Source organism: Pseudomonas atacamensis (assembly GCF_017167965.1).
GTDB lineage: Bacteria > Pseudomonadota > Gammaproteobacteria > Pseudomonadales > Pseudomonadaceae > Aquipseudomonas > Aquipseudomonas atacamensis.
Genome location: NZ_CP070503.1, coordinates 2420630 through 2476655, shown reverse-complemented (window position 1 = coordinate 2476655; position 56026 = coordinate 2420630). Strand labels below are relative to the sequence as shown.

The 56026-nt window shown below is 61.0% G+C and carries 54 protein-coding genes (2 of these 54 cut by a window edge); 32 read left to right on the top strand and 22 right to left on the bottom strand.

Annotated elements, in window-relative coordinates; translation table 11 throughout:
- On the top strand, positions 1-191 hold the 3' portion of the coding sequence (locus JWU58_RS11355) for a DUF2388 domain-containing protein (RefSeq protein ID WP_016775151.1). Its footprint begins 124 nt before the window's first position; 191 of the gene's 315 nt are visible here — the last part of the coding sequence; its start codon lies off the left edge, out of view; its stop codon occupies positions 189-191.
- Between the two features lie 68 nt (positions 192-259).
- Positions 260-670, top strand: a complete 411-nt coding sequence (locus JWU58_RS11350; protein ID WP_206421972.1) for a hypothetical protein — start codon at positions 260-262, stop codon at positions 668-670.
- On the opposite strand, the gene ligD is transcribed toward JWU58_RS11350, so the two are convergent.
- Positions 671-3295 (bottom strand): DNA ligase D, encoded by a 2625-nt coding sequence (gene ligD / locus JWU58_RS11345; RefSeq protein WP_206421970.1) that lies wholly within the window; start codon positions 3293-3295, stop codon positions 671-673.
- A 409-nt stretch (positions 3296-3704) separates the two neighbouring features.
- Between ligD and pcsA the strand changes: the two genes are divergently transcribed.
- The gene (gene pcsA / locus JWU58_RS11340; RefSeq protein WP_110600982.1) at positions 3705-4427 is read left to right on the top strand and encodes a phosphatidylcholine synthase; all 723 of its coding nucleotides are present in this window, start codon (positions 3705-3707) and stop codon (positions 4425-4427) included.
- Positions 4428-4499: 72 nt separating this feature from the next.
- On the opposite strand, the gene JWU58_RS11335 is transcribed toward pcsA, so the two are convergent.
- Positions 4500-5312, bottom strand: a complete 813-nt coding sequence (locus tag JWU58_RS11335) for a class I SAM-dependent methyltransferase (RefSeq protein WP_206421968.1) — start codon at positions 5310-5312, stop codon at positions 4500-4502.
- 230 nt (positions 5313-5542) lie between these two features.
- On the opposite strand from JWU58_RS11335, the gene JWU58_RS11330 reads away from it, so the two are divergent.
- On the top strand, positions 5543-6004 hold the full coding sequence (locus JWU58_RS11330; RefSeq protein WP_125926920.1) for a GNAT family N-acetyltransferase: 462 nt from the start codon (positions 5543-5545) through the stop codon (positions 6002-6004).
- 18 nt (positions 6005-6022) lie between these two features.
- Here JWU58_RS11330 and JWU58_RS11325 read toward each other — a convergent pair whose 3' ends face one another.
- From JWU58_RS11325 to JWU58_RS11315, 3 genes are all read right to left on the bottom strand, one after another.
- Entirely contained in the window at positions 6023-7234 is a 1212-nt protein-coding gene (locus JWU58_RS11325; RefSeq protein WP_206421966.1) for a cytochrome c biogenesis protein DipZ, read from the bottom strand.
- A gap of 87 nt (positions 7235-7321) precedes the next feature.
- Complete coding sequence (locus JWU58_RS11320) at positions 7322-7702, bottom strand: hypothetical protein (RefSeq protein WP_122691887.1); 381 nt, start codon at positions 7700-7702, stop codon at positions 7322-7324.
- Between the two features lie 33 nt (positions 7703-7735).
- Positions 7736-7999 carry a DUF2790 domain-containing protein gene (locus JWU58_RS11315; protein WP_016775158.1) on the bottom strand — a complete coding sequence of 88 codons (264 nt, stop codon included), beginning with the start codon at positions 7997-7999 and terminating at the stop codon, positions 7736-7738.
- A 297-nt stretch (positions 8000-8296) separates the two neighbouring features.
- On the opposite strand from JWU58_RS11315, the gene JWU58_RS11310 reads away from it, so the two are divergent.
- The 4 genes from JWU58_RS11310 (at position 8297) to JWU58_RS11295 (ending at position 12438) form a co-directional block, all read left to right on the top strand.
- A complete protein-coding gene (locus tag JWU58_RS11310; protein ID WP_024013314.1) occupies positions 8297-9037 on the top strand; it encodes a response regulator in 741 nt (246 codons plus the stop codon).
- Positions 9034-10344, top strand: a complete 1311-nt coding sequence (locus tag JWU58_RS11305; protein WP_206421965.1) for a sensor histidine kinase — start codon at positions 9034-9036, stop codon at positions 10342-10344. Before JWU58_RS11310 ends, JWU58_RS11305 begins: the two co-directional genes overlap by 4 nt.
- A gap of 150 nt (positions 10345-10494) precedes the next feature.
- The gene (locus JWU58_RS11300) at positions 10495-11541 is read left to right on the top strand and encodes a class I SAM-dependent methyltransferase (RefSeq protein ID WP_206421963.1); all 1047 of its coding nucleotides are present in this window, start codon (positions 10495-10497) and stop codon (positions 11539-11541) included.
- Between the two features lie 54 nt (positions 11542-11595).
- Positions 11596-12438, top strand: coding sequence for an NAD-dependent protein deacetylase (locus tag JWU58_RS11295; protein WP_110600971.1), 843 nt, complete (start codon positions 11596-11598; stop codon positions 12436-12438).
- A gap of 86 nt (positions 12439-12524) precedes the next feature.
- On the opposite strand, the gene JWU58_RS11290 is transcribed toward JWU58_RS11295, so the two are convergent.
- Positions 12525-14141 carry a L,D-transpeptidase family protein gene (locus JWU58_RS11290; protein ID WP_206421962.1) on the bottom strand — a complete coding sequence of 539 codons (1617 nt, stop codon included), beginning with the start codon at positions 14139-14141 and terminating at the stop codon, positions 12525-12527.
- Positions 14142-14293: 152 nt separating this feature from the next.
- Here JWU58_RS11290 and JWU58_RS11285 point away from each other — a divergent pair, with 152 nt between their 5' ends.
- On the top strand, positions 14294-15007 hold the full coding sequence (locus JWU58_RS11285; RefSeq protein ID WP_206421961.1) for a murein L,D-transpeptidase catalytic domain family protein: 714 nt from the start codon (positions 14294-14296) through the stop codon (positions 15005-15007).
- Here JWU58_RS11285 and JWU58_RS11280 read toward each other — a convergent pair.
- Positions 15004-15624, bottom strand: coding sequence for a cell wall hydrolase (locus JWU58_RS11280; protein ID WP_206421959.1), 621 nt, complete (start codon positions 15622-15624; stop codon positions 15004-15006). The two genes, JWU58_RS11285 and JWU58_RS11280, sit on opposite strands and share 4 nt — an antisense overlap.
- A 198-nt stretch (positions 15625-15822) precedes the next feature.
- On the opposite strand from JWU58_RS11280, the gene JWU58_RS11275 reads away from it, so the two are divergent.
- The 5 genes from JWU58_RS11275 (at position 15823) to JWU58_RS11255 (ending at position 21938) form a co-directional block, all read left to right on the top strand.
- Entirely contained in the window at positions 15823-16674 is an 852-nt protein-coding gene (locus JWU58_RS11275; protein ID WP_122612209.1) for a CAP domain-containing protein, read from the top strand.
- Positions 16675-16793: 119 nt separating this feature from the next.
- Complete coding sequence (gene moaA, locus JWU58_RS11270; protein ID WP_123442197.1) at positions 16794-17792, top strand: GTP 3',8-cyclase MoaA; 999 nt, start codon at positions 16794-16796, stop codon at positions 17790-17792.
- Positions 17793-17817: 25 nt separating this feature from the next.
- Positions 17818-18717 (top strand): bestrophin family protein, encoded by a 900-nt coding sequence (locus tag JWU58_RS11265; protein WP_123442196.1) that lies wholly within the window; start codon positions 17818-17820, stop codon positions 18715-18717.
- 424 nt (positions 18718-19141) lie between these two features.
- On the top strand, positions 19142-20506 hold the full coding sequence (locus tag JWU58_RS11260) for a glutamine synthetase family protein (protein ID WP_206421958.1): 1365 nt from the start codon (positions 19142-19144) through the stop codon (positions 20504-20506).
- A gap of 148 nt (positions 20507-20654) precedes the next feature.
- Positions 20655-21938, top strand: coding sequence for an NAD(P)/FAD-dependent oxidoreductase (locus JWU58_RS11255; RefSeq protein WP_206421957.1), 1284 nt, complete (start codon positions 20655-20657; stop codon positions 21936-21938).
- Between the two features lie 111 nt (positions 21939-22049).
- Here JWU58_RS11255 and JWU58_RS11250 read toward each other — a convergent pair whose 3' ends face one another.
- From JWU58_RS11250 to JWU58_RS11240, 3 genes are all read right to left on the bottom strand, one after another.
- Positions 22050-22835 carry a DeoR/GlpR family DNA-binding transcription regulator gene (locus JWU58_RS11250; RefSeq protein WP_095181991.1) on the bottom strand — a complete coding sequence of 262 codons (786 nt, stop codon included), beginning with the start codon at positions 22833-22835 and terminating at the stop codon, positions 22050-22052.
- A gap of 186 nt (positions 22836-23021) precedes the next feature.
- Positions 23022-24077: an AbrB family transcriptional regulator gene (locus JWU58_RS11245; protein ID WP_206421955.1), complete on the bottom strand. Its 1056-nt coding sequence runs from the start codon at positions 24075-24077 to the stop codon at positions 23022-23024.
- Positions 24078-24243: 166 nt separating this feature from the next.
- Positions 24244-24666: an HD domain-containing protein gene (locus JWU58_RS11240; protein WP_206421953.1), complete on the bottom strand. Its 423-nt coding sequence runs from the start codon at positions 24664-24666 to the stop codon at positions 24244-24246.
- A 158-nt stretch (positions 24667-24824) separates the two neighbouring features.
- Between JWU58_RS11240 and JWU58_RS11235 the strand changes: the two genes are divergently transcribed.
- Positions 24825-25256 (top strand): hypothetical protein, encoded by a 432-nt coding sequence (locus tag JWU58_RS11235; protein ID WP_024013328.1) that lies wholly within the window; start codon positions 24825-24827, stop codon positions 25254-25256.
- Between the two features lie 70 nt (positions 25257-25326).
- Here JWU58_RS11235 and JWU58_RS11230 read toward each other — a convergent pair whose 3' ends face one another.
- From JWU58_RS11230 to JWU58_RS11210, 5 genes are all read right to left on the bottom strand, one after another.
- Positions 25327-25611, bottom strand: a complete 285-nt coding sequence (locus JWU58_RS11230) for a hypothetical protein (protein WP_206421951.1) — start codon at positions 25609-25611, stop codon at positions 25327-25329.
- 142 nt (positions 25612-25753) lie between these two features.
- Positions 25754-26302, bottom strand: coding sequence for a cupin domain-containing protein (locus JWU58_RS11225; RefSeq protein ID WP_093102357.1), 549 nt, complete (start codon positions 26300-26302; stop codon positions 25754-25756).
- A 348-nt stretch (positions 26303-26650) separates the two neighbouring features.
- Entirely contained in the window at positions 26651-27934 is a 1284-nt protein-coding gene (locus tag JWU58_RS11220; RefSeq protein WP_024013330.1) for an NAD(P)/FAD-dependent oxidoreductase, read from the bottom strand.
- Between the two features lie 49 nt (positions 27935-27983).
- Positions 27984-29474 carry an aldehyde dehydrogenase gene (locus JWU58_RS11215; protein WP_110600952.1) on the bottom strand — a complete coding sequence of 497 codons (1491 nt, stop codon included), beginning with the start codon at positions 29472-29474 and terminating at the stop codon, positions 27984-27986.
- A 254-nt stretch (positions 29475-29728) separates the two neighbouring features.
- Positions 29729-31105 (bottom strand): glutamine synthetase family protein, encoded by a 1377-nt coding sequence (locus JWU58_RS11210; protein WP_007918694.1) that lies wholly within the window; start codon positions 31103-31105, stop codon positions 29729-29731.
- Between the two features lie 282 nt (positions 31106-31387).
- Here JWU58_RS11210 and JWU58_RS11205 point away from each other — a divergent pair, with 282 nt between their 5' ends.
- The 5 genes from JWU58_RS11205 (at position 31388) to JWU58_RS11185 (ending at position 36734) form a co-directional block, all read left to right on the top strand.
- Entirely contained in the window at positions 31388-32149 is a 762-nt protein-coding gene (locus JWU58_RS11205; RefSeq protein WP_206421950.1) for a gamma-glutamyl-gamma-aminobutyrate hydrolase family protein, read from the top strand.
- A 369-nt stretch (positions 32150-32518) separates the two neighbouring features.
- On the top strand, positions 32519-33661 hold the full coding sequence (potA, locus tag JWU58_RS11200; RefSeq protein ID WP_206421948.1) for a polyamine ABC transporter ATP-binding protein: 1143 nt from the start codon (positions 32519-32521) through the stop codon (positions 33659-33661).
- Positions 33658-34572 carry an ABC transporter permease subunit gene (locus JWU58_RS11195; RefSeq protein WP_024013334.1) on the top strand — a complete coding sequence of 305 codons (915 nt, stop codon included), beginning with the start codon at positions 33658-33660 and terminating at the stop codon, positions 34570-34572. The genes potA and JWU58_RS11195 overlap by 4 nt, the downstream gene beginning before the upstream one ends.
- The gene (locus JWU58_RS11190; RefSeq protein ID WP_016775182.1) at positions 34569-35441 is read left to right on the top strand and encodes an ABC transporter permease subunit; all 873 of its coding nucleotides are present in this window, start codon (positions 34569-34571) and stop codon (positions 35439-35441) included. Before JWU58_RS11195 ends, JWU58_RS11190 begins: the two co-directional genes overlap by 4 nt.
- A gap of 195 nt (positions 35442-35636) precedes the next feature.
- Entirely contained in the window at positions 35637-36734 is a 1098-nt protein-coding gene (locus JWU58_RS11185) for a polyamine ABC transporter substrate-binding protein (RefSeq protein WP_024013335.1), read from the top strand.
- A 261-nt stretch (positions 36735-36995) separates the two neighbouring features.
- Here the strand turns inward: JWU58_RS11185 and thpR are convergent, their stop codons facing one another.
- Positions 36996-37535, bottom strand: coding sequence for an RNA 2',3'-cyclic phosphodiesterase (gene thpR, locus JWU58_RS11180; protein WP_206421947.1), 540 nt, complete (start codon positions 37533-37535; stop codon positions 36996-36998).
- Between the two features lie 107 nt (positions 37536-37642).
- On the opposite strand from thpR, the gene JWU58_RS11175 reads away from it, so the two are divergent.
- Complete coding sequence (locus JWU58_RS11175; RefSeq protein ID WP_206421945.1) at positions 37643-37837, top strand: hypothetical protein; 195 nt, start codon at positions 37643-37645, stop codon at positions 37835-37837.
- Between the two features lie 65 nt (positions 37838-37902).
- Here the strand turns inward: JWU58_RS11175 and JWU58_RS11170 are convergent, their stop codons facing one another.
- Positions 37903-39045 (bottom strand): HlyD family secretion protein, encoded by a 1143-nt coding sequence (locus tag JWU58_RS11170; RefSeq protein ID WP_206421944.1) that lies wholly within the window; start codon positions 39043-39045, stop codon positions 37903-37905.
- Positions 39042-40697: an MFS transporter gene (locus JWU58_RS11165; RefSeq protein ID WP_071172840.1), complete on the bottom strand. Its 1656-nt coding sequence runs from the start codon at positions 40695-40697 to the stop codon at positions 39042-39044. Before JWU58_RS11165 ends, JWU58_RS11170 begins: the two co-directional genes overlap by 4 nt.
- Before the next feature lie 309 nt (positions 40698-41006).
- On the opposite strand from JWU58_RS11165, the gene JWU58_RS11160 reads away from it, so the two are divergent.
- The 6 genes from JWU58_RS11160 to JWU58_RS11135 all read left to right on the top strand — a co-directional run bounded on the left by JWU58_RS11160 (position 41007) and on the right by JWU58_RS11135 (position 47253).
- The gene (locus JWU58_RS11160; protein WP_206421942.1) at positions 41007-42302 is read left to right on the top strand and encodes an OprD family porin; all 1296 of its coding nucleotides are present in this window, start codon (positions 41007-41009) and stop codon (positions 42300-42302) included.
- Positions 42303-42574: 272 nt separating this feature from the next.
- Positions 42575-43399: an NAD-dependent epimerase/dehydratase family protein gene (locus tag JWU58_RS11155; RefSeq protein ID WP_016775186.1), complete on the top strand. Its 825-nt coding sequence runs from the start codon at positions 42575-42577 to the stop codon at positions 43397-43399.
- 44 nt (positions 43400-43443) lie between these two features.
- The gene (locus JWU58_RS11150; RefSeq protein ID WP_206421941.1) at positions 43444-44337 is read left to right on the top strand and encodes an SMP-30/gluconolactonase/LRE family protein; all 894 of its coding nucleotides are present in this window, start codon (positions 43444-43446) and stop codon (positions 44335-44337) included.
- Positions 44338-44398: 61 nt separating this feature from the next.
- Complete coding sequence (locus JWU58_RS11145; protein WP_024013342.1) at positions 44399-45370, top strand: TRAP transporter substrate-binding protein; 972 nt, start codon at positions 44399-44401, stop codon at positions 45368-45370.
- Positions 45371-45445: 75 nt separating this feature from the next.
- The gene (locus JWU58_RS11140) at positions 45446-45973 is read left to right on the top strand and encodes a TRAP transporter small permease (protein WP_110600937.1); all 528 of its coding nucleotides are present in this window, start codon (positions 45446-45448) and stop codon (positions 45971-45973) included.
- Entirely contained in the window at positions 45973-47253 is a 1281-nt protein-coding gene (locus JWU58_RS11135) for a TRAP transporter large permease (RefSeq protein WP_130888722.1), read from the top strand. Before JWU58_RS11140 ends, JWU58_RS11135 begins: the two co-directional genes overlap by 1 nt.
- 51 nt (positions 47254-47304) lie before the next feature.
- Here the strand turns inward: JWU58_RS11135 and JWU58_RS11130 are convergent, their stop codons facing one another.
- The 3 genes from JWU58_RS11130 to JWU58_RS11120 all read right to left on the bottom strand — a co-directional run bounded on the left by JWU58_RS11130 (position 47305) and on the right by JWU58_RS11120 (position 49871).
- Entirely contained in the window at positions 47305-48105 is an 801-nt protein-coding gene (locus tag JWU58_RS11130) for a sulfite exporter TauE/SafE family protein (RefSeq protein WP_016775192.1), read from the bottom strand.
- A gap of 11 nt (positions 48106-48116) precedes the next feature.
- Positions 48117-49361 (bottom strand): NAD(P)/FAD-dependent oxidoreductase, encoded by a 1245-nt coding sequence (locus tag JWU58_RS11125; RefSeq protein WP_130899232.1) that lies wholly within the window; start codon positions 49359-49361, stop codon positions 48117-48119.
- A 168-nt stretch (positions 49362-49529) separates the two neighbouring features.
- On the bottom strand, positions 49530-49871 hold the full coding sequence (locus JWU58_RS11120) for an ArsR/SmtB family transcription factor (protein WP_122612189.1): 342 nt from the start codon (positions 49869-49871) through the stop codon (positions 49530-49532).
- Positions 49872-49963: 92 nt separating this feature from the next.
- Between JWU58_RS11120 and JWU58_RS11115 the strand changes: the two genes are divergently transcribed.
- Positions 49964-50827 carry an MBL fold metallo-hydrolase gene (locus JWU58_RS11115; protein ID WP_206421940.1) on the top strand — a complete coding sequence of 288 codons (864 nt, stop codon included), beginning with the start codon at positions 49964-49966 and terminating at the stop codon, positions 50825-50827.
- A 167-nt stretch (positions 50828-50994) separates the two neighbouring features.
- Here JWU58_RS11115 and bkdR read toward each other — a convergent pair whose 3' ends face one another.
- On the bottom strand, positions 50995-51483 hold the full coding sequence (gene bkdR, locus JWU58_RS11110) for a Bkd operon transcriptional regulator BkdR (RefSeq protein WP_016775196.1): 489 nt from the start codon (positions 51481-51483) through the stop codon (positions 50995-50997).
- 184 nt (positions 51484-51667) lie between these two features.
- On the opposite strand from bkdR, the gene JWU58_RS11105 reads away from it, so the two are divergent.
- The 4 genes in view from JWU58_RS11105 to lpdA are tightly spaced (at most 6 nt apart) and all read left to right on the top strand, a layout consistent with a single transcriptional unit that may run on beyond the window.
- Positions 51668-52903 (top strand): 3-methyl-2-oxobutanoate dehydrogenase (2-methylpropanoyl-transferring) subunit alpha, encoded by a 1236-nt coding sequence (locus tag JWU58_RS11105; protein WP_071172847.1) that lies wholly within the window; start codon positions 51668-51670, stop codon positions 52901-52903.
- A gap of 1 nt (position 52904) precedes the next feature.
- Positions 52905-53963: an alpha-ketoacid dehydrogenase subunit beta gene (locus JWU58_RS11100; protein WP_064390582.1), complete on the top strand. Its 1059-nt coding sequence runs from the start codon at positions 52905-52907 to the stop codon at positions 53961-53963.
- Complete coding sequence (locus tag JWU58_RS11095; RefSeq protein ID WP_206421939.1) at positions 53964-55238, top strand: dihydrolipoamide acetyltransferase family protein; 1275 nt, start codon at positions 53964-53966, stop codon at positions 55236-55238.
- 6 nt (positions 55239-55244) lie between these two features.
- Positions 55245-56026 carry the 5' portion of a dihydrolipoyl dehydrogenase gene (gene lpdA, locus JWU58_RS11090; RefSeq protein WP_206421937.1) on the top strand. The gene runs 592 nt beyond the window's last position, so the window shows 782 of its 1374 coding nt (coding positions 1-782); its start codon is at positions 55245-55247; the stop codon falls past the right edge of the window.

The following is a 56026-nucleotide window of genomic DNA, read 5'->3' as shown; positions in this document are numbered from 1 at the left end:
TCAAGGACGACAAAATGGTGATTCCGGCCCGTGACGACGTGTCTGCATTCGTCGCCAGCGGCGGGGCCATTCGTGGGGTTTATCTTGAGTCGGTACTGCAACAGGTTCGTCAGGCCAACCCTGGCTTGAACGCCAGTGATGAAGACCTGGCTAACGCCATTCTGGTGCAATACGAAGGCGTGCAGCAGTAGTCACGAGGGAAGCAGCGGCCGATGGACGGCCGCTGAGTGCGCATAGGCAAAATTGTCCGACGGCCTCTATGATGGAGGCCATGACGACCGTGCCCTTTCGCTCACCCTGCCCACCCGGCGCCTGCATCTGCGGGCGCGACCCGCTGCTGGAAACACCCGGCGCCGATCTGCGCATCCTGCGCTTGACTCGTGCTGAAGAAAAAATTCTTCTGGCGCGCCTGGAACAACTCAAAGACCTCGAGGACCTCAAACGCCTGCAACAGCGTATGTACGAGCAACTCGGCATTCGCGTCGATGTCGCCCCCGGTTTCAACGAAGTGCGCACCATGCGCGGCATCGCCATTCAGATCGACGAGCTGCCAGGCCTGTGTCGCAAGACTCGCGCGGCAATTCCGGCGGCGATTCGCAAGGGCCTGGAAAACCACCCGCAAATCGCCTTCGAACTGCTCAACGCCCACGACTTGCTGCGCGACACCTGATCACTTTTTCATGCCGACGCGTTTGCGCATCTCGGCGGTGATGGTCTGACGGGTTTTCTTCATGTCCGCCCAAGGCTCATCACCGACTTCGGTCAGACGCTCGTGAACGTTGTAGATGTTCCAGTGATTACCGCCCTTGATTTCAGCGACTTCCTCTCGGTACAGCGGCACCGACACCGGCATGCCTTCCCGCGCGCGTGCGGCGTAAGCGCAAATGGTGGTGGCGCCGAGGCCGTTGCGCAGGTAATCGATGAAGATCCGCCCGACGCGGTTTTTCGGCCCGGACACCGCTGAAATACGATCCGGCAGCAACTTGGCCATGTGGCTGACGATGGCGTGGCTGAAGTCCTTCACTTCGTCCCAGCCATGCTTGCGGGTCAATGGCACCACCAGGTGAATGCCTTTGCCGCCGCTGGTTTTCAGGAAGGCTTTAAGGCCCAGCTCATCTAGCACAGTGAGGGTCAGCGCGGTGGCTTCAACCATGCTCTTCCATGGCAGCGCCGGATCCGGGTCGAGGTCGAGGACGAAGCGATCAGGCTTGTCCAGATCCACCTTCGTCGCGTTCCAGGTGTGCAGCTCGACGGTACTCATCTGCACCGCGCCGACCAGCGCTTCGGGATTGTTGATCATCATCACTGGCTGGCCGGTGACGTCCTTGTCCAGAGCAGTGATACCGGGAATGGCCAGGCGATCGGCGTTCTTTTGGAAGAACAATTCGCCGGCAATGCCGTCCGGTGCACGCACCAACGCCACGGGGCGATCCTTGAGTTGCGGCAGGATGTATTCGGCGACACTGGCGTAGTACTGCGCCAGTTGCATTTTGGTCGTGCCACTGACGGCGTCAATCACCCGATCCGGATGGGTGATGCGTACCTTGCCGCCGGCCAGTCCTGATTGCGACGGTGCGGTCTCGGCTTTTTTGCTGGCGGCGGTTTTCTTTGCCGGCTGCTTGTCGGCGGTTTTGGTCTTTTCGGTTTTTTCGTTCTTTTCGGACTTGGCAGCTTTCACAGGCTTCGCTCGCTCCTCGGTAATGTCCTTGGCCGGTTTGTCATCGCGCAAACCATGGAACACGGCGTGGCGCACCGAGCCGTCCTTGGTCATCTCGGCGAATGCCACTTCGGCCAGCAGTTTGGGTTTGAGCCAGTGCACGCCTTTTGCCTCGAAACCGCTGGGCGGATTGACCACTGCGGCGCTTTTGGTCTGCAACGGCTTGAGTTGGGCGAGGATGCTTTTCAATGTGGTTTCGTTGAACCCGGTGCCGACCTTGCCGGCATAGCGCAACTCGCCGCTGTCACGGTCGTGCAGGCCGAGCAGCAAGGCACCGAAAGCACTGCGCGCACCTTTCGGATCGGTGTAGCCGACGATGACGAATTCCTGGCGATGCTTGCATTTGAGCTTGATCCAGTCGCCGCTGCGCCGAGACACGTAAGGCGAGCCGAGCCGCTTGCCGATCAGGCCTTCCATCTGCATCTGGCAAGCGCTGTTGAGCAGCGCGTCCGGGGTTTCTTCGAAGGCTTCGGAGAAGCGCAGCGTTGAGGATTCTTTCTGCGCACCGAGGATGGTGCTCAGCGCAGCGCGGCGTTCTTCCACCGGCACATCGCGCAGGTCGACGCCATTCAGATACGGCACGTCGAACAGGTAATAAACAATGTCGCCGCTGCGCCCGGCATCGAACGCATTCTGCAACGCCTGAAAGTCCGGCACGCCTTGCTCATTGGCCACGACCATTTCACCGTCAAGCCACGCCGATTCCAGACCCAATGCCGCCAGCGCCTTGGCCTGCTGCGGCAGCTTGTGCGTCCAGTCGTGACCATTGCGGGTGAACAGCTGCACCTCATCGTGATCGATCCGCGCCATGATCCGGTAGCCGTCGAACTTGATCTCGTAGCTCCACTGCCCTTCGGGTGCGCTGTCGACCAGCGTCGCCAGTTCCGGCTTGATCAGTGCCGGCAACTTGGCCTTGCGCGCGCCGGTGAGCTGCCCGGACGCCTGCTTGCGCGGCTTGGCCGGGGCCTTTTTCACCGGTTTGGCCTTATCGGCGGCAGCCGCCGATTTGCCAACAATCGTGCGCTCGCTGAGCACGCTGTCGGGCTCGGCGACCAGCACGTCGAAATCATCCTGCGGTCGCGCGGCGTTGTCCTGATGCTTGATCAGGAACCATTGTTCTTTCTTGCCCGGCATGTGCGTGCGCACCAGATTCCACACGCCGCCGAGCTTCTCGCCCTGCAGCTCGAACTTCAGTCGGCCCTTGGCATAGGCCTTGTGCGGATCCTCCAGCGGAATCCACACGCCGCGATCCCAGACGATCACATCACCGGCGCCGTAATGCCCCTCGGGAATGCTGCCTTCGAACGTCGCGTAATCGAGCGGATGATCCTCGACATGAATCGCCAGACGCTTGACCGACGGGTCCAGCGACGGCCCCTTCGGCACCGCCCAGCTTTTCAGCGCGCCGTCGAGTTCCAGGCGAAAGTCGTAATGCAGGTGCGAAGCGTCGTGCTTCTGGATGCAGAACTGCAACGCATGATCCTTGGCCGACTTACGGCCCGAGCGCTTGACTGCGGCCGGTTCCGACGTCGCGGAAAAATCACGCATGCGGTTGTAATCGTCGAGGTTCCTGTTCATGAGCACACCGATGGCAGACGGGTTCTGTTATGCAGAAGAGCGACACGGCGGCGGAAAAATTCAATCGAGGTAAAAAAGCCCCGGACGGATGGAGCGGCCGGGGCTTGTAACGACACATCCAGTAATTGGCTGGGGCTGGCTAAACAGAGTGCAGACGCTAAGGCTTTTCCGGCCTGATTGCGTCAGGCAACGATAGACCGACGCAGCCATAGCGCCAGCACCGTTGGGCTGACGCCGGCTCACCGATGAAATCGCACCCGAGAAATTTTCTGCGAGCCAGCTAAGATTCATGGGTGGTGAACCTTATCCCGGCCAAACCGGTCGATAGCTGCAACCCGACCCGGTTTGCCGACGCCCTTTCTGACGATGGGCGATACCCGGCTTGCTTCACTTTCTGGAGAACGCCCCCGTGATATCCACCGTACACATCGCCAGGCTCAAAGCATGGGGCGCCCATGGTTTTACCGCGACTGGCGTGGTCACCGCCTTCCTCGCCACCCTCGCCCTGCTGGAAAACCAGCCGATTCATTGCCTGATGTGGCTGGGCGTGGCGCTGATCGTCGACGGCCTCGATGGCGCACTGGCGCGCAAGGTCAATGTGCAATCGGTGCTGCCGAGTTTCGACGGTTCGATCCTTGATCTGGTCATCGATTACCTGACTTATGTATTCATCCCGGCACTGTTTATCTACCGCTACATTCCCTTGCCTGATTACACCCTGTTGCTGACGGTGTCGGTGATTCTGGTGTCGTCGCTGTTCTGTTTCTGCAACGTCAACATGAAGAGCAAGGACAACTATTTTGTCGGCTTCCCGGCGGCCTGGAACGTGGTTGCGTTGTGTTTGTACATCATTGGTCCGGGGCCATGGATTACCTTTCTCACCGTGATCGGTCTGGCATTGCTGACGGTGACGCGGATGAAGTTCCTGCACCCGTTCCGCGTGCGGCGTTTCATGCCAATCAATATCGCGGTGACGGCGATCTGGCTGTTGTGCAGCCTGTCACTGGTGCTCAATCACCCGGAGATCAACCCGCTGGTGATGGGCTTGTGGTTGCTGATGTCGGCTTATTTCCTGGGGATCTGCATCTGGCGCACGGCGCTGGAGTGGTTTGATCGCAGCCATTTGAAATAAGCACATCCCCCTGTGGGAGCGAGCAGGCTCGCTCCCACAGAGATCTTCATCGATCAGGAGATCCGAGGTGGGCTAGCGCTTGGTAATCACCACCTCCAGATACTCACTCGGCACCACCAGCGACGCCTCCCCGGCGCGATTCGATCGGTTGAGCAACTCGGTCAGATCATCCTCCAGCGCCTGTCCGGCCTCCGCCGACAACACCGCAAAAGCTTTGTGCACTGGCCCATACCAGTGGCGAAAGATGTCAATGAAATGCGCCGCCGAGCGGTAGCGGAAATTGAAGTGGTTGCGGGTCACGCGTACGACAAAATCGCGGTCATCGAAATGCTTGTGCAGCCACGCATCCGAGCCCCAGTTCGACGGTGGCTGAGCCACTGCTGGCGGTGGCAGATGCTGGCCGAGAATCTTGAACATCTGCCCGACGAAGCCCTCCGGCGTCCAGTTGGCCATTCCGATCCGCCCGCCCCGCCGACAGACCCGCCCCAGCTCAGCAGCGGCGGTGACCTGGTCAGGCGCGAACATCACGCCGAACGTCGACAACACGGCGTCGTAGCTTTCATCAGGAAAAGGCAAAGCCTCGGCATCGGCCACCTGAAAAATCACCTCCAGATGTTCGGCGCGGGCGCGATCCTGACCACGCTCCAGCAGTGCCGCGACGTAATCGGTCGAGGTCACCACACAACCGCGCCGCGCCGCTGCCAGGGTGGCGTTGCCGTTACCGGCGGCGACATCCAGCACCTGTTCATCACAGCGCAGATCGCAAGCCTCGGCGAGGCTTTCACCGACGATCTGCAAAGTCGTGCCGATCACGGCGTAGTCGCCACTGGCCCAAGCGACTTTCTGACGTTCCTTCAGGGCAGTGAGATCAATCGGGGTACTCATGACAGCGAGCTCCGTGGCAGAGAGAATGCACAGGCTGCGACGCGGACCGTGCTTGCTCACTATCGCGCCGAGGCTGCCCGGCGTCCCTGTCAATCGTCCGCCAGCCCCCTGAACCCGGCACTTTGCCGATGAGCGGCGTAAATCTGTCAAGCGCCTGATACACCTTGCGCATTGTCAGCGTTGCGGGATTGGTTTCTGATGCGGGCTCGCCCAAGCAAAGGACTAGACCGATGTCACTGCACCTCGACTGGCTCGCCGCGCACATGCAACACAGCGATCGCTACGCAGCGTGGATTCACCAACAATTCCACTACGAATACGCCGACCAGCCCCTGGCTCAATGGCAGCGCGAATTTGCCGAGGGCCAAAGCAATGGTGAATGGTCGTGCCTGATTGCCATGGACGGTGAACGCCTGCTCGGTGGTGCCGCACTGGCCCGCAACGACTTGGCTGATCGCGCCGATCTCGGCCCATGGCTCGCCTGCGTATTCGTTGATCCCGAGGCGCGCGGGCGAGGGTTGGCGGAGCAGCTGATTGAAGGGATTTGCGAGGCAGCAAAGCAGCGTGGGGTGTCGCGCTTGTACTTGCACACGCAAGACAAACACGACTACTACCGTAAACGCGGCTGGCAGCTATTGGAGGGTTTCCAGGCGTGGGAAAAACAACAATGGCTCATGGTCCGCGACCTGTGAGCCATTGGTTTTTTTTGATCAGGCTGCCGGTGCTTTCGCCTCCTCCAGCAACTGCTTGATCATCTGCTCCTGCTCGGCATAACGACCTTCACCGAAGTGGCTGTAACGCATCTGGCCCTTGGCGTCGATCAGGTAATGCGCCGGCCAGTACTGATTGTCGAAGTTGCGCCAGATCGCGTAGTCGTTGTCGATGGCGACCGGGTAGGTGATGCCGAGTTTTTTCACCTGATCCTTGACGTTGTTGATGATGCGTTCGTAGCCGTATTCGGGGGTGTGCACGCCGATCACTACCAGGCCGTCCTTCTCGTATTTCTTCGCCCAGTCTTTGACGTACGGCAAGGTGTGCTGGCAGTTGATGCAGTCGTAGGTCCAGAAGTCCACCAGCACCACTTTGCCGCGCTGGGATTCGGCACTGAGCTCTGGTGAATTGAGCCATTGCACGGCGCCCGACAGCGACGGCATTGCGCCCCGGGCCTCGTCCATCATCGAATCGGCGCGGACCTTGCTGACGAAGTAGTCGACCACTTTCGGCACGTTTTCCAGGACGTTTTTCTCGACGCTGGCCACGCCCTCCGAAGACGTATTGGCGAGCAGGGTTTTGTCGGCGCCCGTCGAGATCACCGCGACCGTAGCAAGCACCGCAACCCCGGCACCGCGACGCAACCAGCCGCTGAACGGGATCGACGGTTTCAGCCGATTGACCAGACCGCGCCCGGCGAAGATCAACGTGCCCAGCGACAAGGCACTGCCGACGCCGTAAGCCAGCAGCAACAGGCTGGTCTGCGCATTGGCGCCTTGCAACATCGCGCCGGTCAGAATCACCCCAAGGATCGGCCCGGCACACGGCGCCCACAACAGGCCGGTGGCGACACCGAGCATGATCGAGCCCATCGGTCCTGCACGTTTACGCGTGTCCTGATCGAGACGATTGCCGAGCGCGACAAACGGCCTGGTCAGCCAGTCACCAACGCGGGCCGAGATCAGCGACAAGGCGAACAGCGCCATGACCAACAAGGCAACGTGGCGGCCGGTGTTGCTGGCCTGGATCACCCACTCGCTGCTGACCACCGCGAGGCTGGAGATCAGCGCAAAGGTCAGCGCCATGCCAGCGAGAGTCAGGAAAATCGAGGAACGGGTACGGTTGGCGCCAGCGAACAGAAACGGCACCACCGGCAGGATGCACGGACTGAGAACGGTCAGCAGGCCGCCGAGAAATGCAATGAGGTACATAAGGGGTCACCTTGGAATGGGGGCTGGGCACGCAACCGGCCAGCGAGGGAAACGTCCCTCGCTAGCTCGCTTTATTTACGCCGTGGCTCATGCAGTCTGGCCGTCGAGCAACTGCCCTTGAGGCGTGCGACTGGTACCGTTTTCCGCGACCAGTTGGCCTTGCGGTGTACGGCTGGAACCATCAGCGGCGACCATCTGGCCTTGCGGTGTACGGCTCGATCCGTCAGCGGCAACCATCTGCCCCTGCGGTGTGCGGCTGGAACCGTCAGCGGCAACCATCTGCCCCTGCGGTGTGCGGCTGGAGCCGTCAGCGGCGATCAAGGCATCGCTGCCCTCCTTCGCCACGGTGGTCAGCTGGAAGCAGGTGCTGCTGGCGCAACTGCTCTGCTCCACAGCACTGTTGGCGTGGGCGGCGGCACCGGTGAAGGCGAAGGCTGCTGCGGTCAGAAAGCGCGAGACGTTGTTCATGGCAAAACTCCTTGCAGAAAAAGTAGGGATGACTCAGTTCTGGTTGTTGCAGCCGTCAGCGAATTTGCTGTAATCCAGCTCGCGGGTTTTGCCGGCGGAATCGAGGTAGGTCATGCGCGCCTCGGTGATGCCGCAGGTCACCGAGGTGTCTTCGGTCATCGACAGCACTTTCTGGATATCCAGATGGGTGCCGTAGGTGTAGGTTTGCCGGCTGACGTCAGCTTCGGCGTGAGCCGACAGGGTGCAGATGTTCAGAGCGGCGAACAGGCAGGCGGCGAATACGGATTTGTTGTTCATGGTGTAGTCCTCAAGGCTTCAGTGGGTTTGAGCCGAGGCGGTCTGTGTGTGCCTCGATGGAGCCTATTTGAGGCCTTCGAGGTATCGCGTCTGTGTCAGGAAAGGACGAGAATCACTCGTTGTGTATCCATGCAGCGTGTAGATACAGAGCGATACAAAACCCCGAAAAAATCGTGATTTTGCGTCGGTGTGTATCCGCCGCTGCGGCAGATACACTGCAATACAAAGGCAGGCAGGCGTGCGGTCTACGGCGCTATAGACTGCACGGCATTCCCCCTTTGACAGAGGCTTGAACCGATGGAACATGTCGATCACATTCTCATCGTCGACGACGACCGCGAGATCCGTGAACTGGTAGGCAACTACCTGAAGAAGAACGGCCTGCGCACAACAGTGGTCGCCGATGGCCGGCAGATGCGCAGCTTCCTTGATGCCAACACCGTCGACCTGATCGTGCTCGACATCATGATGCCCGGCGACGATGGCCTGCAGCTGTGCCGCGAATTGCGTGTGGGCAAACACAAGGCGACGCCGGTGCTGATGCTCACCGCGCGCAACGATGAGACCGATCGCATCATCGGTCTGGAAATGGGCGCCGACGATTACCTGAGCAAACCTTTCGCCGCCCGCGAACTGCTGGCGCGGATCAACGCCGTGTTGCGCCGCACGCGCATGTTGCCGCCGAATCTGGTGGTCACCGAAGCCGGACGCCTGCTGGCGTTCGGTCGTTGGCAGCTGGACACCTCGGCCCGCCACTTGCTCGACAGCGACGGCACCATGGTTGCCCTCAGCGGTGCCGAATACCGCCTGCTGCGGGTGTTCCTCGACCATCCGCAACGGGTGCTCAGCCGCGATCAACTGCTCAATCTGACCCAGGGCCGCGAGGCCGATCTGTTCGATCGCTCGATCGATCTGCTGGTCAGTCGCCTGCGTCAACGCCTGCTGGACGATGCTCGCGAGCCGGCCTATATCAAGACCGTGCGCAGTGAAGGTTATGTGTTTTCGCTGCCGGTCGAACTGCTCGGAGCTTCGGCATGAAACTCAAGCTGCAATGGCCGCGCACCCTCGCCTCGCGCCTGTCGCTGATCTTCCTGATCGGGCTGATTCTGGCGCAGGGCCTGTCGTTCGGCGCGCAGTATTACGAGCGTTACCAGAGCGCGAAAAGCACCATGCTCGGCAACCTCGAAACCGACGTCTCGACGTCGATGGCCATCCTCGATCGCCTGCCCGCCGCCGAACGCGAGGCCTGGCTGCCGCGTCTGGCCCGGCGCAATTACGGTTACCTGCTCAATGAGGGCGAACCGGGCATGCCGGTGACCTCGGCTGAAAAGTCCGTCGCGATTGCCTCGATTACGGCGGCCATCGGCGACACTTATCCCATCGTGTTTACCGAAGTTCCCGGCGGTCCGAGACAACATTTCCAGGGCCACTTGCGCCTGAGCGACGGCAGCCCGGTGACCATCGATATCCGTCCGGCGATGGTGCCGTTGTCGCCGTGGTTGCCGGTGGTGCTGCTCGGCCAACTGGCGTTGCTGATCCTCTGCACCTGGCTCGCCGTGCGCATTGCCATCCGTCCCCTCACCCGCCTCGCCAACGCCGTGGAAACCCTCGACCCCAACGCTCATCCGATCAAGCTCGACGAGCAAGGGCCGACCGAAGTGGTTCACGCCGCGCGGGCGTTCAACGCCATGCAAACGCGCATCGCCGCCTACTTGAAAGAACGCATGCAACTGCTCGCGGCGATTTCCCACGACCTGCAAACGCCGATCACCCGGATGAAACTGCGCGCAGAATTCATGGACGACTCGGTCGAGAAAGACAAACTGAGCAGCGACCTGGGCGAAATCGAGCATCTGGTGCGCGAAGGCGTGGCTTACGCTCGCAGCGTTCACGGCGCCACCGAAGAAAGCCGGCGTACTGATCTCGACTCGTTCCTCGACAGCCTGGTCTTCGACTATCAGGACATGGGCAAGGACGTGCAGCTCGGCGGCAAAAGCAAAGCGGTAATCGAAACCCGTCCGCAGGCCCTGCGCCGGGTGCTGGTAAACCTGACCGACAACGCCCTGAAATTCGCCGGCGCCGCGCAATTGCAGGTCGAAGCGCAGGGCGACAGCCTGTCGGTGAAAGTCCTCGATCGCGGCCCGGGCATCGCCGAGGCCGAACTGGCGCAGGTGCTGGAACCGTTCTACCGCGTGGAAAACTCGCGCAATCGTGATACCGGCGGCACCGGGCTCGGGTTGGCGATCGCCCAGCAATTGGCCTTGGCGCTCGGTGGCTCGCTTATGTTGAGCAATCGTGAAGGTGGCGGGGTGTGCGCTGAACTGAAGTTGCCGCTGCCACGCTGAGAAAAACACCGACTAGACTCATTCATTACCCAGTCGAGGGGGCCGCAGGACGTCTGCTGTGCCCTGCCCCAATCCGTGACCACCGCCCGGTGGCGCCTGCCTCGACATTCAACGCCGCCGGACGGTGATCCTGTTTCAGGAGCACACGTGATGAATGAGGCGAAGCTCAACGAATTCATGGGCAAACTGGTCAACGACATGGGTGGTGCGGCGATGCTGGCCAATGTCATTGTCGGCGAAGAACTCGGTCTGTACCGGGCAATGGCCGACAGCCAACCGATCAGCCCCGAAGCCCTTGCGGCGAAAACCACCTGCAATCCCCGCCTGGTACGCGAATGGCTCAGCGCCCATGCCGCATCAGGCTATATGGAACACGTTGACGGTCAATTTCGCTTGCCTGAAGAACAGGCACTGGCGCTGGCCGTGGAGGATTCGCCGGTGTATGTCGCTGGCGGTCTCGGCGTGGTGGCGTCGTTTTTCCATGACAAGGACAAACTGGTCAAGGCCATGCGCGGCAATGGCGCCTTGTCTTGGGGCGATCACCACCCGTGCATGTTCAGCGGCACTGAACGCTTCTTCCGCCCCGGCTACAAAGGTCACCTGATTGCCGAATGGCTGCCGGCCCTGGACGGCGTGGTGGCCAAGCTGGAACGCGGGGCCAAGGTTGCCGACATCGGCTGCGGCCACGGCGCCTCGACGGTGATCATGGCCCAGGCGTTTCCGAAATCGCAGTTTGTCGGCTTCGACTTCCATGCGCCGTCAGTCACCGTCGCCACGCAACGCGCCGAAGAAGGTGGCGTGGGCAATCGCGCCAGATTTTTCGAGGGCACGGCGAAAAACTATCCCGGCGGCGACTACGACCTGATCTGCTTTTTCGACTGCCTGCACGACATGGGCGACCCGGTCGGCGCCGCTCGCCACGCTTATGAGTCGCTGAAAGGTGATGGCACGGTGTTGCTGGTGGAACCGTTCGCCAACGACAAACTGGACGACAATCTCAACGCGGTCGGGCGCCTGTTCTACGCCGCCTCGACGTTTATCTGCACGCCCAATTCGCTGTCCCAGGAAGTCGGCCTCGGGCTCGGTGCGCAGGCTGGGGAAATGCGCCTGCGCAAAGTCTTTGTCGAGGCTGGGTTCAAGCAGTTCCGCCGCGCCACGCAAACGCCGTTCAATCTGATTCTGGAGGCGCGCAAGTAACCCGTGCGGATCGCGTGCTAACCTGCCAGCACTGCCCATTCTGGAGTGCTGAGCATGCTCGATAGCCCGATCCGCGAACATCTCGATACGCTGTTGCAGGCCATGGCCGACGATAAATTCCTGATATTGACCGGCGCCGGCATCAGCACGCCATCGGGCATTCCGGACTATCGCGACAGCGACGGCGTGCGTCGTGGGCGGCAGCCGATGATGTATCAGGAGTTTCTCGCCGCCCCGGAATCACGCCGGCGCTACTGGGCGCGAGCGATGCTCGGCTGGCCCCGCGTGCGTCAGGCCCGACCGAATGCCGCGCATGAGGCGCTGGCGACATTGCAACAGCGTGGCCGGATCAGCGCTTTGATCACGCAGAACGTCGATACCTTGCACGATCAGGCCGGCAGCCACGATGTGATCGAACTGCACGGCAGCCTGCATCGAGTGCTGTGCCTGGATTGCGGGCAGCGCAGCGAGCGCGACGCGATCCAGCGCCAGATGGAGGCACACAATCCCTACCTGAGTGGTGTTGATGCGGTGCAGGCGCCGGATGGCGATACCTTGCTCGACCCGGCATTTGAAGCGCGCTTTCAGGTACCGCAGTGCCCGCATTGCGCGGGTGAGCGGATGAAACCGGATGTGGTGTTTTTTGGCGAGAACGTGGCGCAACCGACGGCCGCGCGGGCCTTGGCCGCTGCCGAGAATGCGGCGGGGTTGTTGGTGGTGGGATCGTCGTTGATGGCGTATTCCGCGTTTCGCTTGTGTCGGGTGATTGCCGAGCGTGGCAAGCCGTTGATGGCGATCAATCTGGGCAAGACCCGGGCGGATGATTTGCTCGATTTGAAGATTGAAGGGTCGTGTGAGGAGCTTTTGCCGTGGTTGGTGGAGGAGCTGGGGCGGTGAGTTTTCGAGTATTGCGCTCGACTTGAGATTTGCCCCTCACCCTGGCCCTCTCCCGAGGGAGAGGGAACTGATCGAAGTGTTCTGGCTTAGTGCGCCCGATCCAGCCCCGCCAGCAATGCGCTGTCGTGGCTGTAGATGTCCGGCGCATAACGCACATGGCCGCTGCTGTCGACTTGCGCCGTCCAGTAGGTCATCAGGATCGGCACCGGCGCCGACAGGCGAAATTCATGGGTGGTGCCGGTTGCCAGCAAAGTCTCGGTGCGAGCTTTTTCTGCCGGGGACAGCAGCAGATCGCGCAGTTGCAGCGGGTGCTCGACGCGCACACAACCGGAGCTGAACGCCCGTGGGCCTTTGTCAAACAGCGCCTTGCTCGGCGTGTCGTGCAGGTAGACCGAGAACGGGTTGGGGAAACGGATGACCATTTGGCCCAGCGGATTGCGGGGGCCGGCGTCCTGACGCAGGAGGATGTTGCCGGGGTTGTCCCAGTCGATGTCCGCTGCCGCCAGAGGCTGACCGTTGGCATCGAGCACTTGCAGGTTCTGGCGGCTGAGGAAAGTCTGGTCCTTGCGGATTTCCGGCAGCTTGTCTTCTTTCCAGATGGTCGGCGGTACGGTCCAGGTCGGGTTCAGCGTCAGGCGGGTGACGCGGGATTTGAGCAGCGGCGTCTGGCGTTCCGCGCGGCCGACCTGGGTGCGGGTCTGCCACACCGGTTGACCGCCCTGATACAGCGTCAGCTCAGCGGCCGCGACATTCACCACCAGACCGCTGGGTTCCATGTCCTGGGCCATCCAGCGGAAACGTTCCAGATTGACCCGCAACTGATCGCGACGGGTCAGCGGGCTGATGTTCAGCTCGGCAATAGTGCCCGGCCCGACCACGCCGTCAGCCTGCAACGAATGGCTGGCCTGAAAATGCTTCACTGCCTCCACCAGCACGTCATCATAGGCGTTGTCCGGTGTCACCAGTGCGTGTGCCAGATAACCTTCGCTGTACAAGCGTCGGGCCAGTTCCGGCACGCGCGGGTCTTCCATCGCCGGACGCAGCAACGGGCCGTTGCCCACCGGCTGCCATTGCGGCGGGGCTTGCAAGCGTTGCGCGGCGTACAGCTGACGCAGGCTTTGATATTGCGGTAGATGCGGACGCGCCAGGTCGAACGCCGCAGCAATATCGTTCATGCCCGGCACGGCAATACTGAGCAGTTGCGCCTGACGATCGGTCGGCGGGCCGTCGACACGCCACAGCGGTTCGAAATGCGATTGCAACAGACGGCCGTAATGCAGATCCTGCAAGGCCTGCAGGTAGTTGCGGCTGATGTCGATGTCGGCGCACAACTCGCCATCCTGCGGCGGCGTAGTGGCCACGGCGTAGCGATTCGGATTCAACCCATCATCGGCCAGCAGCTGCAATTGCGCGCGCAATGCCGGCAAGCGTGCCGACTCACTCGCCCACACCGGCATCCAGTCCTGCTGTTCATAAAACGCCTGCAATTGGCTCAACGCCGGGCCATTGAGACGCGGAGCGATGGCCGGGCACGACTGCGCCAGGCTGATCAAAACCGCCTGCAACGGGCTGCGCGGCTCGACCGGCAATTGCGTTTCAGGCGTCGGCAGGGTTTCGAGCGGGGGCAGCGGCTCATCGGCGCAAGCGACAAACGGCGCAGCGAGCAAACAAATGCTCAAGTAGCATGCGTACTTTTTGAACAACTGCTTTACTCCAATCCATGGCCGTCCAGATGACGGTCAACCTTACATCAGGTGCGCTGAACAGTCAGGCTCGAATCGCGAGCCTGCGGGTATTGACTGGGAGTCAGGAGCCAAAGTGCCGTTTATGTAGCAAGTTGAGGACACTTTATAAAATGTTGACGTTTTTGCGCCGACTTCTGTTGAGCACCGCGACCCTTGTCGCCGTGACCAGCCCAGTATTTGCCGCCGGCAAGCCATCGCCGGTTCTCTACAACAGCCTCGCCCACGCCGCGCCGGAACTCAATCCCCAGGCGCTCAAAGGTGCATTGAACGCCATGCAATGCGCGGTTAACAATGGCGCGAAACCCTCGCGACATCTGGCGATCATCGATTATTCGCAACCGTCCACCGAACGCCGTCTGTGGATCTTCGATCTGAGCAAAAAGAAACTGGTGCTGCGTGATCTGGTTGCCCACGGTTCCAACTCCGGGGAAAACTTCGCCACGCAGTTTTCCAATCGCGAAGGCAGTTATCAGTCCAGCCTCGGTCTGTTCCGCACTCAGGAAAGCTACGAAGGTACTCACGGCTATTCGCTGCGCATGGATGGTCTGGAACCCGGTTTCAATGACCTGGCCCGTGATCGCGCGATCGTGATTCACGCCGCCAGTTACGTGAACCCGCTGTGGAGCAAGCGTCAGGGGCGTATCGGCCGCAGTCAGGGTTGCCCCGCCGTACGGCCGCAGATCGCCAAACAGGTGATCGATCGCCTGAAGAACGGCCAGTTCATGTTTTCCTGGTATCCGGATCAGCGCTGGCTGCAAAAGTCACCGTATCTGAACTGCCAGCCGCAACAGGTGGCGAGCATTCTCAATACCCGCGCCAGTTAACGCGCGTCGCCCCCGGTGGGTTTGTAGAACAGGAACCTGCCGGTCTGCGCCGTGTTGCGATAGGCCTTGGCCCAGCTCGGGTGCACGCCGCGATCGTGAAAATACAGGGCACCGCGCGTGCGGTCCTTGAGCTGACGGTTCAATGCCTTGCCAGCGATTTCCTTGGCCAACGCGTATTCGGCGTCTTCCTTGACCTGATCGGGCTTGCCATCGCACCACCAGGAAAACTGGCAATTGCCGCTTTCCGAGCCTTGCTTGACCACCGCGCACACTGTGTCGGGAAAGCCGTCGTGGCCGAGGCGATTCATCACCACACTGGCGACGGCTTCCATTTCCGGGGTGTCCTTGCCCTTGGCTTCCCAATAGATACTGCGCGCCAGACAGGTCAGCGGATCGTCCAGCGGCGCGGCGCCGGCCGGGTCTACCGCCTGCGCTTCGGTGGGGGTGATGGCCTCGGATTTTGGCGCTGGCGCGGCGCTGACTTTATCCGCCGCTTTCTCCTCCAGCACCTCGGCTTTCTGTTCGGCCTTGGCCTCGATCGGCGCCTGCGCCCCGGCCCATGCTGCGCCGGTCAAAAAGATCCACAACAAACCGCCCGCCAAGCCTTTCGATCCCATGTCGATTCTTCCGTCAGCGCCCGCCCGGGGCAAGATGTTACGTCGGTGAGACGCCCGGTTTGCGGGGTCTTCGCAGAGTGTAGCGAGCAAATGCGCGGGCACACCAGCGCAGAAAAAAATCCGCCGCAAAGAAAAACACATTCACTCACCGGGGGCCTTTCGCGCATCATGGGCGCATTCAGCTCAAGGGAGATTTCCATGCGCTTCATGCCGTCCGTTTTGCGTTGTGCCGCACTGTCGCTGGGCGTGGTGTTCGCCACCTCGGCGCTGGCTGCCGATGAACTGCAATTGATCGAGTCGATCAACAGCTATCGCAGCCAGCCGCAGCGTTGCGGCACGCAGGCATCGAACGAGTTGCCACCGCTGTCGGCCGATCCACGTCTGCGCCTGCCGGCCAGCGGCGCGGTCGATCTGCAGCAGGCCATGACCAGCGCCCACTACCCGATGGTCAACGTGCAGGCGATCACCCTCAACGGCCCGCGCGATGCAGCGGCGGCGATGCAGGCGATCAAGGAAAGCTTCTGTAAGGTGGTGCTCGATCCGCAGTTCGTCGATATCGGCGTCAACCGTGTCGACCGCGACTGGCGCATAGTCCTCGCGCGGCCGTTGCTGACGGCGAAACTCGGCGATGCACAAAGCGAAGGGCAAAAGCTGCTGGCGCAACTCAATACCGCGCGCGGCCAGGCGCGCCAGTGCGGCGGGCAGTCCTTCGCGGCGGCAGCACCGCTGGCGTGGAATGCCACGCTGGGCACGGTCGCTCAGGATCACAGCCGCGACATGGCCAACAACAATTACCTCGACCACAAGGACCGCGACGGCCGCACGCCAGGCGACCGCGCCGAGCTGTCCGGTTACAGTGGGCAACTGGTCGGCGAGAACATCGCCGCCGGGCAAGACACCGTCGGCAAGGTCGTCGACGGCTGGCTCGCCAGCCCCGGGCATTGCGCCAATCTGATGAATCCGCAATATCAGGAACTGGGCGCCGCCTACGCGACCGACCCGAAAAGCAACGCCGGCATTTACTGGACGGCAATGTTTGGCGCACCGTAAGGCATCATCGACGCCGTCAATCACTCGGTCAGCCAGAGTGATTGGACGGCATGGCGAACGCAGCCTACCCTGCGCGATCTGCGCCCGCTGACGGCGCTCCACATCCACGAGGCGAGCCCATGACACAGCGTGAATTGATCGATGGTCACAACCGCCGCGTGGATTATCTGCGCCTGTCGGTCACCGACCGCTGCGATTTTCGCTGCGTCTATTGCATGGCCGAGGACATGCAGTTCCTGCCGCGCCAGCAGATCCTCACCCTCGAAGAGCTGTTCCAGGTAGCGCAAAGCTTCGTTGCCCTCGGCACGCGCAAGATCCGCCTCACGGGTGGCGAACCGCTGATCCGCCCCGGCGTCGTGCAACTCTGCGAACAGATCGCCGCCCTGCCCGGCCTGCGCGAACTCTGCCTGACCACCAACGGCTCGCAATTGGGCCGACTGGCCCAGCCGCTGTTCGACGCCGGGGTCAAGCGCCTGAACATCAGCCTCGACAGTCTCGATCCGCAGCGCTTCAAAGAGCTGACCCGCACTGGCGATCTGGCGCAGGTCATCGACGGCATCGATGCCGCCCGTGCCGCCGGTTTCAACCGTACCAAGCTCAATTGCGTGGTGATGCAGGGCCGCAACGATCACGAGATCAACGATCTGGTCAGTTTCGCCATGGAGCGTGATCTGGATATTTCCTTCATCGAAGAGATGCCGCTGGGCGCGATCGCCGAACACAGCCGCGCCGAATCCTTCTATTCCAGCGCGCAAGTACGCGAACGCATCGCCGAACGTTTTACCCTGATCGACTCGACCGAATCGACGCAAGGGCCGTCGCGCTACTGGCGCGTGGCCGAAGCACCGAACATTCGCCTGGGCTTCATTTCGCCACACAGCCACAACTTCTGCGGCACCTGCAATCGCGTGCGCCTGACCGTCGAAGGTCGCTTGCTGCTGTGCCTGGGCAACGAGCATTCGATGGACCTCAAAGCGGTATTGCGTGCCCATCCGGGCCACCCGGAACGTGTGGAGAACGCGATCATCGAGGCGATGAAACTCAAGCCGTATCGACACAACTTCGAAGTCAACGACGACGTGCAAGTGGTGCGTTTCATGAACATGACCGGCGGCTGATCCGCCGCGCAACCGGGACCGCGAGATGATCGTCAGACCGAGACCCAATCAGTTCGCCGTGCTGTTCACCCTCAAAGGCTCGATCGCCAAACGCATCGCCGTGCGCACTTTGATGCTGACACTGCTGGCGGCGGCGATTGTGCTGATCGAACTTCTGGTGCCGAGCTACTTCGCCCAGATCAATTCGACACCGTTCACCCTGCTCGGTCTGTCGCTGTCGATCTTCCTGAGCTTTCGCAACAACGCCTGTTACGACCGTTGGTACGAGGGCCGCAAGGCCTGGGGCGAGGTGCTGTTGCGGGTGCGCGCGGTGATGCGCGAAACCCAAGGCATCGATGACTCGCGCCTGCGTGGGCAACTGTTGCGCAACCTGTGCGGTTTCGCCCACGCGCTGAATGCGCGGTTGCGTGGAGACAGTGAGGAGCAGGCCAGTGCCGACTGGGTCAGCCCGCCGATCGATGGGTCCGCGCCGGATCACTGCGGCCAGATCATTCATCAGGTCGGGCGCCAGTGTTCCGAGCTGGAAACGGCCGGTGTGCTGTCGCCATGGCGTTATCAATTACTGGCCAATCACCTGACCTGCCTGAGCCAGGCCCAGGCCGTGTGCGACCGCATCAAGAACACGCCACTGCCCTTCCCTTACACCCTGCTGCTGCACCGCACCATCTACCTGTTCTGCCTGTTGCTGCCGTTCGCCATGGCACAATCGCTGGGTTGGTTGACGCCGCTGTTCACGGCAATTGTCAGCTACACCTTCTTCGGCTTCGACGCGATTGCCGATGAACTCGAAGACCCGTTCGGCCGTGATGAGAACGATCTGCCGACCGATGCGCTGGTGCGTACCCTGGAGCGCGATGTGCTTTACGAACTCGGCGTCTCGCCGTTGCCGCCCGCGCCAGAGCCGGACGATTACGTGCTGCGCTGATGACGCCGTAAAGCGCCACCGACGAATCTTCCATTTACACGCGCGCAAATTCCCCCTTACTATCCGGGCACACCGGTCGCCGGGCCTGCCCAGCCGCCGACGCTTTCCGCCAACGGAAACACGCGTTATGAGTACGTCACCACAACAACCGCAAAGGTTGCACGTCTCTGCTGTACGCGCCCACTGCAACAGGGGCCGCGTATGAACCGCATCGTCAATCTGCCCATGGCCCTGCGCCGTTCCAAGCTGCGTCACTCCGCACGCCCGCCGGATATCGCCATTCCTGCCTGATCGCGTGAGCTGTAACCGCGACAGTCAATTTCCCGATTTTCCTGATATCCCTGCCGGGACACTTACGCCTTTTTGTCGCGTCGTGTCCGGCCGAATCTGCGCGCCTGTGCGGCGCCACCGTGAGTGATTTGCCATGAAATTCGCAGCCATCGAAGACGCACGCCTGTTCCTCGAACAGAACCCCGATATCGACATGATCGAACTGTTCATCCTCGACGCCAACGGCGTGCCGCGCGGCAAGCTGTTGCACCGCGAAGAACTGCTCGCCGTATACGAAAGCGGTCGACCGCTGCCGAGCACCATCCTTGGCCTGACCGTACAAGGCGAAGACGTTGAAAACTCCGGACTGGTCTGGGATGTGGGCGACATCGACTGCCGCGCCTATCCGCTGCGAGGCAGTCTGGTGCGCTTGCCGTGGCGGCAGATTCCGACCGCTGCGGTACAGGTCAGCATGCACCCGAGCGAGGGCATGCCGGCGAGCATCGCTGACCCTCGGCACCTGCTGATCAGAGTCATCGACGGGCTCAAGGCCGAGGGCTATCACCCGATCATGGCCTGCGAGCTGGAGTTCTATCTGCTCGACGCCAAACGCGATCACAACGGCCGCCCGCAACCGGCGCTGGACGCTGACGGCGGACGACCGCGACACACGCAAGTCTACGGTTTGCGCGAGCTGGAGCAGATCGAGCCGTTCCTCGCCGACCTCTACAGCGCGTGCAAACTGCACGGTATTCCGGCGCGCACGGCGATCTCCGAATACGCCCCGGGGCAAGTGGAAATCACCCTTGAACACGGCGATGCGCTGGAAGCGATGGATCAGGCGGTGCGCTACAAGCGTCTGGTCAAAGGCGTGGCGCACAAGCACGGCATGCAGGCGACGTTCATGGCCAAACCGTTCGATGATCTGGCCGGCACCGGCATGCACATGCATGTCAGCCTGGCCGATGCCGAGGGGCGTAATTTGTTCGCCTCTGAAGACCCGGCCGGCACGCCGCTGTTGCGCACGGCGATCGGCGGCATGCTCGCCTCGCTGCTCGATTCGCTGCTGCTGTTCTGCCCCAACGCCAACTCCTACCGGCGTTTCCAGGCCAACAGCTACGCGCCACTGGCGCCGACCTGGGGTGTCGATAACCGCACGGTCAGCCTGCGCGTACCCGGCGGCCCGGCGCCGACACGACACATCGAACACCGCATCTGCGGCGCCGATGCCAACCCTTATCTGGCAGCGGCAGCGATCCTCGCCGGCATTCATCGCGGCATCCGTGAAGAGCTGGATCCGGGGGCACCGGTCGAGGGCAATGGTTATGCTCAGGCAAAAGAATTGTTGCCGACCGATTGGCTGACGTCGTTGCAGGCGCTGGAAAATTCCGCGTGGGCACGGGAGGCGTTGGGGCAGGAATTCCTTGGGGTGTATCTGGCGGTGAAGCGTGCCGAGTATCGGCAGTTCATGGCTGAAGTGGGTGAGCAGGATTGGCGGTGGTACCTGACCGAGGCTTAACGATCCGACACCGAACCTGTGGGAGCGAGCCTGCTCGTGAAGGCGTCGTCACATTCAACATTTTGGGTGACTGACACACCGCTTTCGCGAGCAGGCTCGCTCCCACAGGGAATGCACTTCGAACCTGGAATTTTTTGTGGATCCTGACATGACCATTCGCTGCAATTCCTACTACACCGCCACCCTCAACCAAGACACCGACTACCCGACCCTGCAAGGTCGGCACAAGGTCGATGTGGTGATCATCGGCGGCGGTTTCACTGGCGTCGCCACTGCCGTCGAACTGGCGGAAAAAGGCCTGAAAGTCGCCATCGTCGAAAGCCACAAGATCGGCTGGGGCGCCACCGGGCGCAATGGCGGGCAAGTCACCGGCAGCCTCTCCGGCGACGGTGCAATGCGCAAGCAAATGCGCGCGAAACTGGGCGATGACGTGGACGATTTCATCTGGCATCTGCGCTGGCGCGGGCATGAAATCATCCGCCAGCGCGTCGAGAAATATGCGATCCAGTGCGACCTCAAACACGGCCACTTGCACGCGGCGTACAAGCCGAGCCACATGGTCGATCTGCGCAAGGATTACGACGAAGCCGTGCGTCGCGGATTAGGCGATGAAGTGAGCCTGCTCGACCGCAGCCAGGTTCGCGACCTGCTGCAAAGCGAGCTCTACCAAGGCGCAATCAAGAACACCCGCAACATGCACCTGCACCCGCTCAACCTGTGCATTGGCGAAGCACGCGCAGCCGAAAGCCTGGGCGCGCTGATCTTCGAAAACAGTGAAGTGCTGGAGATCATCCACGGCGACACACCTGGCGTGCGCACCTCTCACGGTCAGATCGACGCCAATCAGGTGATGCTCGCCGGTGACGTCTATCACAAGCTCGAACCGGGTCAGCTCAAGGGCAAGATTTTCCCGGCCATGGGCGGCATCGTCACCACCGCACCGCTCGGTGATCTGGCGCAACAGATCAACCCCGAAGACCTCGCCGTGTACGACTGCCGCTTCGTCCTCGATTACTACCGACTCACCGCCGACGGCCGTTTGCTGTTCGGCGGCGGCGCCAACTACAGCGGCAAGGATTCGCGCGACATCGCTGCGGAACTGCGCCCGTGTATCGAACGCACGTTCCCGGCGCTAAAAGGTGTGGCGATCGATTACCAGTGGAGCTGCGCGATGGGCATCGTCATCAACCGCATCCCGCAACTGGGCAAGCTTTCGGACAACGTCTGGTATTGCCAGGGCTACTCGGGTCACGGCATTGCCACCACGCACATCATGGGCGAGATCATGAGCCGCGCGATCACCGGGCAAATGGAGCAATTCGACACTTTCGCCGCGTGCCAGCACATTCGCGTGCCGATGGGCGACCTGCTGGGCAACCCGTTGCTGGCGGCGGGGATGTGGTATTACCAGATGCTCGAACGTTTGCGCTGACTGGACCGGCCCTATCGCGAGCAGGCTCGCTCCCACATTGGATTTGTGCACGACACAACACCCTGTGGGAGCGAGCCTGCTCGCGAAGAGGCCCTCAAACCCCACACACACTCAATCCGGCAACTGCTCCACGACAATCCCCAACCGCCGATAATCCTCGACATTCCCCGACCCGGGATGCCGCTCGGTAATCAACCTATGCAGGCGCGTACACGGCGCCACCACAAACGGCTCCACCGCGCCCAGCTTGTCCGCCGTGGTCACCGCAATCACCCGCGTTGCACTGTCGAGCATCGCCTGTTTGATCGGCACTTCATCGAAATGCAGCGAGGTGATCCCCACTTCGGGATGAATCGCACACACCCCGGTAATTGCCAGATCCGCCTTGATTCCCGCCAGCAGTCGCAGCGCTTCCTGACCACTGGCCGACATCGAATGCGGATTCAATTCACCGCCCGCCAGAATCACTTTCACGCCCTTGTATTCGGACAAGGCAATCGCCGTCAGCGGTGAGGCGGTCACCGCGGTGATGCGGATGTCGGCAGGTAATGCGCGCGCCACCTGCAAGGTGGTCGAGCCGGAATCGAACAGCACAATCTGCCCGTCCTCGATGTGCTGCGCCGCCAATTGCGCCAGGCGCACCTTGACCTCGTCGGTCTCATCCAGACGGGTGAAGTAATCCTTGCCCGAATCCTTCGGTCGCGGCAACGCCCCGCCATGCACGCGCTGCACCAGTCCGGCGCTGTCCAGCTCGGCGAGGTCGCGGCGGATGGTGTCTTCGGACACTGCGAAATGCTGGCTCAGCTCGGAGGCCATGACCTTGCCGTCACGTTCGAGAAGCAAAAGGATTTTCTGCCGGCGCAGGGACGGCAATTCGGCGATGGAGTGGTCGTGCATGGTTATGCCTGTTTGTGCTTATAGTTGCAGGTTTCAGCGACACTAGCGAAAGTCTCAGGCAAATACAAACGCAACGGCTATCAATGCTTTCGATCATTGGAATCAACAAGGCGAATTTTTTCTTTGCGCTGCGCCTGTTCACAATGGCCCCACTCTCAAAAGCTCAGGATGCACAGCCCATGAATCTCAACTTCGCCTTCGCCTGCATGATCGTCGTGTCGTTCGCGATTGCCTTGGGCCACGCCTGACCTGCACCAACAACGCCGGGGCAAAATGCAGCAGCACCATCCGGCTCAGATGATGCGTCAGGATAAACACCACATTCAGCCCGCCGCCAAACGCGACAATCGCAATCGTCTCGATCGCGCCCGGCATGTACGCCAGCCACAGCGCCAGCGGATCAGTGCCCAGCCAGCGCGCAGCTACCTCGGCAAACGCCGCTGCGACGACGATCATCAAGCCGACCGAAACCAGAGCGGTGCGCCCATGCCGCGCCAGTTCTGCGATGCCGAGCCCCTGAAAACGTGAGCCGATACGCACGCCAAGAATCAGTGCGGCCAGGTTCAAACTCCACTCCGGCATGTGAAAGCCGTGCAGCCATCCCGACTTCACAAATACAGCGGTTATGAGAATCGCGGTAAGCATGAATGGCGCCGGGACGCCGACCAGCAACAGCAAGCGGCCGAGCAATACGCTCAGCGCGATGACAGAGAACGCGGTCAGCGCCATGCCTGTGGTCAACGGATCGCTGGCGACTTCAGCCACCGCCGCTTGCCCGGGAATGAGCAAACTCACCAGCACGGTGATCAACAGCAGCCGCATCAGATGCACGATGATGACTTTGCTCGAAGCCTTTTCCGATTCAAGCAAATCGAACACTGCGGCCAATGCGCCAGGATAGACCGCCAACAGTGCGTCGGTGCGGTTCCAGCCGGCACCGCGTGTCAGCCACCAGCCAGCAAGGGCGATTTGTACGGTCAGGCAGATCAGCAACACGCCAAGGCTGGGCAACATCGTAGTGGCCGTTTCGCTGTCCCACGCTTCGAACATCAGCCCAGTGGCAATGCCCAGCGTGACCTGGATGTAGCCCAAGCCATAAGGAGTTGCCGGGGCGATGCCGGTTTTGCTGGCAAACAACGCGGTAACGACAATCGAGCCCAGCAGCAAGCCGTGGGGTACGCCTTCAAACTGCAATAACGCGCCGAAACCGGCCGCAATCAACAAGCACACAATGGATTTCATAGTTCGCCTTCCTGGCTATCCAACTGACACACCACCATTCCCCGGTAGGAGCTGCCGAAGGCTGCGATCTTTTGGGACGCAGAGCGTCCCCGGCTGCATTCCCACGCAGAGCGTGGGAACGATCAGATCGCAGCCTTCGGCAGCTCCTACAGGGGGATTTGCGTTTCTATGCGCGAAGCCGGGCGATCGCCCGTCGGTATTTTTCGATACGCTCAAGATCATCCCAACTCGGCGAGGCGATCCGCGAGATATCGCTGTTTTCCTCCAGGTCCGCCAGCTTCACTGCTCGCCCGATCGGGTTTCGCGCGGCGCGGTCGACAAAATCCTCGTAGGCCTCACCCGGCACTTTGGTCACCGCTGCAATCGCCGCCAGCACCTCTTCGCTGAAACCTTCCCCGCGCAAATCATCCAGACTCACCCCGCAATCCTCGACCACATCGTGCAGCACAGCGACGATGCGCTCTTCCAGCGTATTCATGCGCAACATGACTTTCAGCGGATGCAGAATGTACGGCGCCCCGCCCTTGTCCACCTGCCCGGTGTGGGCCGTGGCGGCAATGGCGATGGCGCGTTCGAGGGTTTGGGCCATGGGAATCGAATCCTGCGCTGAATGTTTCTGATTGTTGCGCAGTGTACGCGAAGATCGCTCAGCGCAAACCGATTGAACCTTGCCCGCCCTCGCCGCCTCGAAACCAGACAAGCGCCAAATCACCGATCAGACGCGGCGCCATTGGAGAGGAATTGCCGATGAAAACCCGACTGCTGCTCCTGATCGCTACGTTTGCCATCATCCCCACCTGCGTCATGGCTGAAGGCTGCGACGTGCAGACCCGCTCCTCCAGCGCCTCGGTGCCCGCCGTGGAAACCCACAGCTGCTACGAATACGAAGGCATGCCCGTGGACTCCATCAACTGGTCCTGCAGCAACGAAACCAAGGACACCCTCAACGCCACCAAGAAAAAAGTCGATCGCTGCGACGACCACTACCAGGCCACATGCACCGCCCGCCTCACCCAGGAATCCTTGGCCAACCCGCACTCGACCAGCAAAGACAAAAGCGCCAAACCGCTGAACATGCCCGACAACGCCAAAGTCACCACGTATTACTACGACGGCGAGCACCTGGCGCAGGCAAAGATTGATTGTGAGAACAGCGGCGGGAACTGGAAGGCTAAGTAACCTCGGTCATCGAGGATTGCCTGATAGAAAGCCCGGCTTGATGCCGGGCTTGCTGCATCTGCAAACAGCTTCAACCCTCACCAGCACCGTTGCTGGTGCCGCTGTCGTTCGATTGCTTCGAACCACTGGGTTTGGAACCCGAAGGTGTCGAGCCGTCATTGTTGGTGGTGTTGCCCTGTGTGCCTTTGGGCACGGTGGCACCGTTGGAATGAATGTCTTCCGGCGCACTCGGATTGGTCTGGCTGTTGCCGTCGTTAGCGGTGGGTTCAGGGGTGTCGTTGGCGGCTGTTGCGTAGAGCGAAGTGGCGGATAACAGCGTGGCCAGGGTGAATGCTGCGAGGTTGGATTTGCGCATGTTTGCGGTTCCTTTGCGGGGGTGAGTTATGCATTGGAAGCGCGTGCGCGGGGAAAATGCGGGAGGGCTGACGAATGGCAGGAACAAACAACCCGACACCTCAAAAGATATCGGGTCAACAAAAAAATAATGCGTTATCCGATCAGAAATTCGCCGGCGTATTCGCGCTGATTATCTCTGCCTCATCCGCGCCGATATTGCGAAACTTATGCGGCAACGTCGTCGGAAAGTAATACCCGTCCCCCGCACTCAGCACACTCACCTGCCCGTCCACGGTCAGTTCCACCGTGCCGCGCGTGACCAGTCCGCACTCTTCGCCTTCGGCGTGCACGATCGGCTCGTCGCCGGAGCTGGCGCCGGGGGCGTATTGTTCGCGGAGCAGGCGCATCTGACGGCTGGGGACAGAGGCGCCGATGAGCAGCAGGCGCAGGCCGTGGCGGCCGAGGTCGGGTTGTTCGTTGGCGCGGAATACGTATTGGTGTTCGCGTGGGGGCTGGTCGAAGGTGAAGAAGTCGGCCAAGGACATCGGTATGCCTTCGAGCAGCTTTTTCAGCGAGCTGACGGAGGGGCTGACGCGGTTCTGTTCGATCAGCGAGATGGTCGCGTTGGTCACGCCGCTACGCCGGGCGAGCTCGCGCTGGGAGAGTTTGTAGCTTTCGCGTACTAGTTTGAGTCGAGAACCCGTATCCATGACAGCCTTATGTAAAAGCGACTTAAGGGCGATGGGGGTGGGTGGCGGGTGACGCGCAGGTCGCGCGGATCACGTTGCTCCCGTGTCCCGGAACCGTGAAAGGCGGCTATTAAATCACGTTTGCGGGTGTTGCTCAGCAGGTTCGATGGATGGTGCGGCAAAAGTCCTGTTGGCCTTGGCAATACAGTCACTGTGGGAGCGAGCCTGCTCGCGAAAGCGTAGTGTCTGGCGAATCGATGTCGCCTAATATGGCCTCTTCGCGAGCAGGCTCGCTCCCACAGTGGACATCAGTGGTTTTGCATAAGTGAAAAACCGGCGAGGTCTTTCGGACCGCCGCCGGGAGGTCAATCAGACGCCGAACCGGTCGCGCAGGGAGTAGTAGACGGCACCCAGAGCGGTGAGCGGTGCGGAGAAGGTGCGGCCGCCGAGCATCGGCATGTGCGGCAGCGAGGCGAAGGCGTTGAAGCGTTCGGCGTCGCCGCGGATCATTTCCGAGATCAGTTTGCCGGCCAGGTGCGAGCAGGTGACGCCGTGGCCGCTGTAGCCCTGCATGTAGTAGGCGTTCTTTTCGATACGGCCGAATTGCGGCATGCGCGACATGGTCAGCAGGAAATTGCCGGTCCAGCGGTAGTCGATCTTCACGTCTTTGAGCTGCGGAAAGGTCTTGAGGATCTTCGGCCGGATCAGTTGCTCGATATCGTCCGGCTCCCGCGCGCCGTAGACCACACCACCACCGTAAAGCAGGCGGTTGTCAGCGGTCAGGCGGTAGTAATCCAGCAGGTAGTTGCAGTCCTCGACGCAGTAATTATTGGTGATCAGACTGCGTGCCTGCTGCTCGGTCAGCGGTTCGGTGACGACGATCTGCGAGCCGCACGGCATGCTTTTCGCGGTAACACGATTGTCTAGACCTTGTGGGAGATAAGCGTTGCCGGCGATCAACAGGTATTTGGCGCGGACCAGGCCTTTGGCAGTGCGCACGGTGATCGGCTCGCCATAGGTAATTTCGACCGCCGCCGACTGTTCGTAGATCTTGCCGCCCAAACGCACGATGGCAGCGGCCTCTCCTAGCGCCAGATTCAACGGATGGACGTGGCCGCCCTGCATGTCCAGCAAACCGCCAACGTAGGCGTCGGAACCCACTTCGCGACGAATATCCGCTGCATCGAGCATCTTCAGATTGCGGTTGCCGTAGCGTTCCCAGTTGCGCTTCTGCTCGGCCAGGCCGTTGAGCTGTTTCTTGTTCATCGCTGCGAAAATACCGCCCGGGCGGTAGTCGCACTTGATGTCGTAATCCTTGATGCGCGAACGAATGATATCGGCGCCTTCGAAGATCATGCTGCCGAGGATTTCTGCAGTCTTGTCGCCGTAGCGCTCTTCGATGACATCGACGTCGCGGCTGTAGGAGTTGACCAGTTGTCCGCCATTGCGACCGCTGGCGCCATAGCCGACTTTCGCCGCTTCCAGCACGGTGACTTTGTAGCCGGCTTCGCTGAGGAACAGCGCCGAGGACAGACCGGTATAACCGGCGCCGATGATGCAGACGTCGCAATCCAGCGCTTCTTCGAGAATCGGGAAGTCGATGACTTCGTTGCGGGTGGCGGCGTAGTAGCTGTTTACGTGTTGCTGTTTCATAGGTTTCTCCGAGGGCCGCCAACCAGGGGCGGCCGCCGCTGTAAAAGAGTCAGAGCTTGATCCAGGTCGCTTTCAGCTCGGTGTACTTGTCGAACGCGTGCAGCGATTTGTCGCGACCGTTGCCCGATTGCTTGAAGCCACCGAATGGCGCGGTCATGTCGCCGCCGTCGTACTGGTTGACCCAGACGCTGCCGGCGCGCAGGCCGCGGGCGAAGGTGTGCGCCTTGCTCAGGTTGCTGGTCCACACCCCGGCGGCGAGGCCGAAGATGCTGTCGTTGGCGATCTGCAGGGCTTCTTCGGCAGTGTCGAAGGTGATCAGCGACAGCACCGGGCCGAAGATTTCTTCTTGGGCGATAGTCATCGCATTGGTCACGCCGTCGAAAATCGCTGGCTGCACGTAGAGGCCGCCGGTTTCTTCGAGGGTGCGTTGGCCGCCGGCAATCAACTCGGCGCCCTGCTCGCGGCCGATGCTGATGTAGCGCAGCACGTTGTCCAGTTGGCGCTGGTCGACCACGGCGCCGACGGTGGTCGCCGGATCCAGTGCGTGCCCCGGTTTCCACGCTTGCAGCGCTTCCACCAGCAGCGGAATGAACTGCTCGCGAATCGAGCGCTCGACCAGCAGACGCGAGCCGGCAGTGCAGACTTCGCCCTGGTTGAAGGCGATGGCACTGGCCGCCGCTTGGGCTGCCGCGCGCAGGTCCGGGGCGTCAGCAAATACCACGTTCGGGCTCTTGCCGCCGGCCTCGAGCCAGACGCGTTTCATGTTGCTCTGCCCGGCATAGATCATCAGCTGCTTGGCGATCGCCGTGGAGCCGGTGAAGGCCAGCACGTCGACGTCCATGTGCAACGCCAATGCCTTGCCGACGGTGTGGCCGTAGCCCGGCAGCACGTTGAACACGCCCTTCGGAATACCCGCCTCCAGCGCCAGTTGCGCGATGCGGATGGCGGTCAGCGGTGATTTTTCCGAAGGCTTGAGAATGAACGAGTTACCCGCCGCCAGCGCCGGGGCAAACTTCCAGCTGGCCATGATCAGCGGGAAATTCCACGGCACGATCGCTGCGACCACACCGGACGGCTCACGGGTGACGAGGCCGAGTTGGTCGTGCGGCGTGGCAGCGACTTCGTCGTAGATCTTGTCGATGGCCTCGGCGCTCCAGCGGATCGCGTTGGCGGTCGCCGGGATGTCGATGTTCATCGAATCGCTGATCGGTTTGCCCATATCGAGGGTTTCCAGCAGCGCCAGTTCTTCCTGGTGCTGCAGGATCAGATCGGCGAAGCGGATAAGAACGCGCTTACGCTCGGCCGGGGCTTTTTTCGCCCAGATGCCAGAGTTGAAGGACTGGCGCGCGGCTTCGACGGCCAGGTTGGCGTCGGCTTCATCGGTGCTGGCGACGGCGGCAAGAAAGCGGCCATCGACCGGGCTCAGGCATTCGAAGGTGTCGCCGCTGATCGCCGGGCGATATTCACCGTCGATGAAGGCGCGGGATTCGATGGACAGGGACTGGAAGCGTTGTTCCCAGTCGTTGCGGGTTGTGGTCATTGTTTTGAGCTCGACAAGGGGGAATTTGGGGGTTGGTCTGGTTGCTTTGCCTGGCCGGGAATCGCTGCCCTCACCCTAGCCCTCTCCCAGAGGGAGAGGGGACCGATCGGGGGATGTCTGGTAACTGCGCCGACCTGAAAAATTTTTGCCGAATCCATCATCGACTGGATCGTTCAGGTCGCCGGATATCTCCAGACGACGCGGTCAGTCCCCTCTCCCTCCGGGAGAGGGTTAGGGTGAGGGGCTTTTGATCTTCAGACCGTATGCAGATACCAGTTGTACTCAAGGTCAGAAATCGAGTTCTCGAACTCGGCCAGCTCGCTTTCCTTGCAGGCGACGAACACGTCGATGTACATCGGGTCGATGTAGCGGGCCATGACTTCGCTGTCGTCGAGCTCGCGTAGAGCGTCGCGCAGGTTGTTCGGCAGGCTCTGCTCGTTCTGCTCGTAGCTGTTGCCCTCGACCGGGGCGCCCGGTTCGATCTGGTTGGTCAGGCCGTGGTGAATACCGGCCAGCACCGACGCCATCAGCAGGTACGGGTTGGCATCGGCACCGGCGACGCGGTGTTCGATGCGTACGGCATCCGCTGAACCGGTCGGCACGCGCACGGCCACGGTGCGGTTGTCGATGCCCCAGCTCGGCGAGTTCGGTACGTAGAACTGCGCGCCGAAGCGGCGGTACGAGTTGACGTTCGGGCAGAGAAACGCCATTTGCGCCGGCAGGGTCTCGAGCACACCGCCGATCGCGTGACGCAGTGCGGCGTTCTGCTCGGGATCCTCGCTGGCGAAGATGTTGTTGCCTTCTTTGTCGAGAATCGAAATGTGCACGTGCAGACCGTTGCCGGCCTGGCCCGGATACGGCTTGGCCATGAAAGTCGTGTCCATCTCGTGGTCGTAGGCGATGTTCTTCACCAGACGCTTGAGCAGAACCGCGTAATCGCAGGCCTTGATCGGGTCGGAGACGTGATGCAGGTTGACTTCGAACTGCGCCGGGGCGCTTTCCTTGACGATGGCGTCAGCGGGAATGCCCTGCTCTTTCGCGCCTTCGAGGATGTCTTGCAGGCAATCGACGTATTCGTCGAGATCGTCGATCAGGTAGACCTGGGTCGACACCGGACGCTTGCCGGATACCGGTGAACGTGGCGATTGCGGACGGCCATTCACGTTGTCCTGGTCGATCAGGTAGAACTCGAGTTCGAACGCCGCGCAGATGGTCAGGCCAAGGTCGTCGAATTTGCGCACAACGTTGGCCAGCACTTCACGCGGGTCGGCGAAGAACGGCTGGCCTTCGATCTCGTGCATGGTCATCAGCAGTTGAGCGGTCGGGCGTTTTTGCCACGGCTCGATGCTCAGGGTGCCGGGGATCGGGTAGCAGATGCGATCAGCATCGCCAATATCCAGGCCCAGGCCGGTGCTTTCCACCGTCGAGCCGTTGATGTCCAGCGCGAACAACGACGCCGGCAGGTTGATGCCTTTTTCGTACACCTTATGAAGACTGGTGCGTTCGATACGCTTGCCGCGCACCACACCGTTCATATCCGCAATCAGAAGGTCGACGTACAAAACCTCAGGATATTTCTTAAGGAATGCGTTGGCTTCGTTGAGTTGAACGGTACGCAGAGGGACCGACATGATGCACCTATTTAGCTGTTAATTATTATGTTCACCACTGTGTTGCGCAGCCAGTCAATCCGAAAGGCAAAGTGAAGTCAATAGCGAACACCCCGCCCTGCAGCCTTTATTTTTCGGGCTTTTCTTAACACTCTCGTGCCATATCCGCCGGCAAACCCCGGCAAACCTGAGTGATTTGATGAACGGCGTTTAGAATTTTTTACATGGCAGTTGTTAATTAAAATCAACGAGGCTAAGCTCCGGAAAAGCTCGTTCAAGTGACAGACTTCGAGGTGAATAAAAATGGCATTCAAGCCATTGATCGGCGTTACTGCGTGCGTCAAACAGATTGGCCTGCACCCCTATCACATCAGCGGCGACAAGTACGTACGTGCTGTCAGCGTTGGCGCCCAAGGGTTGCCAGTGGTCATTCCTTCCCTCGGCAATCTGACTGAAATCGATGACCTGCTCGGTCAGCTCGACGGTCTGTTGCTCACCGGCTCTCCCTCGAACGTGGAGCCCTTCCACTATCAAGGCCCGGCCAGTGCCCCCGGCACGGATCACGATCCGGCACGCGACGCCACCACCCTTCCTTTATTGCGTGCAGCCATCGCGGCGGGCGTTCCGGTGCTCGGCATCTGCCGTGGCTTCCAGGAAATGAATGTGGCGTTTGGCGGCAGCCTGCATCAAAAGGTGCACGAGCTGCCCGGCATGCTCGATCACCGTGAAGCCGACAGCCCGGATGTGGCCGTGCAATACGCACCAGCCCATGCGGTCAGCGTGATCGCTGGCGGTGTGTTCGAAGCGCTGGAGTTGGCCGACGAATTTCAGGTCAATTCGATTCACAGCCAAGGCATCGACCGCCTCGCCCCCGGCCTGCGTGCTGAAGCCGTGGCACCGGACGGTTTGATCGAGGCGATCTCGGTCGAGCACAGCCCGACCTTCGCCCTCGGCGTGCAATGGCATCCGGAATGGCAGGTGCTGGACAACCCGAACTACCTGAGGATTTTCCAGGCGTTCGGCGCAGCGTGCCGGCAACGGGCGGCGAAGCGCAGTCAGCGCTGACGCAATCCCAGACCAGATAACGATTTACTGCCCCCACGGCTGGCGGGTGTGCGTTTGCACATCCGCCCGTCGTGAACTGCAACACCCGTGATAACAACAAGTACGACCCAGGCAGCCAGGACGGCGGCGCCGAACAAGCCGGATCGGTACGGACAAAGGCCACTCAGGTCAACGCATATCCCCTGTGGGAGCGAGCCTGCTCGCGAAAGCGGTGTATCAGCAAACGATGATGTCGACTGACACTCCGTATTCGCGAGCAGGCTCGCTCCCACAGGTTCTGCGCCAGCTGACAGGCATTCCGGACCGTTCCGCAATCCACTTAAGCCCGGCCACATTGGCCAGGCACACGACACCTGTTGGGAGTTTCACATGGCAAACGCCTCCAGCACTTACCGCAAGGCACTCGAGGGTCAGCAGCAACCGAAAAAGGTGCTGGTGAAAGTTGATCGTGTCACCAAGAAGTTCGACGAAACCGTGGCCGTGGACGATGTGTCCCTGGAGATCCATCAGGGCGAGATTTTCGCGCTGCTGGGCGGTTCCGGTTCGGGCAAATCGACTCTGCTGCGCATGCTCGCCGGTTTCGAGCGGCCGACCGAGGGGCGGATTCTGCTCGATGGCGTGGACATCACCGACATGCCGCCGTACGAGCGGCCGATCAACATGATGTTCCAGTCCTACGCGCTGTTCCCGCACATGACCGTGGCACAGAACATCGCCTTCGGCCTCAAACAGGACCGTTTGCCGGCCAGCGAAATCGATGCCCGCGTCGAAGAGATGCTGCGTCTGGTGCACATGACCCAATACGCCAAGCGCCGCCCGCACCAGTTGTCCGGCGGCCAGCGTCAGCGCGTGGCGCTCGCCCGCTCGTTGGCCAAACGGCCGAAGCTGTTGCTGCTCGACGAGCCGATGGGTGCGCTGGATAAAAAGCTGCGTTCGCAGATGCAGCTTGAGCTGGTGGAAATCATCGAGCGCGTCGGCGTGACTTGCGTGATGGTGACCCACGACCAGGAAGAAGCCATGACCATGGCCCAGCGCATCGCGATCATGCACCTGGGCTGGATCGCGCAGATCGGCAGCCCGGTGGACATTTATGAAGCGCCGGTCAGCCGCATGGTCTGCGAATTCATCGGCAACGTGAACGCTTTCGACGGCACTGTGGTGGAAGATCTGGAAGGCCACGCGATCATTCACAGCCCCGACTTGCAGCAGAAGATCTATGTCGGTCACGGCGTCAGCACGTCGGTACAGGACAAGTCGATCACCTACGCCATCCGCCCGGAAAAAATGCTCGTCAGCACTACCCGACCGGAGTTCCGCTACAACTGGTCCGAAGGCAAGGTCCACGACATCGCCTACCTCGGCGGCCACTCGGTATTCTACGTCGAGCTGCCCGGCGGCAAGATCGTCCAGTCGTTCATGGCCAACGCCGAACGCCGTGGCGCGCGGCCGACCTGGGACGACAAGGTCTACGTCTGGTGGGAAGACGACAGCGGCGTGGTGCTGCGCTCATGAGAACTTTCAATCAGCAATTCTTGCGCCTGGTGCCCAGCGGACGAAAACTGGTGATCGGCATTCCGTTCATCTGGCTGTTCCTGTTCTTCATGCTGCCGTTCTTCCTGGTGATGAAGATCAGCTTCTCGGAAGCCGCGCTGTCGATCCCGCCGTACTCGGAGATCTACACCTTCGCCGAACAGAAATTCCAGCTGCTGCTGAACATCGGCAACTACACCCTGCTCGGCGAAGACGAACTGTACCTGTCGGCGTATCTCGGCTCGCTGAAAGTCGCGGCACTGAGCACGCTGATGTGCCTGGTGATCGGTTTCCCGATGGCTTACGCGATCACCAAGACCGGCAAGGAAACGCAAAACGTCCTGCTGCTGTTGATCATGATGCCGACCTGGACGGCGATCCTGATCCGCGTGTATGCGTGGATGGGCATCCTCAGCAACAACGGTCTGCTCAACGGGTTCCTGATGTGGACCGGGCTCACCGATCACCCGATCGAGATCCTCAACACCAACACTGCGGTGTACATCGGCGTGGTCTATGCCTATCTGCCGTTCATGGTGCTGCCGCTCTACGCCAACCTGGTCAAGCACGACAACAGCCTGCTGGAAGCCGCGCAGGATCTGGGTTCGAGCAACTTCAACAACTTCTGGAAGATCACCGTGCCGCTGGCCAAGAACGGCATCATCGCCGGTTGCATGCTGGTGTTCATTCCGGTAGTCGGCGAGTTCGTGATTCCGGAACTGCTGGGTGGCCCGGAGACGCTGATGATCGGTCGCGTGCTGTGGCAGGAGTTCTTCAATAACCGCGACTGGCCGGTGGCTTCTGCGCTGGCGGTGGTAATGCTGTTGATCCTGATTGTGCCGATTCTGCTGTTCAACCGCAGCCAGGCCAAAGAGATGGAGGCACGGGGATGAAACGCTTCAATTTTTCCAAGTTCATGCTGATCTTCGGCTTGATGTTCATTTATCTGCCGATGCTGATTCTGGTGATCTACTCGTTCAACGCCTCGAAACTGGTGACGGTGTGGGGTGGCTGGTCGATCAAGTGGTATGTCGGCCTGCTCGACAACACGCAACTGATGGGCTCGGTGCTGCGCTCGCTGGAGATCGCCTGCTACACCGCGATTGCCGCTGTGGCACTGGGCACCCTCGCCGCCTTCGTCCTGACGCGGGTGACGCGCTTCAAGGGTCGCACGCTGTTTGGTGGCCTGGTGACCGCGCCGTTGGTGATGCCGGAAGTGATCACCGGTCTGTCGCTGTTGCTGCTGTTCGTGGCGATGGCGCAACTGATCGGCTGGCCGCAGGAGCGCGGCATCGTCACCATCTGGATCGCCCACACCACCTTTTGTGCCGCTTATGTGGCGGTGGTAGTCTCCGCGCGCCTTCGCGAGCTGGATCTGTCGATCGAAGAAGCGGCGATGGACCTCGGCGCCAAACCATTCAAAGTGTTTTTCCTCATCACCATTCCAATGATCGCGCCGTCGCTGGCCGCCGGCGGGATGATGTCGTTTGCCTTGTCGCTGGATGATCTGGTGCTGGCGAGTTTTGTCTCCGGGCCGGGCTCGACGACGCTGCCGATGGAAGTGTTCTCGGCGGTGCGCCTGGGCGTGAAGCCCGAGATCAACGCCGTGGCCAGCCTGATTCTGCTGGCAGTGTCGCTGGTGACTTTCCTGGTCTGGTATTTCGGCCGCAAGGCAGAAGCGAACCGCAAACGGGCGATTCAGGAAGCGATGGATCAGACCGCAAACGAGTCGTGGCAACAGCCGGCAGCGGCGACTGCCTGAGCAACACCGATGAACAACTGTGGCGAGGGGATTTATCCTCGTTGGGCTGCGAAGCGGCCCCTGAAGTTCTACCTGAAGACTCCGTATTCAGGTTTTGCGACTGCTTCGCAGCCTAGCGGGGATAAATCCCCTCGCCACAAGGTTCAAGTGCACCGAGCTTTTGTTTTGTTGAATAAGAAGAAGGGAGTTGTACCGATGAAAATGTTTGGCAGGACTCTGCTGACACTGTCCTTAATGGGCGCAATGGTCATGGGCGCCCAGGCCAACGACAAGGTGCTGCGTGTTTACAACTGGTCCGATTACATCGCGCCGGACACCGTGAAAAAGTTCGAAGACGAGACCGGCATTCGCGTGACCTATGACGTCTTCGACAGCAACGAAACCCTTGAGGCGCGTTTGCTCGCGGGCAAATCCGGCTATGACATCGTCGTGCCGTCGAACAGTTTCCTGGCCAAACAGATCAAGGCCGGCGTCTATCAACCGCTGGACAAATCGAAGCTGCCGAACTGGAAGAATCTCAACCCGGTACTGTTGAAAAACGCTTCCGCCAGTGATCCGGACAACGCGCATGCGTTCCCGTACATGTGGGGCTCGATCGGCATCGGTTTCAATCCGGCGAAGGTCAAGGAAGTGCTCGGCGCCAACGCCCCGACCAACTCCTGGGACTTACTGTTCAAACCGGAGAACGCGGAAAAGCTCAAAGCCTGCGGCATCAGCTTCCTCGATTCGCCGACCGAAATGCTCCCGGCCGCCCTGCACTACCTGGGCTATCCGGTGAACGACAAGGACAAGGCGCACATCGCCGAAGCCGAAGCGCTGTTCATGAAAATCCGTCCTTACGTGGCGTACTTCCACTCCTCGAAGTACATCTCCGATCTGGCCAACGGCAACATCTGCGTGGCGGTCGGTTACTCCGGCGACGTCCTGCAGGCCAAGGCTCGCGCGGTGGAATCGGGCAACAACGTGGTGATCGACTACAGCATTCCCAAGGAAGGCGCCGGCAGTTTCTACGACATGGTCGCCATCCCCCGTGATGCGGCGAACGTCGACAATGCCTACCTGTTCATGGACTTCCTGATGCGCCCGGACATCATCGCCGAAGTCACCAACAGCATCGGCTACAGCAACGCCAACGCAGCGGCCACGCCACTGGTGGACGAAGCGATCCGCAACGAACCGGGCTCGTATCCTTCGCAAGCGGTGATGGCGACGTTGTATGCAGTGCCGGATCAGCCGATTGCCACGCAGCGGATCATGACGCGCGGCTGGACGCGGGTGAAGCTCGGTAAATAAGCCCGTCGGGCAACGCTGATCGACTGATCGTTCCTACGCTCCGCGTAGGAATGCCTCAATGGACGCTCTGCGTCCGCTTTGGGACGCGGAGCGTCCCGGGCTGCATTCCCACGCAGAGCGTGGGAACGATCAGATGCAGTGCTGAAAATTTTCCGTTCACGCAGCGCCTTACCACCGCTGCACCCTGCTCTGAACGGCCTCACCCGGCTCCCTCGGCTCGGGTGAATTTGCAGGCGCCTTCGGGCGCCTTTTTTTGTTCGTTCAGATCAGCGGCCAGTCCTGCACAACCCGATACCGCCCCTTGTGCGATTCGAACAGAGCTAAGCGTTCGGCACGCAGAACGAACTCCGGCGGCGTGCGCGCTTCCGGCTCCGGCGCGCGGTATTCGCGGGCCAGTGTCAGGTGCGGGCGGAACTCGTGGGTGGGCTCGTCAAAACCGAACGGCAGCATCGCCTGCTCCAACGCATAGACCAGGCGCAACAACGCCGGCGGCGCCTGCTCGGGTGCAAGGGACAACACACCGGGGCGATGCCAGACCTGCAAGCGATCCAGCGCAACCCGCAACGCCTCGCCAGGAACACGTACGCCGCCGGCGGCTTCGCAGACGCCATGGATTTGCGCCAGCGGCACCGCACCGAGAAACAGCAGGGTCAGATGAAAGTTATCCGTCGGCACCGGTTTGCCGCTGCGCAGGCCCAGTTCCGCGCGCCACTGGGCGATTGCCTTGCGCTGCGCCGGCGGGCAGTCCAAAGCGAAAAACAGCCGTTTCGACGGTTCATCCCTGCGCACTTCATCCATCATCGCCCCGCCCTCCATATCGTCATGATCGCGCCGATTCTACACAGCCTGTTCTGACGACTCGCGACAGGAAGCTATAGTTCAAGGATTGCCATCAACCGGAGGCTGCCATGCGCGAGATCCTCAGCAAAGAACCCTGGTGGGCCCGGCCACCGCATCCCGGACAGGACGAAAGCGAACTGGAATGGGGCTGGCTGGTGCATTACAGCGAAGGCGAACCGCGCTTCGAATTCGTTCGCGAGAGACCCAGCGACGAGCAGATCCGCAACCGCAAAAGTTGCCGGGTCACCCCCGCGGCCGAATGAATAGAGCCCGTGAGCACTAATCCTGTGGGAGCGAGCAGGCTCGCTCCCACAGGGTCATGCATTGATCAGTGGGGTTGGGTGTCGCCGGCGGCGGTGTCGATGCTGACAACCACTGACATCCCCGGCCGCAAGCGTTCTTCTTCCTGCTGGTCGGGATCGATGGTGATGCGCACCGGCACGCGCTGGGCGATCTTGACGAAGTTGCCGGTGGCGTTGTCGGCCTGCAGCAAGGCAAATTCCGAGCCGGTGCCCGGCGAAATATGCTGCACGTGGCCGGTGAATCTGCGGTGGTTCAAGGCGTCGACGGTAAAGCGTACCGGTTGCCCGACCCGCACGTTGGCCATCTGGGTTTCCTTCATGTTGGCGATCACCCACTTCTGGTCCGGGACCAACGCCATCAACTGCGCGCCGGAGTTGACGTAGGCGCCGAGGCGCACGCCGATCTGCCCGAGCTGACCGTCGCGCGGGGCGACAATTCGCGTGTTCGACAGATCGATCCGCGCCAGTTGCACCGCCGCTTCGGCACTGGCCACGGCGGCCTCCAGCGAGCCGCGATTGACGATCACCGTTTGCAGATCCTGCCGGGCGATTTCCAGATTGGCCTTGGCCTGCGCCACAGAAGCCGTGCTTTGCGCGTTGGCAGCGAGGGTCACGTCAAATTCGCGCTTGGACACCGAGCCGTCGCGCACCAGCTCCTGATTACGCCGCAGATCCGCCTCGCTCTTGCGCAACTGCGCCTGGCTGTCGGCAAGCACCGCCTGACGCAATTTGATCGTCGCTTCGGCGCTGTTGCGCTGCTGCACGACGTTGGCCAGTCCGGCCTTCTGTACTGCCAGTTGTGCCAAGGACTGGTCGAGGCGTTGCTGATAAATGCGGTCGTCCAGACGCACCAGCAGATCCCCGGCCTTGACGTACTGGAAGTCCTGGACCGGCACCTCGAACACATAGCCGCTGAGCTGCGGCCCGATGATCGTCACCTGCCCGCGAATCAAGGCGTTTTCGGTGGTTTCGACCGCACTGCTGAACGGCGGCAGTTGCCACGCATACAGCACGATCAACACGCCGACGATGGCGATTGCGGCAAAGCTCAGCGAAGAAATGATCCGCACCCGCAGCGAACGCGGCGCGGTATTCGGTGACGATGGCGGCGCCTCCCCTTCAGGCGTGGCGGCGATGGCGTTGGTGGTTGTGGTGGTCGGTTCGGTCATGAAGAAGTGGCACCGCTGGGTGGTACGGAAGGTGTCGGCTCAATGGCTTTGGTGGTGCTCATCAGCCACAACGCGCGAATCGAAAGCCAGATCATCGTCAGAACGGCAATGACCGCGATCAGCATGAAGACATCGTTATAGGCCAGCACGTTCGCTTCGCGTGTCGCCGCATTGGCGAGGCTGCGAATGCCGGCCAGATTGCGCAGGCTCGGATCCGCCAGCAAACCGCCGAAGGCCGAGCCGCCGCTCTGCACCCGCGCGGCCACCAACGGGTCGGACATCACCAGATGATCGACGATGTGGCTGGAATGGTACTTCTCCCGCACGATCTGAAAAGTCCCGAGCAACGCCGCGCCGAGCAGTCCGCCGAGGTTATTGCAGATCCCGAACAGCACGGAAAAACTCACCAGGTTGCGCGGATTGGTCAGCACGTTACGCGTGCCGAAGACCATGGTCGGGCCGAGAAAAAACGTACTGCCGAACGCCAGCAGGAACTGACTGAAATACATGTTTTCGGGGCGGGTCAGGTTGTTCGAGAAGCTGTCCATCACCGAACCGGTGGCCATCAGCGCCAAGGAAATGATCAACGGCATCAGCAAATGTTTGGGGTCGATGGTCAACGCGCTGGTGGCAAGCCCGGCGATGCTGCCAATCAGCATCACCACGTACAGACTGTGCAACTGCTCATAGCCCATGTTGAGGTTCTGCATGAACCCCACGGCGCCGGTGGATTGCTCCGAGGTGACCATGCGAATCAGGGTCACCGCCAGCGCCAGGCGGATCATCGTTCCGCTGCCCAGCCAGCGGGTCATCAGCATCGGGTTGCTGCGGTTGTGCTCGATGGCCAGGCCCATGATGATCAGCGCGATCGAACAGGCCAGCGCCACGCCGATCCAGTCTGCCTCCAGCCACCAGTCGATCCGCCCCAGCGACAGCACCGCGCACAACAACGCTACACCAGTGGCGAGGATGGCGAAGGTGAGGAAATCGAGTTTTTCAAAGGTTTTGAAGCGGTCACCGGGCGGCAACTTCAGCAGCAAGACACAGCCGAGTGACAGCAGGGCCATGCCCAATTCGAACAGGTACAGACCGCGCCATTCGGCGATCTGCAACAGGTCTTCGGAAAACAGCCGCGCCAGCGGTAACGCCAATTGCGACGTGCCGAGGCCGAGTACCAACGCTTTGAGCCGCCACTTCGCCGGGAACGCCTGGACCATGTAATACAGACCCAGCGAGCTCAGCGCCGCACCGACCATGCCGTGCGCCGCTCGCACCGCCACTGCCGAGTTGAGATCGTTGACGAACAAATGGCCGAAGGTCACCAGCGCGTACAACACAAGGAACACTTCGGTGAACGCGCGCAAGCCGAACTGCTGGCGAAACTTCACCAGCAGCAGATTCATCGACACGTTGGTCATCACATACGCCGCCGGCAGCCAGGCCATCTCCGCCGTGGTCGCGCCGAGCGAGCCTTGCAGGTAAGGCAGGTTGGCAACCACCAGCGAGTTGCCCAAGCCACCGGTCACCGCCACCAGCACGCCAACCGCCGCGTACGCCAGGCGCTTGGGCGTGGAGTGCAGAGGTGTCGACGGAGAACCGGGCAGGCTGGGCTTTTCGTGGGGTTGCCAGTTGCGCGGGGCGTATTTATCCATGGATCGGCCTGGTGCTGGGGGTGAGGGAAGTTTGCCGCAATTTGACGGGCAATACACGACTCGACAGACACCAAGGAACCCTGTGGGAGCGAGCCTGCTCGCGAAAGCGCTGTGTCAGTCGACAACTTCATTGAATGAAAGTCCGCATTCGCGAGCAGGCTCGCTCCCACATGGGTTCGGCGTCGCATGGGAGGTCATCGTATAACTTCCAGTTGACAATCCCCGAAAATCTGGGAAATATCCGCATCGATGTTGTACGACGACGTATGACAAATAATAAAAACAACAAACGATCCAGGGAGCGTCACAGTGAGCCCACTCGCCCGCAATTCCGTCCGCCCGTCACGTTTTGCCCATTTCAAACCGCGTTCGACCCTCAGCCTGATCGGTTGCAGCAGCCTCGCTCTGGCCCTGCCCATGAGCGCCGATGCCGAAGGCTTCCTCGACGACAGCAAAGCCACGCTGAACCTGCGCAACGCCTACTTCAACCGCAACTTCGTCAACCCGGCCTATCCGCAGGGCAAGGCTGAAGAGTGGACGCAGAGCTTCATTCTCGACGCCAAATCCGGCTTCACCCAAGGCACGATCGGCTTCGGCCTCGATGTGCTCGGGCTGTATTCGCAAAAGCTTGATGGCGGCAAAGGCACTGGCGGCACGCAACTGTTGCCGATCCATGATGACGGGCGCCCGGCCGACAACTTCGGCCGCCTCGGCGTGGCGCTGAAAGCCAAAGTCTCGAAGACCGAATTGAAAGTCGGTGAATGGATGCCGGTGCTGCCGATCCTCCGCTCCGACGACGGCCGCTCCCTGCCGCAGACCTTTCGCGGTGGCCAGATCACGTCCACCGAGATCAACGGCCTGACCGTCTACGGCGGCCAATTCCGTGGCAACAGCCCGCGCAACGACGCGAGCATGGAAGACATGTCGATGAACGGCCGCGGTGCGTTCACCTCCGATCGCTTCAACTTCGGCGGCGGCGAATACAGCTTCAACGAAAAGCGCACCATGGTCGGCGTGTGGTACGCCGAGCTCACCGACATCTACCAGCAGCAGTATTTCAACCTCAGCCACAGCCAGCCGATGGGCGACTGGACGCTGGGCGCCAACCTCGGTTTCTTCACCGGCAAGGAAGACGGCAGCGCTCAGGCCGGCGACCTCGACAACAAGACCGCGTTCGCCCTGCTCTCGGCCAAGTATGGCGGCAACACTTTCTACGTCGGCCTGCAGAAACTCACCGGCGACGATGCCTGGATGCGCGTCAACGGCACCAGCGGCGGCACCCTGGCCAACGACAGTTACAACGCCAGTTATGACAACGCCAAAGAGCGCTCCTGGCAGGTGCGTCACGACTACAACTTCGTTGCGCTGGGCGTGCCTGGCCTGACCCTGATGAACCGCTACATCAGCGGCGATAACGTGCACACCGCCACCACCAATGACGGCAAGGAATGGGGCCGTGAATCGGAACTGGCCTACACCGTGCAGAGCGGCCCGCTGAAGAACCTCAACGTGAAATGGCGCAACGCGACCATTCGCCGGGACTTCAGCACCAACGAATTTGACGAGAACCGGATCTTTATCAGCTATCCGATTTCGTTGTTGTAACGGTTGGCGGTTTACCCTGTGGGAGCGAGCCTGCTCGCGAAAGCGCCGGACCAGTCGATTTGTTCTGACTGGCACACCGCATTCGCGAGCAGGCTCGCTCCCACAAGGGGATTGCATTGCAAGGCAGGTATCGGGTCTTGAGAAAATGAATCGCCCCTTCCGTCATCTACACCAAAAGTCGCGTTGACAAGATCCGGAAACCCTACCGATACTTCAGCGCAGTCATACGACAACCTACAACAAACCTAATAACAATGTGTTCAGGGATTGCCATGACGTCTACCTCTACCCCCCGCGCTCCTTTCAACCGCCTGCTGCTGACCGGTGCCGCCGGCGGCCTGGGCAAAGTGTTGCGCGAACGCCTGCGCCCTTACGCCAATGTGCTGCGCCTGTCCGACATCGCCGCCCTCGCCCCGGCCGTCGATGACCACGAAGAAGTCGTGCTCTGCGACCTCGCCGACAAGCAAGCCGTGCATCAACTGGTCGAAGGCGTCGATGCGATCCTGCATTTCGGCGGCGTCTCGGTCGAGCGCCCGTTCGAAGAAATCCTCGGCGCCAATATCTGCGGCGTGTTCCACATTTACGAAGCGGCGCGCAAGCACGGTGTGAAGCGGGTGATCTTCGCCAGCTCCAACCACGTCATCGGTTTCTACAAACAGGACCAACAGCTCGACGCCACTTCAGCGCGTCGTCCCGATGGTTACTACGGCTTGTCCAAGTCCTACGGCGAAGACATGGCCAGTTTCTACTTCGATCGCTACGGTATCGAAACCGTCAGCATCCGCATCGGCTCCTCGTTCCCCGAACCGCAGAACCGCCGGATGATGCACACCTGGCTGAGCTTCGACGATCTCACGCAACTGCTCGAACGCTCGCTGTACACACCAAACGTCGGCCACACCGTGGTCTACGGCATGTCCGCCAACAAAGATGTCTGGTGGGACAACCGCTACGCCAGCCACCTCGGTTTCGAAGCCAAGGACACCTCGGAAGTGTTCCGCGACAAGGTCGAAGCGCAACCGATGCCAGCCGACGATGATCCGGCGCGGATCTACCAGGGCGGCGCCTTCGTCGCAGCAGGCCCGTTTGGCGATTGAACGCTCGACTTGATCCCCCTCCAATAAAAACCAAGGGAATGAGTATGCAAGCCGAATTGATCGTCGACGCCCGCAACGCGGTCGGTGAAAGCCCGGTCTGGGTGCCGCAGGAAAACGCCCTGTACTGGGTCGACATCCCCAACGGCGGACTGCAACGCTGGAGCGCTGACACTGGCCATGTTGCCTCGTGGAAGGCCCCGGAAATGCTCGCCTGCATCACCCGCCACCGCAGTGGTGGCTGGGTCGCTGGCATGGAAAGCGGCTTCTTTCGCCTGCACCCGCACAGCGACGGCAGCCTCGACAGCGAATTGCTCGCCACCGTCGAGCACAGCCGCGCCGACATGCGCCTCAACGACGGTCGCTGCGATCGCCAAGGGCGTTTCTGGGCCGGCAGCATGGTGCTGAACATGGGCCTGAACGCGCTTGAAGGCCGGCTCTATCGCTACGGCGCCGGGCAGACGGGCGTGGTCGAAGCGCAGCTGGATGGCTTCATCGTGCCCAACGGCCTCGCTTTCAGCCCTGACGGCAAGACCATGTACCTGTCGGATTCGCACCCCAACGTGCAACTGATCTGGGCCTTCGATTACGACACCGAGACCGGCACGCCATCGAATCGCCGAATCTTCGTCGACATGAATCATTTCCCCGGCCGCCCCGATGGCGCCGCCGTGGATGCCGAAGGCTGCTACTGGATCTGCGCCAACGACGCCGGCCTGATCCACCGCTTCGCCCCGGACGGCCGACTGGATTTCTCGCTGGAAGTACCGGTGAAGAAACCGACCATGTGCGCTTTCGGCGGCAGCAACCTGGACACCTTGTTTGTCGCCTCGATTCGCCCCGGCGATGACCACGACCCGCAATCCCTGGCCGGCGGCGTGTTCGCCCTGAAGCCAGGCGTCAAAGGCCTCGCCGAACCGCAATTCAACGATTTGCTTTAGACCCTCTGCTGCACCGCTGCGCCTTGAACACAAAAATAACAAGACTGGAGACTCACCCCCCATGAACTTCAAACGCACCTTGCTCGCCGCTGCACTCCCGCTGATGTTCACCTTCGCTGGTGCCGCTCAGGCACTGGAACTTAAAGTCGCCGACATCCACCCCAAGGGTTATCCCACCGTGGAAGCCGAAGAAAGCATGGGCAAGACCCTGACCAAGGAAACCAACGGCGAGCTGACCTTCAAGTACTTCCCGGGCGGCGTGCTCGGTTCGGAAAAAGAAGTCATCGAGCAGATGCAATTCGGCGCGATACAGATGTCTCGCGTCAGCCTGGGTATCGTCGGCCCTGTGGTGCCGGATGTGAACGTGTTCAACATGCCGTTCATTTTCCGCGACCAGCAACACATGCGTAACGTCATCGATGGCCCGGTGGGCGATGAGATTCTCGACAAGATCACCAACTCCGAATTCAAATTGGTGGCCCTGGCGTGGATGGACGGCGGTACACGCAACATCTACACCAAGAAACCGGTGCGCAAGCTCGAAGACCTCAAGGGCATGAAAATTCGCGTGCAAGGCAACCCGATGTTCATCGACATGATGAACGCCATGGGTGCCAACGGTATCGCCATGGACACCGGCGAAATCTTCAGCGCCCTGCAGACCGGCGTGATCGACGGCGCGGAAAACAACCCGCCGACCCTGCTCGAACACAACCACTTCCAGAACGCCAAGTTCTACAGCCTGACCGGTCACCTGATCCTGCCGGAGCCGATCGTGATGTCGAAAATCACATGGGAAAAACTCACTCCGGATCAACAGCAACTGGTGAAAAAAGCCGCCAAGGCTGCCCAGGCTGAAGAGCGCGTACTGTGGGACAAGAAGTCCGCTGCCAGTGAAGAAAAACTCAAGGCCGCCGGCGTCGAGTTCATCACCGTTGACAAGAAACCTTTCTACGAAGCTACCGCCTCGGTTCGCGAGAAATACGGCGCGCCTTATGCCGATCTGATCAAAAAGATCGAAGCCGTTCAGTAACGCCTCCCGCTCCGTACTCATGAAAAAGGCCCGGCGCGCCAGCGGTTCAGGCGCGCCCGGTTACGGTGGAACCCGATGAAGAATCTGCTGCTGCGTATCAACGACAAGATCTACATGACGTGCATCTGGGTCGCCGGCCTTTCCGTCCTGGCGATTTCCCTGATGATTCCCTGGGGCGTGTTCGCCCGCTACGTGCTCGGCACCGGCTCCAGCTGGCCAGAGCCGACGGCGATCCTGCTGATGATGGTGTTCACCTTCATCGGCGCCGCCGCCAGTTACCGCGCCGGTGCGCACATGGCCGTGGCCATGCTCACCGACCGCATGCCACCGCAGCTGAAATCCGCAGCAGCGATTTTTTCGCAACTGCTGATGGCGGCCATCTGCATCTTCATGACCATCTGGGGCACCAAGCTGTGCATGTCCACCTGGAACCAGTTCATGGCCGCCCTGCCCGATCTGCGCGTTGGCGTGACCTATCTGCCGATCCCCGTGGGCGGTTTGCTGACATTGATTTTTGTCGTGGAAAAACTCTTGCTCGGTGACCAGAGCAAACGTCGGGTCGTGCAGTTCGACCTGGTTGAAGAAAGTGAAGGTGCCGTTTAATGGACGCTCTGATCCTGCTGGGCAGTTTTATCGTATTGATCCTGATCGGCATGCCGGTCGCTTACGCGTTGGGCGCCGCTGCGCTGATCGGCGCTTGGTGGATCGACATTCCCTTCCAGGCGGTGATGATCCAGGTCGCCTCGGGGGTGAACAAATTCTCGCTGCTGGCCATTCCGTTCTTCGTCCTCGCCGGTGCGATCATGGCCGAGGGCGGCATGTCCCGGCGGTTGGTGGCGTGTGCCGGCGTGCTGGTAGGTTTCGTCCGTGGTGGCCTGTCACTGGTCAACATCGTCGCCTCGACCTTCTTCGGTGCGATCTCCGGTTCGTCAGTGGCCGACACCGCGTCGGTGGGTTCGGTGCTGATTCCCGAGATGGAGCGCAAGGGTTATCCGCGCGACTTCTCCACCGCTGTGACCGTCAGCGGCTCGGTGCAAGCCCTGCTGACTCCGCCAAGCCACAACTCGGTGCTCTACTCGCTGGCCGCTGGCGGTACCGTTTCGATCGCTTCGCTGTTCATGGCCGGCATCGTCCCGGGCCTGCTGATGAGCGCCTGCCTGATGGTCCTGTGCCTGATCTTCGCGAAAAAGCGCAACTACCCCAAGGGCGAAGTGATTCCGATGCGCCAGGCGCTGAAGATTGTCGGCGAAGCCCTGTGGGGCATGATGGCGATGGTGATCATCCTCGGCGGCATTCTCTCGGGTATTTTCACCGCCACTGAATCGGCGGCCATCGCGGTGCTGTGGTCATTCTTCGTGACCATGTTCATTTATCGCGATTACAAATGGCGCGAGCTGCCCAAGCTGATGCACCGCACGGTGCGCACCATCTCCATCGTGATGATCCTGATCGGTTTCGCCGCCAGCTTCGGCTACATCATGACCCTGATGCAGATCCCGGCGAAGATCACCACGCTGTTCCTGACCCTGTCGGACAACCGCTACGTGATCCTGATGTGCATCAACGTGATGTTGCTGTTGCTTGGCACGGTGATGGACATGGCGCCGCTGATCCTGATCCTCACGCCGATCCTGATGCCAGTGATCATGGGCATCGGTGTCGATCCGGTGCAGTTCGGCATGATCATGCTGGTCAACCTGGGAATCGGACTGATAACACCGCCGGTGGGGGCCGTGCTCTTCGTCGGCTCGGCGGTGGGCAAGGTCAGTATCGAAAGCACGGTGAAAGCGCTGCTGCCGTTCTATGGCGTGCTGTTCCTGGTACTGCTGCTGGTGACCTACGTTCCGGCGATTTCGCTGTGGCTGCCGCACCTGGTGTTGTGACCCGCTGAGAAGATCGCAGCCTCGTGCAAGGAGGCTGCGATCTTTTGCTCTTCACGCCCGCAACAACATGTACCCCGCGACCACCAGACAGACACTGGCAAACCCCACCTGCAACGCCCGCGCCGGCACCTGCGCGCACAGCCTGCGACCGATGAGCATGCCAACGATGCTGGCGACAATGAACGCCCCACCCTGGCTGTCGATACGCACCCCCGCATGAAACGCGCCGATCACCCCGATCGCGGAAATCAGACTGATCACCATCAACGACGTCGCAACGATGCCGCGCATCTGCACATCGGTCAGTTGCTTGAACGCCGGCACGATCAGAAAGCCGCCGCCGACGCCCAGTAAACCCGAAACCACGCCAGTAACCGCTCCCAGTGCAGCCAGGGTGGCGGTGCATTTGGCGGTCCAGTCGAAGCGCCCGGTCTGCTCGTTGAGCATGCAGTTTTTCTGCCCCCAACTGGCATGGCCGTGATCGCTCGGCCCGGCTTGCTGACGCTCCTTTCTGAACATTCGCCAAGCGACCAAGACCATCAGCAGGCTAAACAGCATCATCAGAATCTTTTCCGGCAACTGATGTGCGAAGTAGATCCCCAGCGGCGAAAACACCGCGCCCAGTGCCGCGATCAACAGCGCCGCGCGGTAACGCACCAGGCCATGGCGCAAACCATCGATCGCCCCGACCGCCGCCGCGCTGCCGACCGCAAACAAGGCCACCGGCGCCGCTTGCGTCATCGTCCAGCCGAGCCCGAGCACCAGCGCCGGCACCGCGAGAATCCCGCCGCCTGCGCCGGTCAGGCCGAGGACCAACCCCATCACCACGCCAAACAGACTTGCCAGCAACATAGGGGGTTTTCTCAGTCGACCCTGGACAGACGCGTCAGCCACTCGCGCCCCTTGAGCATGCCGTGCCAGTAGAACCACGGCAGCAGCGTCGCCTTCAGCCACCACGCCGAACGGCGGGCCACGGTCGGGTCCAGCGGGAAAGTCGGCAGCAGTTTGCCGCCATAGCCGAACTCGGCGAGGATCACCTTGCCCTTCTCCACCGTCAGCGGGCACGAGCCGTAGCCGTCGTACTTGAGCGGCAGCGGCTGTTGTTTGCGCGCGGCCAGCAGGTTCTGCGCAACGACGACAACCTGCTTGCGCACCGCTGCGGCGGTTTTCGCGTTGCTGGTGCCGCAGATATCGCCCAGTGCGAACACCTCGGGATAGCGCAGATGCTGCAGGCTGTGCGGATCGACCTCGCACCAACCGCCGGCATCGGCCAGCGGACTCTGTGCGATGAAATCCGGCGCGACTTGTGGCGGCACGACGTGCAGCAGATCGAAGGTTTTCGCGACCCGGCTGACATTGCCGTCGGCGTCCTTGACGTCAAACCACGCGGTTTTTGCCGGGCCGTCGACCTTGACCAGATTCGAGTTGAACGCCAGTTGCGCGTCGTACTGTTCGATGTACTTCATCAACGGCGGCACAAAGGTCGGCACGCCAAACAGCGCAGCGCCAGCGAGGTTGAATTCGACATTGATGTCTTTCAGCACGGCGGATTTGCGCCAGTAATCGCAAGACAGATACAGGGCCTTCTGCGGCGCGCCGGCACATTTGATCGGCATCGCTGGTTGGGTGAACAGCGCCCGGCCGTCGCGCAGTTTCTGCACTTGATCCCAGGTGTACTGGGCGTGTTGATAGCTGTAGTTGGAGGTGACGCCGTGCTGGCCGAGGCTTTCCTGCAAGCCTTCGATTTTCTCCCAGGCCAGGCGCAGGCCGGGGCAGACGATCAGGTTCTGATAGCTGACGGTGCGCTGGTCGTCGAGGGTGAGTTGGCGGCTTTGCGGGTCGATGGCGCTGACACTGGCCTGAATCCACGTCGCCTGACGCGGCATGACTTTGCTCATCGGCCTGACGGTGTCTTTCACATCAAACGCACCACCGCCGACCAGCGTCCACGCCGGTTGATAGTAGTGCTGTGAACTCGGTTCGATCACGGTGACTTTGAGCTGCGGGTCACGCTTGAGCAGGCTGGCGACAAAACCGATGCCGGCCGTGCCACCGCCGATGACCACGATGTCCGCACTGATGGATGGGCCCCAGTGTTGATCGTTCATTGCTTGTTCCTTTTGCTGCACGCAAGGATTTGTTCGGGTCAAACCAAAGAACCTGTGGGAGCTGGCTTGCCAGCGAAAGCGGTGTGTCAGTCACATAAATATTGGCTGATAAGTCCTCATCGCTGGCAAGCCAGCTCCCACAGGGTAAGTAAGTGTGAGGGCTGGCATTTATGGCTGTTCCCAGCTCTTGAGTACCGCTCCGCAATACAGCCCCGACAGAGTTTTCATCACCTGAATCACTTCGTGACTGGCCAGGCCGTAGAAAATGTATTTGCCTTCGCGGCGGGTCGCGACCAGGCCTTCATCGCGCAAGATGCCCAGTTGCTGGGACAGCGTCGGCTGGCGTACGCCGGTCACTTTTTCCAGCTCGCCGACGTTGCGTTCGCCCTGGGTCAGTTGACAGAGGATCAACAGACGATCCTCATTGGCCAGGGCTTTGAGCAAGGCGCAGGCTTTGGACGCCGAGGCGCGCAGTTGGGCGACTTCACATTCGGTCAGACTGGATTGCATTTGCACGAGGCCTTGAAGGTCACTTAAGCTGCGAACATTATGTTTTTACATAAACTGTTGCAACTCGAAATTCCTCAGCACAGGTTTCTGCCATGTCCGCCCAGATTGAAGCGTTCCTCGACCCCGCCTCCTCGACCTACAGCTACGTGGTCTATGAAGCCGACGGCGGCCAGTGCGCGATCGTCGACCCGGTGCTTGACTACGATGGCGCTGCCGGGCGCACCGGCACGGCGCAGGCGGACAAGATCATCGCTTTCGTGCGTGCGCACCGGCTGCAAGTGCAATGGCTGCTGGAAACCCACGCCCACGCCGATCACCTCTCCGCCGCGCCGTACCTGCGTCGGGAACTGGGCGGTAAGATCGCCATCGGTGAATCGATCAGCAAAGTGCAGAATGTGTTCAAGGCGCTGTTCAATCTGGAGCCGGAATTTTGCGTCGATGGCTCGCAGTTCGATCATCTGTTCGCGCCGAACGAGTCGTTCATGATCGGCAACCTCAAGGCTACCGCGCTGCACGTCCCCGGCCATACGCCAGCGGACATGGCGTACCTGATCGACGGCGAGCAGATCCTGGTGGGTGACACGCTGTTCATGCCCGATGTCGGCACCGCGCGCTGTGATTTCCCTGGCGGCAATGCGCAGCAATTGTTCAAGTCGATCCAGAAGCTGCTGGCGTTTCCCGCCAGCGTGAAGCTTTACGTCTGCCACGATTACCCGCCCGAGGGCCGCGCCTCACAGTGCCAGACCACTGTCGGCGAACAGCGCAAAAGCAATATTCATGTGCATGACGGGATTGATGAAGCGGCGTTCGTCGAGATGCGCACGACACGTGACGCTGGGTTAGGCATGCCGACGTTGCTGCTGCCGGCGATTCAGGTGAACGTGCGGGCGGGGAATCTGCCGGCGGCGGAAGACAACGGTGTGGTTTACCTGAAGATTCCGCTCAACAAACTCTGACGGTTCGGCAACGCAGCCTCCAGCAGCGCCAACTGATCGTTCCCACGCTCCGCGTGGGAATGCATCCCGTGACGCTCTGCGTCACTTCTTGAGGCGGAACGCGGAGCGTCCCTGGCGGCATTCCCACGCGGAGCGTGGGAACGATCGGCGTCTGCAGGTCAGTCGTATCAATTGCCCAACGTCAACCCATTGGCCGGCAACGGCAACGCGGTCTTGTAGCGCACCTGCTTCAACGCAAAGCTCGAGCGGATGTTCGCCACCCCCGGCACCTTGGTCAGAAAATCCATCATGAAGCGTTCCAGCGACTGAATGCTCGGCACCAGCACGCGAATCAGATAATCCGGATCACCCGCCATCAGATAGCACTCCATCACCTCAGGCCGATCAGAAATCGCTTCCTCGAAATGCTGCAACGCCTCCTCTACCTGTTTTTCCAGGCTGACGTGAATGAACACGTTCACGTGCAGCCCCAGCAGATCGGCATCCAGCAGCGTGACCTGCTCGCGAATCAAGCCCAATTCTTCCATGGCCTTGACCCGGTTGAAGCACGGCGTCGGCGACAGGTTCACCGAGCGAGCGAGGTCGGCGTTGGTGATGCGCGCGTTCTCCTGAAGGCTGTTGAGAATGCCGATGTCGGTACGGTCCAGTTTGCGCATGAGACAAAACCACCTGTTTTTTATGTTTATGCAGAATTTCTATCTGCAAATGGTCCCCAGCGCAACGAAACACAGAGAAATATTCTTCTTGGCCACGCCTATGATTGTTGTAGGACAAGATTTCCTCATCCCGGAATGACTGCCAGCTCACTACAAGAAATTCACAAGATCGAGCGTAGAAGCCATGACCCAAGCGTATGAACCGCTGCGCCTGCACGTCCCTGAACCCTCGGGCCGTCCCGGCTGCAAAACCGACTTTTCCTACCTGCATCTGACCGATGCCGGTACGGTGCGCAAACCTCCTGTCGATGTAGAACCTGCCGATACCGCCGACCTCGCCCGTGGCCTTATCCGCGTGCTCGACGATCAGGGCAACGCCCTCGGCCCGTGGGCCGAAAACGTGCCGGTCGAGATCCTGCGCAAAGGCATGCGCGCGATGCTCAAGACGCGCATCTACGACAACCGCATGGTGGTTGCCCAGCGGCAGAAAAAGATGTCGTTCTACATGCAGAGCCTCGGCGAAGAAGCCATCGGCAGCGCCCAGGCTCTGGCGCTGAACATCGATGACATGTGCTTCCCGACCTACCGCCAGCAAAGCATCCTCATGGCCCGCGATGTGCCGTTGGTCGACCTGATCTGCCAGTTGCTGTCCAACGAGCGCGATCCGCTCAAGGGCCGCCAGTTGCCGATCATGTACTCGGTCAAAGACGCCGGTTTCTTCACCATCTCCGGCAACCTCGCCACTCAGTTCATTCAGGGCGTCGGCTGGGGCATGGCCTCGGCGATCAAGGGCGATACGAAAATCGCCTCGGCGTGGATCGGTGACGGCGCCACCGCCGAATCGGACTTCCACACCGCCCTCACCTTCGCTCACGTTTATCGGGCGCCGGTGATCCTCAACGTGGTCAACAACCAGTGGGCGATTTCCACCTTCCAGGCCATCGCCGGCGGTGAAGCCACGACTTTCGCCGGACGCGGCGTCGGTTGCGGCATCGCCTCGCTGCGCGTGGACGGCAACGACTTCTACGCGGTCTACGCCGCTTCCGCCTGGGCTGCCGAACGCGCCCGGCGTAACCTCGGCCCGACCATGATCGAATGGGTCACCTACCGCGCCGGCCCGCACTCGACCTCCGACGACCCATCAAAATACCGCCCTGCCGATGACTGGAGCCACTTCCCCCTCGGCGATCCGATCGCGCGTCTGAAACAGCACTTGATCAAGGTAGGCCACTGGTCGGAAGAAGAACACGCTGCCGTCAGCGCCGAACTCGAAGCCGAAGTGATTGCCGCGCAGAAACAGGCCGAACAGTACGGCACCCTCGCCGGCGGGCAGATTCCAAGCGCCGCGACCATGTTCGAAGACGTCTACAAAGAGATGCCGGAGCACTTGAAGCGCCAGCGTCAGCAGTTGGGGATCTGACATGAACGATCACAACAACAATATTCAGTTGGAAACCGCCATGACCACGACCACCATGACCATGATCCAGGCCCTGCGCTCGGCCATGGATGTGATGCTTGAGCGCGATGACAACGTCGTCGTGTTCGGTCAGGACGTCGGCTACTTCGGCGGCGTGTTCCGCTGCACCGAAGGCCTGCAGACCAAGTACGGCACCTCGCGGGTGTTCGACGCGCCGATCTCGGAAAGCGGCATCGTCGGCGTGGCCGTGGGCATGGGTGCGTATGGCTTGCGCCCGGTCGCCGAAATCCAGTTCGCCGACTACGTCTACCCCGCCTCCGACCAGATCATTTCCGAAGCGGCGCGTCTGCGTTATCGCTCGGCCGGCGAGTTCACCGCACCGATGACCCTGCGCATGCCTTGCGGCGGCGGCATCTACGGCGGCCAGACCCACAGCCAGAGCATCGAGGCGATGTTCACTCAGGTCTGCGGTCTGCGCACGGTGATGCCGTCCAACCCGTACGACGCCAAAGGCCTGCTGATCGCCTCCATCGAAAACGATGACCCGGTGATCTTCCTTGAGCCGAAACGCCTGTACAACGGCCCGTTCGATGGTCATCACGACCGCCCGGTAACCCCGTGGTCGAAACACCCGCAAGCCCAGGTGCCGGACGGTTACTACACCGTGCCGCTGGACGTCGCTGCGATCACTCGTCCGGGCAAAGATGTGACGGTGTTGACCTACGGCACCACCGTATACGTCTCGCAAGTCGCTGCCGAAGAATCCGGCGTCGATGCCGAAGTCATCGACCTGCGCAGCCTGTGGCCGCTGGACCTGGACACCATCGTCAAGTCGGTGAAGAAAACCGGCCGCTGCGTGGTGGTTCACGAAGCCACCCGCACCTGCGGTTTCGGCGCCGAGCTGGTATCGCTGGTGCAAGAGCATTGCTTCCATCACCTGGAAGCGCCGATCGAGCGCGTCACCGGTTGGGACACTCCCTACCCGCACGCTCAGGAGTGGGCGTATTTCCCAGGGCCGTCCCGAGTGGGCGCGGCGTTGAAACGGGTCATGGAGGTCTGAATGGGCACGCACGTTATCAAGATGCCGGACATCGGCGAAGGCATCGCAGAAGTAGAACTGTCGCAGTGGCACGTCAAGGTTGGCGATCTGGTGGTTGAAGACCAGGTGCTGGCGGATGTGATGACCGACAAGGCGATGGTCGATATTCCGTCGCCGGTGCATGGCAAGGTGATTGCCCTTGGTGGTCAGCCGGGTGAAGTGATGGCGGTCGGCAGTGTGCTGATCAGCATCGAAGTCGAAGGGGCTGGCAACCTTAAAGAGTCCGCCGCACCCGCGGCTGTCAAAGAAGCACCGGTTGCGCCGAAAGTTGAAGCCGCTGTCGAAAGCAAACCCGCCGCAGTCACCGCACCACGTCCGGCTGCCGTTTGCCAAGGCCCGATGGTTGCTCGCGAAGCGAATGAACGCCCGCTCGCATCGCCGGCCGTGCGCAAACATGCGCTGGATCTGGGTATTCAATTGCGTCTGGTGCGCGGCAGCGGCCCGGCCGGTCGCGTGTTGCATGAGGATCTTGAGGCCTATCTGGCGCAAGGTCAGTCGAACGCTTCGGCGCCGGCCGCTGCCGCTTACGTTCAACGCAACGACGAAGAACAGATTCAAGTGATCGGCATGCGCCGCAAGATCGCCCAGCGCATGCAGGACGCCACTCAGCGTGCCGCGCATTTCAGTTATGTGGAAGAAATCGACGTCACCGCGATCGAAGAACTGCGCGCGCACCTGAATGAAAAACATGGCGCCAGCCGTGGCAAGTTGACCTTATTGCCGTTCCTCGTTCGCGCGCTGGTGGTGGCCCTGCGCGACTTCCCGCAGATGAACGCCCGTTACGACGACGAAGCGCAAGTCATCACCCGCCTCGGCGCGGTGCATGTCGGCGTCGCCACGCAAAGCGATGTCGGCCTGATGGTGCCTGTGGTGCGTCACGCCGAAGCGCGCAGCCTGTGGGACAGCGCCGCGGAAATTTCGCGTTTGGCCAACGCCGCGCGCAATGGCAAAGCCAGCCGTGATGAGCTGTCCGGTTCGACCATTACGCTCACCAGCCTCGGTGCGCTGGGCGGCATTGTCAGCACGCCGGTGCTGAACCTGCCGGAAGTGGCCATTGTCGGCGTGAACAAAATCGTCGAACGGCCAATGGTGGTCAAAGGCCAGGTGGTGATCCGCAAGATGATGAACCTCTCCAGCTCCTTCGATCACCGCGTGGTCGACGGCATGGACGCGGCGCTTTTCATTCAGGCCATTCGTGGCTTGCTCGAACAACCCGCCACCTTGTTTGTGGAGTAAGCCCGAATGCAATCTCTGAACACTACGCTGCTGATCATCGGCGGCGGCCCCGGCGGTTACGTCACGGCAATCCGCGCCGGGCAATTGGGCATCCCGACCATCCTGGTCGAAGGCCAATCGTTGGGCGGCACCTGCCTGAATATCGGCTGCATTCCGTCGAAAGCGATGATTCATGTGGCTGAGCAGTTTCATCAGACGCAGCATCACAGCCAGCATTCGGCGCTCGGCATCAGCGTTGCCGCGCCGACCCTGGATATCAGCAAAAGCGTCGAGTGGAAGGACGGCATCGTTGATCGCCTGACCACTGGCGTCGCCGCGCTGCTGAAGAAGAACAAGGTTCAGGTCATCAACGGTTGGGCGAAAATCATCGACGGCAAAACCGTGGAAGTCGGCGATACCCGAATCCAGTGCGAGCATCTGGTGCTGGCCACCGGCTCGACCAGCGTCAACCTGCCGATCCTGCCGATTGGCGGGCCAATCATCTCCTCCACCGAAGCGCTGGCGCCGACGTCTGTGCCGAAACGCCTGGTCGTGGTCGGCGGTGGTTACATCGGCCTGGAGCTGGGCATCGCCTATCGCAAGCTCGGCGCCGAAGTCAGCGTGGTCGAGGCGCAGGACCGCATCCTGCCGGCTTACGACGCAGAACTGACGCAACCGGTGCATGAAGCGCTGAAGCAGCTGGGCGTGAAACTGTACCTCAAGCACAGCGTGCTGGGTTTCGACGGCACGTTGCAGGTGCGCGATCCTGAAGGCGAAACCCTCAATCTGGAAACCGATCAGGTACTGGT

Excerpts from the sequence above, each read along its gene's own strand:
- JWU58_RS11175 (WP_206421945.1), top strand. The coding sequence starts at position 37,643 with ATGCGCGAGATCCTCAGCAAAGAACCCTGGTGGGCCCGGCCACCGCAT.
- JWU58_RS11250 (WP_095181991.1), bottom strand. The coding sequence starts at position 22,835 with ATGCACGACCACTCCATCGCCGAATTGCCGTCCCTGCGCCGGCAGAAA.
- JWU58_RS11190 (WP_016775182.1), top strand. The coding sequence starts at position 34,569 with ATGAAACGCTTCAATTTTTCCAAGTTCATGCTGATCTTCGGCTTGATG.
- JWU58_RS11330 (WP_125926920.1), top strand. The coding sequence starts at position 5,543 with ATGTCACTGCACCTCGACTGGCTCGCCGCGCACATGCAACACAGCGAT.
- JWU58_RS11095 (WP_206421939.1), top strand. The coding sequence starts at position 53,964 with ATGGGCACGCACGTTATCAAGATGCCGGACATCGGCGAAGGCATCGCA.
- JWU58_RS11240 (WP_206421953.1), bottom strand. The coding sequence starts at position 24,666 with ATGGCCCAAACCCTCGAACGCGCCATCGCCATTGCCGCCACGGCCCAC.
- JWU58_RS11310 (WP_024013314.1), top strand. The coding sequence starts at position 8,297 with ATGGAACATGTCGATCACATTCTCATCGTCGACGACGACCGCGAGATC.
- ligD (WP_206421970.1), bottom strand. The coding sequence starts at position 3,295 with ATGAACAGGAACCTCGACGATTACAACCGCATGCGTGATTTTTCCGCG.
- JWU58_RS11325 (WP_206421966.1), bottom strand. The coding sequence starts at position 7,234 with ATGTACCTCATTGCATTTCTCGGCGGCCTGCTGACCGTTCTCAGTCCG.
- JWU58_RS11140 (WP_110600937.1), top strand. The coding sequence starts at position 45,446 with ATGAAGAATCTGCTGCTGCGTATCAACGACAAGATCTACATGACGTGC.
- JWU58_RS11220 (WP_024013330.1), bottom strand. The coding sequence starts at position 27,934 with ATGAAACAGCAACACGTAAACAGCTACTACGCCGCCACCCGCAACGAA.
- JWU58_RS11315 (WP_016775158.1), bottom strand. The coding sequence starts at position 7,999 with ATGAACAACAAATCCGTATTCGCCGCCTGCCTGTTCGCCGCTCTGAAC.
- JWU58_RS11115 (WP_206421940.1), top strand. The coding sequence starts at position 49,964 with ATGTCCGCCCAGATTGAAGCGTTCCTCGACCCCGCCTCCTCGACCTAC.
- JWU58_RS11285 (WP_206421961.1), top strand. The coding sequence starts at position 14,294 with ATGTTGACGTTTTTGCGCCGACTTCTGTTGAGCACCGCGACCCTTGTC.
- JWU58_RS11320 (WP_122691887.1), bottom strand. The coding sequence starts at position 7,702 with ATGAACAACGTCTCGCGCTTTCTGACCGCAGCAGCCTTCGCCTTCACC.
- JWU58_RS11135 (WP_130888722.1), top strand. The coding sequence starts at position 45,973 with ATGGACGCTCTGATCCTGCTGGGCAGTTTTATCGTATTGATCCTGATC.
- JWU58_RS11305 (WP_206421965.1), top strand. The coding sequence starts at position 9,034 with ATGAAACTCAAGCTGCAATGGCCGCGCACCCTCGCCTCGCGCCTGTCG.
- potA (WP_206421948.1), top strand. The coding sequence starts at position 32,519 with ATGGCAAACGCCTCCAGCACTTACCGCAAGGCACTCGAGGGTCAGCAG.
- JWU58_RS11230 (WP_206421951.1), bottom strand. The coding sequence starts at position 25,611 with ATGCGCAAATCCAACCTCGCAGCATTCACCCTGGCCACGCTGTTATCC.
- JWU58_RS11195 (WP_024013334.1), top strand. The coding sequence starts at position 33,658 with ATGAGAACTTTCAATCAGCAATTCTTGCGCCTGGTGCCCAGCGGACGA.
- JWU58_RS11155 (WP_016775186.1), top strand. The coding sequence starts at position 42,575 with ATGACGTCTACCTCTACCCCCCGCGCTCCTTTCAACCGCCTGCTGCTG.
- JWU58_RS11260 (WP_206421958.1), top strand. The coding sequence starts at position 19,142 with ATGAAATTCGCAGCCATCGAAGACGCACGCCTGTTCCTCGAACAGAAC.
- JWU58_RS11125 (WP_130899232.1), bottom strand. The coding sequence starts at position 49,361 with ATGAACGATCAACACTGGGGCCCATCCATCAGTGCGGACATCGTGGTC.
- JWU58_RS11295 (WP_110600971.1), top strand. The coding sequence starts at position 11,596 with ATGCTCGATAGCCCGATCCGCGAACATCTCGATACGCTGTTGCAGGCC.
- JWU58_RS11165 (WP_071172840.1), bottom strand. The coding sequence starts at position 40,697 with ATGGATAAATACGCCCCGCGCAACTGGCAACCCCACGAAAAGCCCAGC.
- JWU58_RS11185 (WP_024013335.1), top strand. The coding sequence starts at position 35,637 with ATGAAAATGTTTGGCAGGACTCTGCTGACACTGTCCTTAATGGGCGCA.
- JWU58_RS11275 (WP_122612209.1), top strand. The coding sequence starts at position 15,823 with ATGCGCTTCATGCCGTCCGTTTTGCGTTGTGCCGCACTGTCGCTGGGC.
- JWU58_RS11120 (WP_122612189.1), bottom strand. The coding sequence starts at position 49,871 with ATGCAATCCAGTCTGACCGAATGTGAAGTCGCCCAACTGCGCGCCTCG.
- moaA (WP_123442197.1), top strand. The coding sequence starts at position 16,794 with ATGACACAGCGTGAATTGATCGATGGTCACAACCGCCGCGTGGATTAT.
- JWU58_RS11205 (WP_206421950.1), top strand. The coding sequence starts at position 31,388 with ATGGCATTCAAGCCATTGATCGGCGTTACTGCGTGCGTCAAACAGATT.
- JWU58_RS11210 (WP_007918694.1), bottom strand. The coding sequence starts at position 31,105 with ATGTCGGTCCCTCTGCGTACCGTTCAACTCAACGAAGCCAACGCATTC.
- JWU58_RS11225 (WP_093102357.1), bottom strand. The coding sequence starts at position 26,302 with ATGGATACGGGTTCTCGACTCAAACTAGTACGCGAAAGCTACAAACTC.
- bkdR (WP_016775196.1), bottom strand. The coding sequence starts at position 51,483 with ATGCGCAAACTGGACCGTACCGACATCGGCATTCTCAACAGCCTTCAG.
- JWU58_RS11105 (WP_071172847.1), top strand. The coding sequence starts at position 51,668 with ATGACCCAAGCGTATGAACCGCTGCGCCTGCACGTCCCTGAACCCTCG.
- thpR (WP_206421947.1), bottom strand. The coding sequence starts at position 37,535 with ATGATGGATGAAGTGCGCAGGGATGAACCGTCGAAACGGCTGTTTTTC.
- JWU58_RS11255 (WP_206421957.1), top strand. The coding sequence starts at position 20,655 with ATGACCATTCGCTGCAATTCCTACTACACCGCCACCCTCAACCAAGAC.
- JWU58_RS11130 (WP_016775192.1), bottom strand. The coding sequence starts at position 48,105 with ATGTTGCTGGCAAGTCTGTTTGGCGTGGTGATGGGGTTGGTCCTCGGC.
- JWU58_RS11215 (WP_110600952.1), bottom strand. The coding sequence starts at position 29,474 with ATGACCACAACCCGCAACGACTGGGAACAACGCTTCCAGTCCCTGTCC.
- JWU58_RS11300 (WP_206421963.1), top strand. The coding sequence starts at position 10,495 with ATGAATGAGGCGAAGCTCAACGAATTCATGGGCAAACTGGTCAACGAC.
- JWU58_RS11100 (WP_064390582.1), top strand. The coding sequence starts at position 52,905 with ATGAACGATCACAACAACAATATTCAGTTGGAAACCGCCATGACCACG.
- JWU58_RS11170 (WP_206421944.1), bottom strand. The coding sequence starts at position 39,045 with ATGACCGAACCGACCACCACAACCACCAACGCCATCGCCGCCACGCCT.
- JWU58_RS11280 (WP_206421959.1), bottom strand. The coding sequence starts at position 15,624 with ATGGGATCGAAAGGCTTGGCGGGCGGTTTGTTGTGGATCTTTTTGACC.
- JWU58_RS11235 (WP_024013328.1), top strand. The coding sequence starts at position 24,825 with ATGAAAACCCGACTGCTGCTCCTGATCGCTACGTTTGCCATCATCCCC.
- JWU58_RS11245 (WP_206421955.1), bottom strand. The coding sequence starts at position 24,077 with ATGAAATCCATTGTGTGCTTGTTGATTGCGGCCGGTTTCGGCGCGTTA.
- JWU58_RS11150 (WP_206421941.1), top strand. The coding sequence starts at position 43,444 with ATGCAAGCCGAATTGATCGTCGACGCCCGCAACGCGGTCGGTGAAAGC.
- JWU58_RS11335 (WP_206421968.1), bottom strand. The coding sequence starts at position 5,312 with ATGAGTACCCCGATTGATCTCACTGCCCTGAAGGAACGTCAGAAAGTC.
- JWU58_RS11265 (WP_123442196.1), top strand. The coding sequence starts at position 17,818 with ATGATCGTCAGACCGAGACCCAATCAGTTCGCCGTGCTGTTCACCCTC.
- JWU58_RS11350 (WP_206421972.1), top strand. The coding sequence starts at position 260 with ATGATGGAGGCCATGACGACCGTGCCCTTTCGCTCACCCTGCCCACCC.
- JWU58_RS11145 (WP_024013342.1), top strand. The coding sequence starts at position 44,399 with ATGAACTTCAAACGCACCTTGCTCGCCGCTGCACTCCCGCTGATGTTC.